At 46.6% G+C, this 57,671-nt stretch carries 57 protein-coding genes and 1 riboswitch (2 of these 58 only partly in view); of the genes, 40 read left to right on the forward strand and 17 right to left on the reverse strand.

The genetic code is table 11. The features are described 5' to 3' along the window. Both KNQ08_RS02640 and KNQ08_RS02645 read right to left on the reverse strand, forming a co-directional pair. On the reverse strand, positions 1-283 hold the 5' portion of the coding sequence (locus KNQ08_RS02640) for a DoxX family membrane protein (RefSeq protein ID WP_214804540.1). The gene continues 206 nt to the left of window position 1, outside the view; only the first 283 of its 489 coding nucleotides appear in the window; its start codon is at positions 281-283; its stop codon lies off the left edge, out of view. 127 nt (positions 284-410) lie between these two features. Continuing rightward, positions 411-1,595 carry an MFS transporter gene (locus tag KNQ08_RS02645; protein WP_214729990.1) on the reverse strand — a complete coding sequence of 395 codons (1,185 nt, stop codon included), beginning with the start codon at positions 1,593-1,595 and terminating at the stop codon, positions 411-413. Between the two features lie 190 nt (positions 1,596-1,785). On the opposite strand from KNQ08_RS02645, the gene KNQ08_RS02650 reads away from it, so the two are divergent. From KNQ08_RS02650 to KNQ08_RS02685, 8 genes are all read left to right on the forward strand, one after another. Next, the gene (locus KNQ08_RS02650; RefSeq protein WP_023467853.1) at positions 1,786-2,211 is read left to right on the forward strand and encodes an OsmC family protein; all 426 of its coding nucleotides are present in this window, start codon (positions 1,786-1,788) and stop codon (positions 2,209-2,211) included. Further along, a complete protein-coding gene (gene nagZ, locus KNQ08_RS02655; RefSeq protein WP_214804542.1) occupies positions 2,208-3,428 on the forward strand; it encodes a beta-N-acetylhexosaminidase in 1,221 nt (406 codons plus the stop codon). The genes KNQ08_RS02650 and nagZ overlap by 4 nt, the downstream gene beginning before the upstream one ends. 56 nt (positions 3,429-3,484) lie before the next feature. Next, positions 3,485-3,587, forward strand: a riboswitch (TPP riboswitch). Between the two features lie 82 nt (positions 3,588-3,669). Continuing rightward, complete coding sequence (locus KNQ08_RS02660; RefSeq protein WP_214804544.1) at positions 3,670-4,263, forward strand: thiamine phosphate synthase; 594 nt, start codon at positions 3,670-3,672, stop codon at positions 4,261-4,263. Beyond that, positions 4,260-5,204, forward strand: a complete 945-nt coding sequence (locus KNQ08_RS02665) for an FAD-dependent oxidoreductase (RefSeq protein ID WP_214804546.1) — start codon at positions 4,260-4,262, stop codon at positions 5,202-5,204. The genes KNQ08_RS02660 and KNQ08_RS02665 overlap by 4 nt, the downstream gene beginning before the upstream one ends. After that, positions 5,201-5,401: a sulfur carrier protein ThiS gene (gene thiS / locus KNQ08_RS02670; protein WP_214769360.1), complete on the forward strand. Its 201-nt coding sequence runs from the start codon at positions 5,201-5,203 to the stop codon at positions 5,399-5,401. The genes KNQ08_RS02665 and thiS overlap by 4 nt, the downstream gene beginning before the upstream one ends. Positions 5,402-5,403: 2 nt before the next feature. Next, entirely contained in the window at positions 5,404-6,168 is a 765-nt protein-coding gene (locus KNQ08_RS02675; RefSeq protein WP_029341335.1) for a thiazole synthase, read from the forward strand. Further along, positions 6,165-7,172: a ThiF family adenylyltransferase gene (locus KNQ08_RS02680; RefSeq protein ID WP_214804548.1), complete on the forward strand. Its 1,008-nt coding sequence runs from the start codon at positions 6,165-6,167 to the stop codon at positions 7,170-7,172. The genes KNQ08_RS02675 and KNQ08_RS02680 overlap by 4 nt, the downstream gene beginning before the upstream one ends. A 122-nt stretch (positions 7,173-7,294) precedes the next feature. Then, complete coding sequence (locus tag KNQ08_RS02685; RefSeq protein ID WP_050677014.1) at positions 7,295-7,651, forward strand: hypothetical protein; 357 nt, start codon at positions 7,295-7,297, stop codon at positions 7,649-7,651. A 128-nt stretch (positions 7,652-7,779) separates the two neighbouring features. On the opposite strand, the gene KNQ08_RS02690 is transcribed toward KNQ08_RS02685, so the two are convergent. Beyond that, the gene (locus KNQ08_RS02690; RefSeq protein ID WP_149427096.1) at positions 7,780-8,148 is read right to left on the reverse strand and encodes a hypothetical protein; all 369 of its coding nucleotides are present in this window, start codon (positions 8,146-8,148) and stop codon (positions 7,780-7,782) included. A gap of 232 nt (positions 8,149-8,380) precedes the next feature. On the opposite strand from KNQ08_RS02690, the gene KNQ08_RS02695 reads away from it, so the two are divergent. The 5 genes from KNQ08_RS02695 (at position 8,381) to KNQ08_RS02715 (ending at position 14,535) form a co-directional block, all read left to right on the forward strand. Beyond that, positions 8,381-8,620 (forward strand): hypothetical protein, encoded by a 240-nt coding sequence (locus KNQ08_RS02695; RefSeq protein WP_047396064.1) that lies wholly within the window; start codon positions 8,381-8,383, stop codon positions 8,618-8,620. A gap of 206 nt (positions 8,621-8,826) precedes the next feature. Continuing rightward, positions 8,827-9,948 carry an exonuclease SbcCD subunit D gene (locus tag KNQ08_RS02700; RefSeq protein ID WP_214804550.1) on the forward strand — a complete coding sequence of 374 codons (1,122 nt, stop codon included), beginning with the start codon at positions 8,827-8,829 and terminating at the stop codon, positions 9,946-9,948. Further along, entirely contained in the window at positions 9,930-12,935 is a 3,006-nt protein-coding gene (locus KNQ08_RS02705; RefSeq protein ID WP_214804553.1) for an SbcC/MukB-like Walker B domain-containing protein, read from the forward strand. The genes KNQ08_RS02700 and KNQ08_RS02705 overlap by 19 nt, the downstream gene beginning before the upstream one ends. A gap of 13 nt (positions 12,936-12,948) precedes the next feature. Further along, the gene (locus KNQ08_RS02710; protein ID WP_214804555.1) at positions 12,949-13,740 is read left to right on the forward strand and encodes an AAC(3) family N-acetyltransferase; all 792 of its coding nucleotides are present in this window, start codon (positions 12,949-12,951) and stop codon (positions 13,738-13,740) included. Positions 13,741-13,797: 57 nt separating this feature from the next. Continuing rightward, positions 13,798-14,535 carry a Bax inhibitor-1/YccA family protein gene (locus KNQ08_RS02715; protein WP_214724661.1) on the forward strand — a complete coding sequence of 246 codons (738 nt, stop codon included), beginning with the start codon at positions 13,798-13,800 and terminating at the stop codon, positions 14,533-14,535. A gap of 43 nt (positions 14,536-14,578) precedes the next feature. Here KNQ08_RS02715 and KNQ08_RS02720 read toward each other — a convergent pair whose 3' ends face one another. From KNQ08_RS02720 to pssA, 3 genes are read right to left on the reverse strand one after another with little or no spacing between them, the layout of a single operon-like run. Next, positions 14,579-15,121, reverse strand: coding sequence for a GNAT family N-acetyltransferase (locus tag KNQ08_RS02720; protein WP_214804557.1), 543 nt, complete (start codon positions 15,119-15,121; stop codon positions 14,579-14,581). 25 nt (positions 15,122-15,146) lie between these two features. Continuing rightward, a complete protein-coding gene (locus KNQ08_RS02725) occupies positions 15,147-15,623 on the reverse strand; it encodes a DedA family protein (protein ID WP_251133601.1) in 477 nt (158 codons plus the stop codon). Continuing rightward, positions 15,620-16,150: a CDP-diacylglycerol--serine O-phosphatidyltransferase gene (gene pssA, locus KNQ08_RS02730; protein ID WP_214804559.1), complete on the reverse strand. Its 531-nt coding sequence runs from the start codon at positions 16,148-16,150 to the stop codon at positions 15,620-15,622. Before pssA ends, KNQ08_RS02725 begins: the two co-directional genes overlap by 4 nt. Positions 16,151-16,286: 136 nt before the next feature. On the opposite strand from pssA, the gene KNQ08_RS02735 reads away from it, so the two are divergent. Further along, positions 16,287-17,147, forward strand: a complete 861-nt coding sequence (locus KNQ08_RS02735) for a MerR family transcriptional regulator (protein ID WP_251133602.1) — start codon at positions 16,287-16,289, stop codon at positions 17,145-17,147. Between the two features lie 150 nt (positions 17,148-17,297). On the opposite strand, the gene KNQ08_RS02740 is transcribed toward KNQ08_RS02735, so the two are convergent. Beyond that, on the reverse strand, positions 17,298-17,603 hold the full coding sequence (locus KNQ08_RS02740) for a hypothetical protein (RefSeq protein WP_214805775.1): 306 nt from the start codon (positions 17,601-17,603) through the stop codon (positions 17,298-17,300). Positions 17,604-17,733: 130 nt separating this feature from the next. On the opposite strand from KNQ08_RS02740, the gene KNQ08_RS02745 reads away from it, so the two are divergent. The 10 genes from KNQ08_RS02745 (at position 17,734) to KNQ08_RS02790 (ending at position 26,698) form a co-directional block, all read left to right on the forward strand. Beyond that, positions 17,734-18,468: a nuclease-related domain-containing protein gene (locus KNQ08_RS02745; protein WP_214804561.1), complete on the forward strand. Its 735-nt coding sequence runs from the start codon at positions 17,734-17,736 to the stop codon at positions 18,466-18,468. Positions 18,469-18,543: 75 nt separating this feature from the next. Then, positions 18,544-18,966 carry a MarR family winged helix-turn-helix transcriptional regulator gene (locus KNQ08_RS02750; RefSeq protein WP_050677025.1) on the forward strand — a complete coding sequence of 141 codons (423 nt, stop codon included), beginning with the start codon at positions 18,544-18,546 and terminating at the stop codon, positions 18,964-18,966. Between the two features lie 68 nt (positions 18,967-19,034). Then, positions 19,035-20,045, forward strand: coding sequence for an ABC-2 transporter permease (locus tag KNQ08_RS02755; protein ID WP_214804563.1), 1,011 nt, complete (start codon positions 19,035-19,037; stop codon positions 20,043-20,045). Positions 20,046-20,227: 182 nt separating this feature from the next. Further along, on the forward strand, positions 20,228-20,542 hold the full coding sequence (locus KNQ08_RS02760; RefSeq protein ID WP_029341347.1) for an ArsR/SmtB family transcription factor: 315 nt from the start codon (positions 20,228-20,230) through the stop codon (positions 20,540-20,542). Positions 20,543-20,674: 132 nt separating this feature from the next. Beyond that, entirely contained in the window at positions 20,675-21,979 is a 1,305-nt protein-coding gene (locus tag KNQ08_RS02765; protein WP_214804564.1) for an arsenic transporter, read from the forward strand. 20 nt (positions 21,980-21,999) lie between these two features. After that, positions 22,000-23,658, forward strand: coding sequence for an FAD-dependent oxidoreductase (locus KNQ08_RS02770; protein WP_214804565.1), 1,659 nt, complete (start codon positions 22,000-22,002; stop codon positions 23,656-23,658). Between the two features lie 135 nt (positions 23,659-23,793). After that, a complete protein-coding gene (locus KNQ08_RS02775) occupies positions 23,794-24,126 on the forward strand; it encodes a PadR family transcriptional regulator (RefSeq protein ID WP_035397993.1) in 333 nt (110 codons plus the stop codon). Beyond that, a complete protein-coding gene (locus KNQ08_RS02780) occupies positions 24,116-24,643 on the forward strand; it encodes a DUF2812 domain-containing protein (RefSeq protein WP_214804566.1) in 528 nt (175 codons plus the stop codon). Before KNQ08_RS02775 ends, KNQ08_RS02780 begins: the two co-directional genes overlap by 11 nt. Before the next feature lie 285 nt (positions 24,644-24,928). Beyond that, on the forward strand, positions 24,929-26,062 hold the full coding sequence (locus tag KNQ08_RS02785) for a hypothetical protein (RefSeq protein ID WP_214804567.1): 1,134 nt from the start codon (positions 24,929-24,931) through the stop codon (positions 26,060-26,062). A gap of 18 nt (positions 26,063-26,080) precedes the next feature. Next, on the forward strand, positions 26,081-26,698 hold the full coding sequence (locus KNQ08_RS02790) for a hypothetical protein (protein ID WP_214804568.1): 618 nt from the start codon (positions 26,081-26,083) through the stop codon (positions 26,696-26,698). 54 nt (positions 26,699-26,752) lie between these two features. Here KNQ08_RS02790 and KNQ08_RS02795 read toward each other — a convergent pair whose 3' ends face one another. Next, positions 26,753-27,391 (reverse strand): SDR family oxidoreductase, encoded by a 639-nt coding sequence (locus tag KNQ08_RS02795; RefSeq protein ID WP_055967350.1) that lies wholly within the window; start codon positions 27,389-27,391, stop codon positions 26,753-26,755. 264 nt (positions 27,392-27,655) lie between these two features. Between KNQ08_RS02795 and KNQ08_RS02800 the strand changes: the two genes are divergently transcribed. The 12 genes from KNQ08_RS02800 (at position 27,656) to KNQ08_RS02855 (ending at position 42,859) form a co-directional block, all read left to right on the forward strand. Continuing rightward, a complete protein-coding gene (locus tag KNQ08_RS02800; protein WP_214804569.1) occupies positions 27,656-28,486 on the forward strand; it encodes a transporter substrate-binding domain-containing protein in 831 nt (276 codons plus the stop codon). Continuing rightward, positions 28,479-29,276 carry a transporter substrate-binding domain-containing protein gene (locus KNQ08_RS02805; RefSeq protein WP_029341356.1) on the forward strand — a complete coding sequence of 266 codons (798 nt, stop codon included), beginning with the start codon at positions 28,479-28,481 and terminating at the stop codon, positions 29,274-29,276. Before KNQ08_RS02800 ends, KNQ08_RS02805 begins: the two co-directional genes overlap by 8 nt. A gap of 102 nt (positions 29,277-29,378) precedes the next feature. Further along, positions 29,379-29,657 carry a hypothetical protein gene (locus tag KNQ08_RS02810; protein WP_214804570.1) on the forward strand — a complete coding sequence of 93 codons (279 nt, stop codon included), beginning with the start codon at positions 29,379-29,381 and terminating at the stop codon, positions 29,655-29,657. Positions 29,658-29,826: 169 nt separating this feature from the next. Further along, positions 29,827-32,031, forward strand: a complete 2,205-nt coding sequence (locus KNQ08_RS02815; RefSeq protein ID WP_214804571.1) for a glycoside hydrolase family 3 N-terminal domain-containing protein — start codon at positions 29,827-29,829, stop codon at positions 32,029-32,031. Then, positions 31,991-35,197: a GH36-type glycosyl hydrolase domain-containing protein gene (locus KNQ08_RS02820; RefSeq protein WP_214804573.1), complete on the forward strand. Its 3,207-nt coding sequence runs from the start codon at positions 31,991-31,993 to the stop codon at positions 35,195-35,197. The genes KNQ08_RS02815 and KNQ08_RS02820 overlap by 41 nt, the downstream gene beginning before the upstream one ends. A 66-nt stretch (positions 35,198-35,263) precedes the next feature. Continuing rightward, positions 35,264-36,790, forward strand: a complete 1,527-nt coding sequence (locus KNQ08_RS02825; RefSeq protein WP_149427116.1) for a glycoside hydrolase family 13 protein — start codon at positions 35,264-35,266, stop codon at positions 36,788-36,790. 18 nt (positions 36,791-36,808) lie between these two features. After that, on the forward strand, positions 36,809-37,774 hold the full coding sequence (locus KNQ08_RS02830) for a LacI family DNA-binding transcriptional regulator (RefSeq protein ID WP_214769419.1): 966 nt from the start codon (positions 36,809-36,811) through the stop codon (positions 37,772-37,774). A 150-nt stretch (positions 37,775-37,924) separates the two neighbouring features. Further along, complete coding sequence (locus tag KNQ08_RS02835) at positions 37,925-39,157, forward strand: sugar ABC transporter substrate-binding protein (protein ID WP_214804575.1); 1,233 nt, start codon at positions 37,925-37,927, stop codon at positions 39,155-39,157. A 34-nt stretch (positions 39,158-39,191) separates the two neighbouring features. Beyond that, entirely contained in the window at positions 39,192-40,079 is an 888-nt protein-coding gene (locus tag KNQ08_RS02840) for a carbohydrate ABC transporter permease (protein ID WP_149427119.1), read from the forward strand. 18 nt (positions 40,080-40,097) lie between these two features. Then, on the forward strand, positions 40,098-40,991 hold the full coding sequence (locus KNQ08_RS02845) for a carbohydrate ABC transporter permease (protein WP_149427120.1): 894 nt from the start codon (positions 40,098-40,100) through the stop codon (positions 40,989-40,991). A 175-nt stretch (positions 40,992-41,166) separates the two neighbouring features. Further along, positions 41,167-42,090, forward strand: a complete 924-nt coding sequence (locus KNQ08_RS02850) for an ATP-binding cassette domain-containing protein (protein ID WP_251133604.1) — start codon at positions 41,167-41,169, stop codon at positions 42,088-42,090. Between the two features lies 1 nt (position 42,091). Further along, complete coding sequence (locus KNQ08_RS02855) at positions 42,092-42,859, forward strand: ABC transporter permease (protein ID WP_214769436.1); 768 nt, start codon at positions 42,092-42,094, stop codon at positions 42,857-42,859. A gap of 56 nt (positions 42,860-42,915) precedes the next feature. Here the strand turns inward: KNQ08_RS02855 and KNQ08_RS02860 are convergent, their stop codons facing one another. The 8 genes from KNQ08_RS02860 to KNQ08_RS02895 form a co-directional block, all read right to left on the reverse strand. Beyond that, positions 42,916-43,353 (reverse strand): Asp23/Gls24 family envelope stress response protein, encoded by a 438-nt coding sequence (locus KNQ08_RS02860; protein WP_214724684.1) that lies wholly within the window; start codon positions 43,351-43,353, stop codon positions 42,916-42,918. Between the two features lie 52 nt (positions 43,354-43,405). Then, positions 43,406-43,612, reverse strand: coding sequence for a DUF2273 domain-containing protein (locus tag KNQ08_RS02865; RefSeq protein WP_023467890.1), 207 nt, complete (start codon positions 43,610-43,612; stop codon positions 43,406-43,408). Between the two features lie 20 nt (positions 43,613-43,632). Continuing rightward, a complete protein-coding gene (gene amaP / locus KNQ08_RS02870; RefSeq protein ID WP_050677038.1) occupies positions 43,633-44,175 on the reverse strand; it encodes an alkaline shock response membrane anchor protein AmaP in 543 nt (180 codons plus the stop codon). Positions 44,176-44,510: 335 nt separating this feature from the next. Beyond that, on the reverse strand, positions 44,511-45,881 hold the full coding sequence (locus KNQ08_RS02875) for an amino acid permease (RefSeq protein WP_214804577.1): 1,371 nt from the start codon (positions 45,879-45,881) through the stop codon (positions 44,511-44,513). A 163-nt stretch (positions 45,882-46,044) separates the two neighbouring features. Beyond that, positions 46,045-46,929 (reverse strand): hypothetical protein, encoded by an 885-nt coding sequence (locus tag KNQ08_RS02880; protein ID WP_214804579.1) that lies wholly within the window; start codon positions 46,927-46,929, stop codon positions 46,045-46,047. Positions 46,930-46,987: 58 nt separating this feature from the next. Beyond that, entirely contained in the window at positions 46,988-47,581 is a 594-nt protein-coding gene (uptA, locus tag KNQ08_RS02885; RefSeq protein WP_023467894.1) for an undecaprenyl phosphate transporter UptA, read from the reverse strand. A gap of 123 nt (positions 47,582-47,704) precedes the next feature. Beyond that, complete coding sequence (locus KNQ08_RS02890) at positions 47,705-49,024, reverse strand: Na+/H+ antiporter family protein (protein WP_214724763.1); 1,320 nt, start codon at positions 49,022-49,024, stop codon at positions 47,705-47,707. A gap of 314 nt (positions 49,025-49,338) precedes the next feature. After that, positions 49,339-49,890, reverse strand: a complete 552-nt coding sequence (locus KNQ08_RS02895) for a beta-class carbonic anhydrase (RefSeq protein ID WP_035397969.1) — start codon at positions 49,888-49,890, stop codon at positions 49,339-49,341. 336 nt (positions 49,891-50,226) lie between these two features. Here KNQ08_RS02895 and adhE point away from each other — a divergent pair, with 336 nt between their 5' ends. From adhE to KNQ08_RS02915, 4 genes are all read left to right on the forward strand, one after another. Then, entirely contained in the window at positions 50,227-52,821 is a 2,595-nt protein-coding gene (adhE, locus tag KNQ08_RS02900) for a bifunctional acetaldehyde-CoA/alcohol dehydrogenase (protein WP_214724691.1), read from the forward strand. 191 nt (positions 52,822-53,012) lie between these two features. Next, positions 53,013-54,413 (forward strand): hypothetical protein, encoded by a 1,401-nt coding sequence (locus tag KNQ08_RS02905; RefSeq protein WP_214769450.1) that lies wholly within the window; start codon positions 53,013-53,015, stop codon positions 54,411-54,413. A 45-nt stretch (positions 54,414-54,458) separates the two neighbouring features. After that, on the forward strand, positions 54,459-54,713 hold the full coding sequence (locus KNQ08_RS02910; protein WP_214804581.1) for a hypothetical protein: 255 nt from the start codon (positions 54,459-54,461) through the stop codon (positions 54,711-54,713). 163 nt (positions 54,714-54,876) lie between these two features. After that, on the forward strand, positions 54,877-57,591 hold the full coding sequence (locus KNQ08_RS02915; protein WP_214804583.1) for a bifunctional 2',3'-cyclic-nucleotide 2'-phosphodiesterase/3'-nucleotidase: 2,715 nt from the start codon (positions 54,877-54,879) through the stop codon (positions 57,589-57,591). Between the two features lie 38 nt (positions 57,592-57,629). On the opposite strand, the gene KNQ08_RS02920 is transcribed toward KNQ08_RS02915, so the two are convergent. Further along, positions 57,630-57,671, reverse strand: the 3' end of a protein-coding gene (locus tag KNQ08_RS02920; protein WP_214804585.1) for a LysR family transcriptional regulator. It continues 840 nt past the right edge of the window; the window shows 42 of its 882 coding nt (coding positions 841-882); the start codon falls outside the window, past its right edge; its stop codon occupies positions 57,630-57,632.

A 57,671-nucleotide genomic window follows, 5' to 3' on the forward strand; every position in this document is an offset into this window, starting at 1 on the left:
TCAACAGACTAAGAAACAACAAGATCCCGACGACGAGTTCCGCGAACGGAATCAAGGCGTTGATCAGCCCGACGTTCGGTAAGGCGAGTTGCTCGATCCACGTCGCATACCACGAACTGACAAGTGCGTCTTCGCCAGTTGACTTCGCGAGTGCTCCTTCGAGAAACGGTTTCGCATCGAAGCCATTGATGTACTTACCGATTCCAGCGATGAACCACTGGATTCCGAGCCAGAGTCGGATGATCGTCAACAGACCGAGACCGATGATGTGTAATGCTTTCACTTTCAGACACTCCTCTACTACAACATAGTCCCCATCATACTGAAAAATCATCAGCGAAATGGGGACTATCATCATAACGTCATCGAACCGTCATCGACCTGTTACAAAAAAGGATAAGGTAACGGTTTCATGACCGTTGATCGAGGCGATGACTGATTGCAGTTAATAAAGCAGCAACGAGCGCAACCAGTCCACCGACGAGTGCCGTGTTCATCATCGGACCGTTCGCATAGACGATGCCACCGAGTGCCGAACCAAAAGCAATCCCGACGTTACTCGCAACCGGCATCAATGAAGCGGCGAGTCCTTTTGCTTCCGGATTGAACTTTTCAGCAAGGTCGATCAAGTAGATCTGTGTCGAAGTCGTTAGTAAAATCGACATCAACGACATCAAGGCGATGTTGAACAGACCAAGCGGAAGGGATGCTGTCGTGAAGTATAACGCAGCAAGAACGACTGCTTGCACGACGAAGACGAACCGTAAGCGTCCCATCGGATTTTTGCTAGCAATCTTGCCGGCAAGGATGTTACTGAAGATCGAGACGACGCCGTAAGCGAGCAAGATCGGACTGATCCACGTTTTCGCAATCCCAAGTTCTGTTTGCAGAATTGGTACGAGGTACGTGTAGACGACGTAGGTTGCCCCAAACCCAAATGACGGAATGAAGAAGGCGATCAGGATCCGTGGGTTGGCGAGCAATCCGAGCTGTTCCTTAATCGAACCAGAACCCGTCGATTGCTGGACCGGAACGATCTTTAAAACAGCGAGGAACGCGATTATTCCCATGACCGTCGTCAGCCAGAACGTGGCTTCGAAGCCAGCGTGTTGCCCGATGAACGTACCAATCGGAACACCTAAAACGTTCGCAAGTGTAAAACCACCGAAAATGAACGAGACGGCAACACCGCGCTTCGCGACAGGTACACCGTCACTTGCGACGACCATTGCGAGTGAGATCAAGACACCAGTCAGGATGGCTGTCAGAATGCGGGTTGCGAGCAATACTTCGTAACTTGGTGCAAAACTACTGGCAAGATTCAATAGTATCCAAGCAAGTAAGAGACGTAGGATCAGGCGACGCCGTTCCAGATGACCGGTCATCGACATGACGATCGGCGTACCAATCGCAAAGGAGATGGCAAATGCCGAGACGAGCGTACCAGCTGTTGCGATCGTGATATCAAGGGCTGAGGAGATTTCAGCGAGGATCCCGACGATGACGAATTCGCTTGTTCCGAGAACGAATGTCAGGAGCGACAACGTAGCAATCAAGAGCCAATCGCGTCGACTTAAACGAGTAGTAGGTGACATGGATGATTCCTCAATTCTAGCGCTTGCGCGCGAAACTATGAGTAACAGGATAGCATGAAACGATTTCGTCGGGTATCGCAAAGCGAGATTTCGGGAAAAGAACCATTATTCGAAATAGCGTGTGAATTTCCAGGCTTGCTGTTTTTTGCGTATACTAAAGAAGAAGACTACTTATAAAGGAGTGGAAACGATGCAAGCGACAGTGACATGGAACAAACAGATGGGGTTTAGTGGACAGACGGAATCAGGGCATCATCTTGCGATGGACGCAGCACCCGAAAACGGTGGTGAAAACCAAGCACCACGACCGACCGAACTCTTGCTACATGCCGTTGCCGGCTGTACTGGAATTGATATCGTCTCGATTTTAGAGAAGATGCGCTTGACGATCACCCATTTCGAAATGGATATCGAAGGAGAACGGGCAGAGGATCATCCGCGACGTTTTACGTCGATCTCGATTCATTACCGGCTTGAAGGTGATCTCCCGGAAGATAAGGTCCGTCGTGCCATCTCGTTATCAAAGGATAAATATTGTTCGGTCTCGCAATCCCTGAATGCTGAGATTTCCGTCTATTATTCGATCAATGGTGTGCGGAGCGAGGATCCTTTGTGAAGAAAGTAGTGCTGATCGGTTGCCTGTTGCTTGCAGGGTGTGCACAGGAGACGACGGAACCAACGAAACCATCACAACCGGAAACGAAGCATCCGACAGAAGAAAAGAAACCGAAGCCTGAGCCAACGAAAGAAGAACGACAACAAGCACGATTAAAGCAGCAACTTGAAGCGATGTCGACGTCAGAAAAGATCGATCAACTGCTCTACATCGGAGTCGCCGGCACGGAACTTTCAGCAGCTGACCGGAAACTGTTAAAGACGCATGCGATTGGTGGGGTCTTACTGCTCGGCGGAAACATCACGTCGGAAGAGCAACTCTTGACGTTCACGCGTGCGATTCAAGAGACGAACCAAAAACCGTATGCGTTCGTCGGGATTGATGAAGAAGGCGGACGCGTCAGCCGGGTACCGGATCAACGATTACGTCTACCGACGAGTCAACGGATGGCGCAAGGAGCAGATGAAGTGAAAATGGAAGACGTCGGACGTACGCTCGGACATTTGTCACGTTTTTATGGCTTCAACATGGACTTCGCGCCGGTCCTTGACGTCAACAGTAATCCGAACAATCCGATCATTGGCGACCGTGCGTTAAGTGCTGATCCGAATACCGTCGCGACGCTTGGTACGGCACTGATGCACGGGATGCAGGAGACGGGAACGATTCCGGTCGTCAAACATTTTCCCGGTCACGGCAATACGAGTGTCGATTCCCATGTCGGGCTACCGAAAGTGACGGCATCAAAGGAAGAATTGAAGCGGACGGAGCTGTTACCGTTCCAAGAAGCGATTCAAGAGGGCGCCGAGATGGTGATGGTCGCCCATATTCTCTATCCCGCGTATGACGATATGAATCCGTCCTCGCTCTCAAAGCCGATCTTGACTGACCTCTTGCGTCAACAACTCGGATTCAACGGTGTCATCATCACGGATGATCTCGTCATGGGGGCGATCACGAAACAATATGGTCTCGCAGAAGCGGCACGTCAGTCGCTCGTCAATGGAGCTGATATGGCGATGTTTTCAGAGGCAGGTGCTTACACAAAGGTCCATGCTGAAGTGATGCAAGCCGTCAAAGACAAAACGCTGACGCCGGAGATGCTCGATGCCAAAGTAATGCGCATCCTGAAGCTGAAGCAGACGTATGCCGACAGCCAAGAGCAACAGCGACCAACGAAATCGGAACTGATTCAGCAAGTGGAAGCGCTCAACTAGGACTAGCGAAGCAAAGCGACTCATGCTAGACTAATGGGGCAAGCCAATTAAACACGAAAAGACACTAGGGGAGTCTCCCAGCAGACTGAGACGGAAGTATCCGGACCCTTTGAACCTGATCTAGTTCGTACTAGCGGAGGGAAGTGGCTCGAAACCTTAGATATCCTTAGCGCTTCAGCGCATTTTCGGACCACTCCCTTCAACATCGGGAGTGGTCCTTTTTCGTATGGAAAGGAAGAACATGATGCGTCTACATCTGATTTCGACGGGATCCATCCATCCGATTGACGAAATAAAGACTTTTCAATCGCTTCAACCTTATACGGATCAGCTACATCTACGTGAACCGAACTTGTCAGCAGCAGAATTACTTGATCTGATTGACGCACTCCTTGCGCATGGTTATTCGCTTGATCAGTTAACCGTTCATGACCGGATCGATGTCGCCCATGTCGCCGGCATCGGTGTGCAGTTGACGCGCCGTTCCTTGCGTGTCCGCGATGTGCGACGTCATTTTCCGGACCTCGTCATCGGGAAATCCGTTCATTCACTAGCAGAGGCACTAGCAGCAGAAGCGGAAGGAGCCGACCGACTGCTGTACGGTCATATTTATTCGACAGCGTCGAAGCCGAACATGCCACCACGAGGGATTGACGCCTTGAAGCAAGTCGTCACCTTCACGACGAAACCAGTCATTGCAATCGGCGGGATCACACCAGAACGCATGCCTGAAATCGCAGCGACCGGGGCAACCGGAATCGCTGTCTTATCGGGTATTCTCGGTCAATCGGATCCACTCGCCGCCGTCAAGCGTTACCAGGGGGTTCGCGTATGACGGATCACATCATCATCGGCGGCGGAGTCATCGGGTTGACGCTTGCTTACGGTCTCGCCTGTCAGAATGAATCCGTCGTCGTCTTAGAACGTGGAACATGCGGACAAGGGACAAGCCGAGCGGCTGCCGGGATGCTTGCGACGGACATCGAGCTGAGAGCAGAATTGCATGCACTTGCCGCGCGAAGTCGTCGTCTGTATCCACTGCTTGCACGTCGTCTCGAGCGAGAGACAGGCATCGATTGTGGGTACCGGGAACAACCGTTTTTGTTAAAACGTAAAGGACGCGAGCATCTGTTTCCAGCTGTCGGTCAAATCGATCCACGACGACTGACGACTGCATTGATGTATGCCTTACACGCACGTGGCATATCGATTGAAGAACAGGTAGATGTCACACGCTTCGAAGAGAGCGATGACTTCATCAAGGTCGAGTCGAACGCGGGAACGTGGACCGGACGAACAGTGACGGTCGCTGCCGGACGCGGGTCGCAAGCCTTGCTCGATACAGCCGGCATTTCGATCGCGACATATGGGGTCAAAGGGGAATGTCTCGCCGTCCGTCTCGCGGGTCAGCCGTTACGCTCGATCCTGTTTGATGACGCCGTCTACCTCGTTCCGAAAGCAGACGGTCGGATTTTGATCGGTGCGACCGAACTGCCGCACGACGAGACGATCGGTGTCAGTGTCGCAGGGGTCACGTCATTGCTTCAAGCAGCAGAACGACTGTATCCACCGATTCGTGACGCGGTCATCGAAGAAGTCTGGTCCGGTATACGACCACAAACGGCGTCTGGCTTGCCATATATCGGAGTCGCCGATTCATCCCGTCGGATCTTCCTAGCGACGGGGCATCATCGGCATGGCATATTACTCGCACCGGCGACAGCGGAAGTCTTGGCAAATACATTACGGTTGATTCAGAAGGAGGAAGTCCGATGAACATTACGATTAACGGCAATGACCACACGATCGATCAGATTGAAACGATCGAGGACATGCTCACGCAACTTGGCTTAGGGGAAAAGCTCGTCATCGTCGAACAGAATCGACAAATCATCGATCGCGCGGCGTATGGTCAGACGGTCATTCGGGACAATGACACATTTGAAATCGTTCATTTCGTAGGAGGAGGATAAACATGCTGAAAATTGGAGAAAAGACATTTGAATCACGATTATTACTCGGAACAGGGAAATATACGGACGCTACCGTACAGCAAGAAGCAATCGATGCGTCTGCTTCACAAATCTTGACGTTCGCCGTCCGTCGGCTCGACATCTTTGACAAACAACAAGCGAATTTTTTGGAGTCGCTTGATTTAGCGAAGTACGATTTACTGCCGAACACGGCCGGTGCGAAGACGGCGGAAGAAGCTGTTCGGCTTGCGAAGCTTGCGCGGGCATCCGGTATGTGTGACATGGTCAAGGTTGAAGTGATCGGTTGCGACAAGACGTTACTACCTGATCCGATCGAGACGTTACGGGCTTCTGAAGAATTACTCAAAGAAGGCTTCATCGTCTTACCGTATACGTCGGACGATGTCGTGCTCGCACGACGACTCGAGGAACTCGGTTGTCACGCCATCATGCCGGCAGCGTCACCGATCGGTTCCGGGCAAGGCATTCTCAACCCACTTCATCTACGATTCATCATCGAGCAGACGACGGTCCCGGTCATCGTCGACGCCGGGATCGGTTCACCGACCGACGTCGCCTATGCGATGGAACTGGGAGCGGATGGTGTCTTATTGAACTCCGCTGTCGCCCATGCCCAAGATCCGGTCAAGATGGCGCACGCAATGCGACTAGCTGTCGAAGCAGGGCGCTTCGGATTCGAAGCGGGACGTATCGAGAAGAAACAGTACGCGGTCGCGAGTAGTCCAACGAGTGGATTGATTCGATGAACCGTTACTCACGACAAACTCGATTTCAACCAATCGGGGAAGCGGGACAAGCACGCTTGGCATCAGCGAAGGTGCTAATCATCGGCATGGGAGCGCTCGGAACGGCGTCGGCAGAGCAACTCGTCCGCGCCGGTGTCGGTGTCGTCCGAATCGTCGACCGCGACTATGTCGAGTGGAGTAATCTACAACGACAACAGCTTTATACCGAAGACGATGCGCGTCACATCGTACCAAAAGCGATTGCCGCAAAAGCACGGCTTGAAGCGATTAATTCGACGGTGACGATCGAAGCGCATGTAGTAGACGTCGACCGGGCAGCGCTGACGTGGCTTCTCGATGATATCGATCTAATCATCGACGCGACGGACAATTTCGATATTCGTTTGCTGATGAACGACATGGCGTTGATGCGTTCGATTCCGTGGATTTATGGTGGCTGCGTCGGCAGTTATGGGATCACGTTTACCGTCCGTCCCGGGGAGACGCCGTGTCTGCATTGTCTGCTCGATCAATTACCACGGGATCAGGAGACGTGTGATACGGCGGGGATTATCGGACCAGCTGTACAGATGGTCGCTTCCTTACAGGTGACGGAAGCGTTGAAGTGGTTGAGCGGAAAGACGGACGCCATGCGGACGCGCTTGCTTGCGTTTGATGTCTGGTCGAATACGTTTCAACAAATTAACGTCCAGTCACTGAAGCAAACGGAGTGCCCGTCGTGCGGCATCGAACCGTCCTATCCTTACTTATCGGATCAAACGGTTCGTTTCACGGCACTCTGCGGTCGGGATGCCATCCAAATCCGGGGAGACGGACAGCGGGATCTGGAACAGTTGAAACAACGTCTCCAGCCGGTCGCTGCGATTTCCGCCCATAATCCATATTTGCTGGCGTTTACGACGGACGAACATCGGATGGTCGCTTTCCGAGATGGACGCGTTCTGATTCATGGCGAAGCGGATCTCGTTAAAGCGAAACGCATCTATCATGCCTATTTCGGGTAACGTTCACAAAACAGTAAAAACTAATTTTAAATATATATGTTTTAAATGTTTGAAAAACAGGTAAATAAGACTTCAGACATAAATCAGTCTACAGGTTTTGAACGTGAAGAGGAGTGATTCAGATGAAACAAGAATTCGATCCAATCAAGGATCAGGCACAGACGGAAGACGCCCAAGCAGTTGTTCAGCAACCCAACTGGAATCCAGATCGGTACCGGACGAACTTGAACCCATTCTATCTGTCACCTTGTAGTGTCGAACGTAGAGAAGACGTGCATCAGGATGCATCGAAAATTCTCGAAGTCGAGACGTCGTCGCCCCTCCAACAACTTTTTGAACACAATCAAGCAACGCATAAATCAGAACAATCGGGCAAAAAATTTAAAACAGGCATCGTCGTCGGCGTCGGTGCGATCATCGGCGGATCGGTTTCTGTGATTCGTTCCGTTCAACGCTTTAGAAAACAACGGACGAAATAATACGTTCGTCGTAAGAGTGAAAAAGCAGGAGGCATTCGCCTTCTGCTTTTTGTGTTACCCTTTCGTTTCACAAAAGAAATGAGGGGTTTTAGTATGTATGTTGTTTCTACTTGTTATATCTAGATTTATCAGTTAGTTACATTATCAAATGCGGTAGATTTACCGTTCACGTAAACATCGATGATTTTATGTTCAGGATCTAATGTTAACTTGTAGACATGCTGCTTCTTTTTCCTATGAGTTTTAGATTCATTCAATTTAATCTTTAGCGTATCTCCTTGTTCCTCAAGATCAGTAGCAACTGTTTTCTTTGACTGATAAACAACATAAGCGACTTTGTCTTTCGTATTGATCAATTGCAAGGTATTAGCGGGATTGATCTTCGATTGGATAGCGTTAGGTACTATTTTTAGTTCACTAAAACTGAGTTTAGAATCGTTTACGTTACAGGCTGATAAAGTAGTACATAATACGATCAACAGTATAAGTCGTTTCATATTTTTCCCTCCTAGCTTTCAAATGAGAAGTATATATTGTATTTTAACAGTTCTTTAAAGTATACAGACCTCAAAAACTAATAAAATTTTCTATATTAGCCATAATATTGATTCATAAAAAAATTAAATGGTAAAGTAAATACTATTGATTAACTCATTTCTATAATTAAAAATAGCGATGTGATACCAAATTTAAACAATTTTAAGTTATTTAGTAATAGGAGGGTTTTAATTGCGTAAGATGGGATTTTGTTTTGTATTAGTAGCTTTGACTAAGCTATGGCTATCTATTTACTTAGCTGAGTTTTTATTTCTTAGAGAGCTAGAGGTGTACAAAAGTGTCGGAGGCGATGCGATTGACATGATTCCGAGCCTTACTTGGTGGATCATTCTTTTGGAATGTATCATAGGTATTACTTTGATTGTTACAGATGGGAAAAGAAAACTAAAACAGACTGTAGATAAAAAGTAAACGTTCTATCTATTTTCTATTGAAACTAATGTGTAGTTTCTCTCTTAGTCGAGAAGAATTACACTTTTTTTCGTCATTACGTATCATTGGATTGATGTGCAACACGAAAACTTCTGCTTTTTGTGTTCCAAACGGATGTTCGTCGCAGAACGAACGCTTGCATGCTACACTTAAGCTACTATATTCAAAAAGTGAGTGTGATGAAGATGAAATGGATACATACTGCCGATTGGCATCTCGGCAAAATCGTTCATGGCGAATCGATGCTCGAGAACCAGCGGGCGGTCTTAGCGGATTTTTTGACACTCGTCGACCGCGAACAACCGGATGCGATCGTCATTGCGGGTGACTTATACGACCGCGCCGTACCACCAACGGAAGCCGTCGAACTGCTTGACGAGACACTGGCTGCCTTGATCCTTGACCGGGATATCCCGGTCGTTGCGATCAGCGGAAATCACGATTCGGCCGAACGGTTAAGTTTCGGAACGACGTTACTCCAACGGGCCGGTCTGCATCTCGTCGGAAAACTAACGCCGGTCATTACTCCGGTTACGATCAAAGGAGTATCGTTTTATCCGGTGCCATTTGCGAATCCTGCGACCGTTCGGTACGTGCACAAGGACGAAACGATCAAGACACATGATGATGCGATGCGGACGATTCTTGCTGGATGTATTCCGGGTGGACCGAGTGTCCTCGTCGGTCATGCCTTTGTGATCGGTGGACTCGAGACGGATTCGGAGCGGCAATTGTCCGTCGGAACGGCAGGGCAAGTTAGCGCAAGCCAGTTTGCACCGTTTACGTATACGGCACTCGGTCATTTGCATAATCCACTTGCGATTCAATCCGAGACGGTTCGCTACAGCGGATCGCTCTTGAAATATTCATTCTCGGAAGCCCATCATGTCAAAGGGGTCGATGTGTTGACGTTGAACGATAAGGGTACGTTCGATCGCCGGTTCGAACCACTTGCACCAAAACGTGACTTGCGGGAACTGACTGGAAGTCTCAGTGAACTGACAGACCCGGCGTTCGTCGCGACACAAGACACGGACGATTACTTAAAGATCAATCTAACGGACGGCGAAGCCTTGATGGATCCGATGGGCAAGCTGAAAAAAATCTACCCGAATATCCTTCACCTCGAGCGAATTGGATTCGTCCGCGAGAGTACGCGGGCAGTCAAGGCGTCGCGGGAGCAAGTCAAGGATGCATCCGTTGCGGATCTATTCAGTGAGTTTTATGAAGCAGTCCGTGAAAAGAAACCGACGGAAGCGATGAAAGCCGTCCTGAAGGAGGAAGCGACATGCGCCCAGAACGACTGACATTACGCGCCTTTGGACCGTTTGCTGGTGAAGAGACAATTGATTTCACGGCACTTGCCGGACGGACGATGTTCGTCATCTCCGGAAATACCGGGGCAGGAAAAACGACGATCTTTGACGCATTGACGTTCGCCCTGTATGGCGAAACGTCAGGCGGCGAACGGGAAATGAGCGAACTGCGAAGTCATTTTGCCGTGCCCGAGCAAAAGACGGAAGTTGAACTGGAGTTTACGCTGAAAGAGGAACGGTACCGGATCATCCGCCAACCGAGTCAACCGCATCCGGTCAATAAAACCGGCTACTCGCATGAAGCCGAGCTCGCTCGGTTCGACGGAACGACGTGGAAACCGCTCGCGGTCAAAATTCCAGAAATCAAGCAACGGGTTCAAGAGCTGATTCAGCTCGACCATAAACAGTTTTCGCAAATTCTCCTGTTGCCACAAAACAAGTTCCGCGAACTGTTGATGGCAGAGTCAAAAGACAAACTCCAGATTCTGAAGCAGCTGTTTAAGACGGAACACTATGGTGAGTTCCAGCAACGATTGCATCGACAAGCGCTCGATCTTGCGGCACGCATCAAGGAAACGAAGACGAAACAATGGGCAAAGCTTGAGGAACTACCTCTGCAAGCGAACTGGAGTGAACTGACGGAAGGCGACATCCGGTTACGGATGGAGGCGTTGACGACGGAACGGGACGAATGGTTAACGGCTGCTCGTCAAGCTGAAATAGAGACCCGTGCGATCGTCGAGAAGAAAACGACACAATTGCAACAAGGCGAGCAACTTGAAGCGGTTTTCCAAGAGCAGGAGCGACTTCAACAGACGGAACAGTTGCTAATTGACCGCTTACCGGAAATCAAACAGATGCAAGAAGAAGCGATGGCGGCTGAACGCGCTCAAATCGTCGGACCGATCTATGACCAGTGGCAACAGGATCAAGAACAATTGACGCAACTCACGCATCGAAAACAGGAAACTGAACAGCACATCGCTAGCTTGAAAGAGCAACAAGAGGTCGTTCAAGCAAAAGTGGATCGATTGCTAGCGGAGGAACCACAGATCGAGCAACTCAGTCGTCGTCTCGAAAAGATTCAAGAAGAGCGCGAACGCTTGGAAGCAGAAACGGCTTTACGACAACAACAGCAACAACTAGTAGAACGTTTGAAGCTTCTGGACCCAGAGTCATTACGGAAGCAACTCGAACAAGCACGGACAGAACGTAAGACTATTCAAGAACAACTGCATCCATTGCAAAACGTTGGAGCAGAACGCTTACAGGTGCAAGAACGGCGCTTCATCCTGCAACAGCTAGCGACAAAGATAGCGGAACATGACAAATTGGAAGCAGAACGGCAACAGCTGATCGTCCGCGGTACGAGCGTTCGGGATCAAAAAGAGGCTGCAGCGCGCCAGTATGAAGAAGCGCGTAGACACGAACGGGAACAACTGGCTGCTGAACTTGCCAAAGGATTGACGGACGGGACGGCTTGCCCGGTTTGCGGGAGTACATCGCATCCGCAGCATGCTGTCGCCGTCGCAAAGGAACGATCTGTCGATGTAGCACAACAGCGGTTCCTTGAAGCCCAACAAGCGCATCAAGAATTACAAGCCTCGTACCGGACGGTTGCGGAGCGTCTGCAGCAACTGACGACCGAGATGCAAAAGACGAGTGAAAACGAGTCATCTCATGCGGATGTTTCAGTACAGCTTCGAGAAGTCGAACAGACGGAAGCCCGATTAGCGGCAGCGCAGACGGAAAAAGCGCGTCTTGAGACTCGTCTGCAACAACTCGAGCAATCCATGGACCAGCTACAACTAAAGATCGATGCAATGATCAAAGACCGGACCGGCATCGAATCGGAACTGGCACACTTGTCTGGTCGCCTAAGTCAATCAGGAGAGTCCGCGAAATCACTACCAGCACTCCGTGAGGAACAACAACAGGCAGAAACACGTATCGAGCAATTCAAACAAGTCAAACAGCAACAATTACACGAGAAGGAACAGCTCGATCGTGACTTCGCGGAACACCAAGGTCGATTCCGTCAATTGACTGAGGCGTCTGCTGAACAAAACGATCGATTAACGAACCGCGAAAACGCATTACACGCAGTCCTGGCAGAAGAAACGTTTCCAACGATCGAAGCCTTCCGTGAAGCGAGACGTTCTCGTGACGCGCTTCGTCACCTCCAAGAACATTTGGAACAAGACCGTCTAGCGCGGCAGGAATTAAAGTTGAAACAGGAACAAGTTCGCTTGAAGACGGAAGGTCAAGTGCATCCGGATCTTGAACAGTTGCGGATGGATGTGAAGACGGTGTCGCTCGAACTGACGGAGCAGACCGACCGACGTGTCGGGCTCGAGAAGGAACGCGCACATATCGATCAATTGATCGCGGCATGGGAAAGCTTGCAACACCAGATTGAGGACGAGGATGCGAGATACGGCATCATCGGCGAACTCGCTCGCGTTGGTGTCGGGGAGAATGCGCAACGGATGACGTTCGAGACGTACGTCCAGACGGCATACTTCGATGAAATATTGTTCGCCGCAAACCGGCATCTGCACGAGATGACCTCCGGGCGTTTCCAGCTTGAACGGAAAACGGAGGCGGGAAAAGGGCTTAAGAAATACGGGCTTGATTTAAATGTCTTTGACGCGTACACGTCGCAAACACGTCACGTCAAGACGTTATCCGGTGGTGAAAGCTTCAAAGCATCCCTTGCGCTTGCGCTCGGATTGTCGGAAGTCGTGCAAGAAGCAAGCGGTGGCGTGTCACTTGAAACGATGTTTATCGATGAAGGATTTGGAACACTTGATCCGGAATCACTCGAACAAGCGATCGAAACGTTGCTCTCGATTCAAGCGAGCGGTCGCATGGTCGGAATCATCAGTCACGTCCAGGAACTGAAGTCACGAGTTGACGCAAAAATCGAAGTCAAACAAGGAAAAACGGGGTCGACGATTGCACTAGTCGTCGAGTAAGGAGATAAGATCGATGGAAACACGAAACATGGTCACGAAATCACAAATCAAAGAGGCGTTACGCGAATTAGGTGTGGCTCCCGGCATGAAGCTGTTCGTCCATTCGTCTCTCAAACAAATCGGCTGGATTCCCGGCGGTGTACAAGCATTGATTGAGGCCTTACAGGAAGTCGTCACGACGGAAGGGTTAATCATGATGCCGGCGCAAAGTACCGATAATTCGGATCCGAAGAACTGGAGCCAACCGGCTGTGCCTGAAGAATGGTGGGAAACGATCCGCCGGGAAATGCCGGCATATGAACCGGCAAAAACGGTTACACGCGGCATCGGTCGCGTCCCGGAAGTCTTCCGGACGTATCCGGGTGTCGTTCGAAGCAACCATCCGATGTGGTCCGTGACCGCCTGGGGGAAAGATGCGGCGACATTCGTTGCCGATCATACATTAGAAAATGGCTTCGGTCCCGGTTCACCGATTGAACGCTTCATCGAGGCGGACGGTCAAATTCTGCATATCGGTTCTCCTTGGGATACGACGACCGTCTGGCATTACGCGGAATACGGGTTGAATCGTCCGGACGTCGAGGATGGTTGTAAAGTCAAAGAAGGAACGACGGAACGATTCATTCATTACCGACATCGTCAAATCGATAGTGACGCGTTTGGACCGATTGGCGAAGCGTTAGAAAGTGCCGATTTCGTCACGTCCGGTCTGATCGGACAAGCGAAATCTTACCGCATCGATGCCAAAGCCTCGATCCCAGTCGTCATGTTGCAATTAAAAGCGCTCGATCAATGGTTATTTTGAAACTTTTTCGGGAAACCTTCGTAGTAGAAAACAGAATCATAAAAAGGAGTGAAAGCAATGGCTTCACGTTTTAAAGTAAACCCGGCATTGCGTCGCGGATTCGATACGGCACGTGTCGGAGAACGACCAATGACAAAAAGCGGGACGATGAGCAAGATTTTCTTGATGCTCGCTCTCGTCACGGCAGCAGCAGGGGGAAGTTGGTTCTTCCTCGCAGAAAACCAAGCGTTCCTATTCCCGGCATTAATCGGTGGATTCGTCATCGGTCTGATTCTTGCCTTGATCATCACATTCAAACCAGCAACAGCACCGGTCCTTTCACCGGTATATGCGTTGGCAGAAGGTGTCGCCGTCGGAGCATTGTCGCTCGTCTTTGAAAGCATGTACCCAGGTATCGTCGGAAAAGCAGTGGTTGCGACTTTCGTCGTTGCGTTCGCGATGTGGTTCGTCTACTCGACAGGCATGATAAAAGTGACGCAACGTTTCCGTTCTGCGGTAACAGCAGCGATTCTCTCGATCTTCGTCTTGTATGCAGTCAACTTGATTCTCTCGTTATTTGGTGTCGACCTCCCATTCATGACAGGTAGCTCACCGCTTGCGATTGGTATTCAGTTCGTCATCGTCATCGTGGCATCCCTGTCACTCGTGATGGACTTCGATTTTATCTCGCAACAAGTTCGTGCGGGTGCTCCGAAATCGATGGAGTGGGTTGCAGCATTCGGATTGATCGTGACGATCATCTGGCTCTATATCGAATTACTCGATCTCCTGTACCGTCTTGCGGCACGGGATTAACAGCAACAGACGACGGAGAATCCGTCGTCTGTTTTTTTTATCGTTAATTTGTTTTTGAGGATGACATTACTTTTTCAAAACGAAAGAATTCGTATTCTTCATCGGACGTGGGCACTTCGCCCTCTACATTCGGGCCAGGGTTCCCTTTATGATTGAATTCGACGATGTGGAAACCGCACTTATTCACATAGAAATGAATATTACGTTTTTCAAAGTATGGGGTATGCAACTCCCATACTTTTGTTTGTGGAAAGGTGGCTTCAATTGCTTTCCATGCTTTCATGCCAATCCCTTTTCCATCTGCACTTATATATATAAAATCGACTTCATTATGCTGTGTTTTTTCATCAATCCGTAGCACCACACCTCCGACTATTTCACCATCTAGGACGATATGAAGAATAGTAGCGCCCTTCGCACACAACGAATGCTGTATGTCTTCCTCTGAAGGAATAGGTCCCATTTCTGTTAAGTCTTCATATTGACAGCTATCTTGCCAACCTTTCATAAAGGCATCTTGTAATGCCTTTTTAAATTTTGGTAAGTCTTCTGTTGTTACGGGTAATAGCTCAATTTTTGAATCCATGTTGTTTTCACCTCATCCTAAAAAATTAAAAAAAGCGTCCAATGGTTAAAAATATTAAACTCCATATGCCAATACTAATACTGGTATAGAACGAATACGTTTTTATCGACATATGCGACATCCCGCAGAAGTAACCAGCGAAATGACGCATTCCCGGTACGAAATAACTCACGACAAGCGCTACTGCTCCATACTTCCCAATCCACGTTTCAGCTTTACTACTCCATTTTCGAGGAGCGCTCATCCAACGTCCCAGCCAATCAAGTAAAGGACGACCTGCTCGTTGTCCAATGAAATAACTAAATATCATTCCGACGAATGACCCAATACATACGACGACAAACGTTAAATCATAACGAAGAAAACCAATTTTTGTGAAATAACCAACGAATAAAATCATCAATTCATCTGGAATCGGAAGGCTGAATAGACCTAAGGCCAGTACGAGAAAAATAGCGACATATCCATAGTCTGTAATCATAGCTTCAAATAAAGCCATCATATTGTTTGTTCTTTTTCTGTGCTGATTTTTTTAGCATGTGGAATCTTCACATGACTGATCATTAAATAAGAAAGCAGGCACATGATTACGGCGACGAACATAGGTGATAGGAAAATCGTAGATATGAGTAGACTGACAGCAGCAGCTGGTACGGGTAACCCAATAAAAGTCGGTAACTCACTTTGCGTCGTATTAAATCGTGCTAAGCGAAGTAATGCACAGACATTGTATGACACAGCGAGGAAAAGACCGATTTGTCCAAAATCACTTAGTAAAACATGATAAGTAAAAAGCGCTGGAGCAATTCCGAACGTTACTAAATCTGAAAAAGAATCGAGTTCTTTTCCGAATTCGGATACAGTTCCTAGTTTTCTAGCGATCCTACCGTCAAACAGATCAAACAATAACCCGAATAAAATAAATCCAATTGCTGCACTAAAGTTCTCCTCGAGTACGGCAAAGATAGACAACGTTCCACAGACGAAGTTACTAATCGTTAAGATTACGGGGATAGCAGATTTCGGCATAATATGAGGTCTTCCTTTCCTGATATAAATGAGCGGATGTGAATCCCTAAGCGACTCATTCAAAATAATTTTTAGTCAGAGTACACGATGGTCGTTTGTGCAGGTATATGTTACTCTCACAAAAAGAGCATAAACTATGGAGTCACTCCAGGGTAAAGGGGGCAAAAAAGGAAAGATGAAAAATTATTTGCAAAAAAAATTTACAACCGGTGAATTTGCAAAACTTCTTGATATCAACAAAGACACACTTTTGTATTACGATAAAATCAATTTATTTAAACCGGCTGGTACTCATCCGAACGGGTATCGCTACTATACGTTTGAGCAATTTGATCAATTTATGGCGATCCATTCATTACGACAAGTAGAAGTACCGATTAAAGAATTAAAAACATATTTTGAAACACCGACGATACCGTCGTTACGACAACTGGCATTAAAACAAAGTGAACAAGTCGCGCTTGAAGTAAAAAAATTGCAGGATATTCAGCTTTTTTTACATCGTGTCGTAGAACTGACAGATGAAATGCAAGGGATTTCGTTCGGAGAAGTGCATTTTAAAAAGTTAGCTGAAGAATCGATTGTACTGAGTGAGGAAAAACTAGATTGGTCCTTGTCTATGGAAGAGTTGTATCAGCACTCTAGTGTATTTTTAAAAAAACTTGGTGTGAAAAGTACAGCTGCACATGGAATCGTTTATGAGAAAGAGAAATTCTTGCAGGAGGAAGGTGATCTACATCATTTGTTTTGTCGCATAGAAACAAGTCATTCAAAGAAAAAACCGACCGGATTATACGCTGTCCTCTATTTCAAAGGGACTTTTGACAATATCGATACGGCTTATACACAGCTTATGGATTCATTAGTAAAGCAAAACTTTGAAATAGACGGAGATGTGTATGAGGAGTATCTACTTCATTCCATTGCGTCTCTAGAGGAAGAGGAGTTCATCACGAAGATTAGTGTGAAAGTAAAAGAAATCGTTTCGACATCTTGATTATGTATTTTCTAAGAATCGTTTTTAAGAGATTTTGATATGTCTCACTTCTTCCCTTGAGGAACTAAGGATTCAATCATTTGAAAAAGATTGCGTAAAAAGTAAGTAATAAAAAGACCATTCAGCATATATCGCCGATGGTCTTTTTGATCATATTCCGTGCTCGCTTTTCAGTTGATCGACGTATTGTTTTGCCTCGAGCAAAGACGATCCGAGAGTCTCTCGAACGCGTTTGACAGCTTCAACCGTCTTTCCTTCATGAAGCAACTGAACTAATTCGACTTGTAAAGCTGCTTCTTCTAGTGACACCTCATTCAGACCGAGGTGCTCCTCGATCCGTTGTAGCTTCTTCAGAATCGTTTGTTGGCGGCGTTTCGCTTCGCCCGCTTTTTGTGATAAGGACATCCAGATGAAGAAAAAGACGATCAGTGGTGCGAACGTGACGACAGAATCCATAGTGAACACCTTCCTTTGTTTCACCGTACCATAGGATAGTCTCCATAACAAATAGTGGAAAATAAGGTGGAAATTGATTATGCTGATATAGTGGAAAATAAAGGGTTAATATGGAAAGGAGATAAATCTAGTGGACAATGTGTTAGTGACATTTTTACCATTCTTGATTCAAATCGGACTGATCATGGTGCTGTTCTTCTTCGGAACGTTTGGTCTGTTTTTCTTTGTAAAGCGCAGTTCGTATTACAGTAGTCGTTATTATCGTTTAACGCGCGAACCGTTTTTGCGGATCGTTCGTGATAAAGGAAAATGGGGTGAGTACTTGACGACACGTCAACTCGATCAAGTTTCCGGATACGGCACTTATGTCTTTAATACATACTTACCACGTGCGCGTGGAGAAGGAACGACGGAGATTGATGTGACGTTCATTCATGAAAGTGGCATCTATGTACTCGAATCGAAAAACTACAGCGGGTGGATTTTCGGACGCGAGCAAGACCGTCAGTGGACGCAGCAGTTCCAGAATCGCTTCAAACAACGGTTTTATAATCCGATCAAACAAAATGAAGGGCATCTCAAAAGCATGCAACGCTTCTTAGAAGGAACGGATCCTGCGCTCTTTCACTCCTTGATCGTTTTCAGCGAACGCTGTGAACTCAAAAAAATCACCGTCGATTCAGCGCATGTCCGTGTCTTGAAACGAAACGTCTTACGTAAGACGATCGAGCAACTCGCAACAGGAAAGCCATTGACACCAAGTCAAGTCGATACGATTGCAGGGAAACTCGGGGTTCATTCACAAGTCGATCGTGCCACGCAACAAGCGCATATCGATAGGATTCGTCAACGCCAGGCAAAATGAGACCGTTGACGGACTTGTTCTACTTCAGGTATAGTGAATAAATAATAAGTAGTGCAACTATATGGAGATGATGGGATGAAAGAATCGGAATGGTCGCTTGGAATGCAATTATCCCGTAGTTATTATGCGTTCAAACGTGCTGCTGCTAAACGGATGGAAGCGTTCGGTCTGACACCAGAGCAGTTTTCTGTCCTGAGCGAACTCGCTAAACAAGATGGTGTTTCGCAAAAGCAGCTGGCATTCGTGACAGAACGTGATCAAACGACGATCGGTAAGATTCTGGATAAGCTCGGTAAAAAAGAACTAATCGTTCGGACGCCGGACCCCCGGGACCGACGAGCGGTTCTGCTCTTGATGACACGAGAAGGACGCGACATCGTCGATCGCCTCGGGCCAGAGCTCGATCAGCTACAACTCGAAGCGTTCCGTGGACTATCGCGAGAGCAAATCGAGCAATTAAAGGAAACACTTGAGACCATTCACCGGAATGTGACGTGAATGGTTTTCCTTCGGACATATAGTTGCACATGATATTATAAGTAATGCATATAAAAGGAGATTGTAATATGAAAGCATGGAAAGATGTCTGGTCAATGACACAAACGAAAGTGGGGCTCGTCTTCGCGATCGTCGTCCCGCTCTTGTTCCTCGTCGTCTGGATGACTGGTTACGAAGGAACGACGGAACGGCTCGATCAATTGAACGTCGGTGTCGTTGGCGAAGTGAACGACCCGTTCGTCACATCACTAAAGGAAGCACCGTTCACGGTCCAAGCAGTTCCGACCGAAGCGAAAGGGTTGGAAGCACTCGATGCCAATGAAGTCGATCTCGTCCTACAAAAGGATGATACAACGCGTCAACTAACGGCACACGTCAGCCAGACGAATGCCGAATTTGCGAATGCGATTCTCGAGCGGGCAACGGAAACGATCGGCAAACAGTTGAATGGTGAGCCGGCGTTCACGACGTCGGTCGTCACGGAGCATGCCGTCTCAGATTTTGCCTTGTCGATGCTGCCACTCGTCCTCGGGTTCGTCATCTATATCGCGACGATGACGATGGGGATTCAATTCAATCTCGTCAGCACGATCTTAAGTAAGCGTCATTCGATCTGGTCACTATTTTGGAGTCGCCAACTGTTGCACGGGATCGTTCTTTTGGTCGTTCCATTACTGCTCGTTTCCATGGCACATGTGTTAACGGACATCACGACACCATTCATCAAACTGTGGGCGTTCGAGCTCCTTGTCGTCGCGACCTGTATCGCCGTCACGCAGATGAACTTTGCGATATTTGGACCGATTGCTCCACTCGTCAATGTTGCGTTGATTCCGTTCCAGTTGATGACTGCCGGAAACATCGTGCCGGCGAAGATGCTGGCACCGTTTTATCAATCCCTCGGAACGTTCTTACCTGTTCCGAATGCCGTGGCTGGATTCAGTCGATTGTTATTCATGAATGGATCCATCGGTACGCAAGTGTTGCATTTATCCCTGCTTTGTTTCGGTAGTTTTATCATAACGTGCTTAGTGCTGAGTTGGAGGGAGCAACGACAAGCACAACGTGTTGTTGCATGAAGAATATAAGAAGAATCGTCATCGAATGGGATGGCGATTTTTTTATTTAAGATAGATTTATGAAAAAATCATTGCATAACAAAAAGGTTATATAATAATATGGTTATGTGAAAAGCGAAAAAGATAAATTCGCTCCTGTATCAGGCATGGATTATACGTTTAAGAGAAAGGAGGACTCTCCAGTGATCGAGACAGCAAAACGGGTAGAAGAGATGAGTCAGTTCTTAAAGCTACTGAGCGATGGAACACGTCTTGAAATTTTGCGAAGACTACACGTTCGGGAACATTGTGTCTGTGATTTCGTCGAAATGTTTGATATTTCGCAACCTGCAGTCAGTCGTCATCTAAAATTATTGCGTCAGTCCCATCTCATCTTGGAACGACGTGAACGACAATGGATTTATTTTCGAATCAATCCAGATCACCCGCAACACAAGTTGTTATTGACGATTTTAGAAGAAATGGACACTCCGGACATCCCGGACAGAAGTTGCTAAGGACACACACCGTGGATGAAATGGATTAGCACGAGCAAGGCATTGGAATCGAGACGATATTCCATTCTTGATGACACGTTCAAGATTGGCGAATCGTTAACAGAACCACTCGAAATTTAATACAGAAATGAAGTGAACGCATTGACCGGTACACATTTACTAGCGATCGGAATTTTTCTGATCACCTTATTCTTAATCATTAAACAACCGAAAGGACTCGGCATCGGTTACTCCGCAATAGGAATGGCGCTCGTTGCGCTATTGACGGGAGTCGTCAACCTCGATGATGTTTCAACTGTCTGGGGCATCATCTGGAATGCCACCTTTACGTTCATCGCCCTGATCATCATCTCATTGATTCTTGATGAGATCGGATTCTTCGAATGGGCGGCACTCCACATGGCGCGCATCGCACGAGGTAGTGGTGTCAAACTATTCGTATACATGACATTGCTCGGTGCTGTCGTTGCGGCTTTATTCGCGAACGATGGGGCAGCCTTGATCCTGACACCAATCGTCCTCGCGATGGTTCGTCACTTGAAACTTCCGGATTATGTCGTGTTAGCCTACGTATTCGCTTCCGGATTCATTGCCGATACGGCCAGTTTACCGTTCGTCGTCTCGAACCTCGTCAACATCGTCTCAGCAGACTTCTTTAACATCGGGTTTACGGAGTATGCGTCACGGATGGTATTCGTCAATCTCTTTTCTGTCGTAGGCAGTCTGATTGTCTTGTATCTCTATTTCCGAAAGAGTATCCCAAAGAATTACGATGTAGCTCAACTCGTCGCACCCGCGACAGCGATCAAGGATCAACGGATGTTCAAGTTATCTTGGTTCGTCCTCATCTTGCTTGTCGTCGGATACTTTACGAGTGACGTCATCGGCATTCCAGTCAGTCTTGTCGCTGGAATCATCGCCTTGTTCTTCTTATTGATGGCACGCCGTTCACCGAGCGTACCGACGAAAAAGGTCATCGGTGGTGCACCGTGGGCGATCGTCTTCTTCTCACTTGGAATGTACATCGTCGTCTACGGACTTCAAAATGCAGGATTGACACAAGTGCTCGCTGACATCATTGATGGCTTTGCGACGAATTTAGCAGCCGCGACATTTGGTATGGGCTTCTTGGCTGCCATCTTGTCGTCCATCATGAATAACATGCCGACCGTCATGATCGATGCCCTTGCGATCGATTTGAGCCAGGCGACTGGAACGATTCGAGAGGCGCTCATCTATGCGAACGTCATCGGATCCGATTTAGGACCGAAGATCACGCCGATTGGTAGTTTAGCGACATTACTTTGGTTACACGTGCTTCGGACGAAAGGCGTGAAGATTGGTTGGGGTCAATACTTTAAGATCGGGACGATTCTGACGATCCCGACACTTGCCATCACATTGCTTGGCTTGTATATCAGCTTGATACTTTATTGATTTTTAAGGAGGAACGAAAGATGAAATTAATGATTATTGGTTCGGTTGCTGCGGGAACATCGGTTGGAGCAAAAGCACGACGCAACAATGAAGAGCTAGAAATCACGATTTATGACCGTGATCAGGACATCTCGTATTCGGGGTGTGGGATTCCTTACTTCGTTGGTGGGGAGATCGCTGATATCGATGAGTTGACACCACGCGATGCCGCTTTCTTTAAAAAACGGTATAACATTGATATTCATACACAACACGAAGTCGAATCGATTGATCATGCGACAAAAATGGCGACAATCGTGAATCTTTTGACAGGGGATCGTTTCACGGACACGTATGACACGTTAGTGCTGGCAACCGGTGCTTCAAGTATCGTTCCACCGCTTCCAGGCGTTGAGCATGAGAATGTCTTTACGGTTCGAAATGTCCGCAATGCCGACGCGATCCGGTCCTATATTGATGCCCATGATCCGAAAACGGCAACGATCGTCGGCGGAGGATTCATCGGACTCGAGATGGCAGAGCAATTGACGTATCGGGGCATTCAAGTCACGCTCGTCGAACGCTTGCCGCAAGTCATGCCGCCACTTGATCGCGATATGGCAGAACGCGTAGCGGATCATTTGAAAGATAAAGGGGTAACCCTCTTGCTTGGCGAATCCGTGACAGCGTTCAACGGAGAAGAACGTATTTCTGAGGTCGCGCTTGAGAGTGGAAAAACGATCGAGACGGATCTCGTCATTTTATCGGTTGGCGTCAAGCCGAACACGGGTCTTGCGAAGCAGATCGGCGTAGAGCTTGGTAAAACAGGAGCGATTGCAGTCAACCGTCACATGCAGACGAATGTAGCCGATGTCTACGCAGTCGGCGATGTCGCAGAGAGTTTCTCCGTCATAACGGGTGAAGCACTTTATCGTCCACTTGGTTCAACAGCGAACAAGATGGGACGGATTGCCGGTATGGTCATTACCGGAGAAGGAGCGGAGCACCGTGGTATTTTAGGAACAGGAATCTTTAAGGCGTTCGATTTGACTGTCGCTCAAACGGGTTTGACGGAAAAAGAAGCACGTGAATCAGGGTATGACATTGAAGTACTGCATAACATTAAACCAGATCGCCCGGAATACATGGGTGGGAAAGAGATGACGATCAAAGCAATCGCGGATCGGGCAACAGGACGAGTTCTTGGAGCGCAGATCGTGGGTCCACAAGGTGTCGATAAACGGATTGATGTCCTAGCGACAGCGATTACCTTTAAAGCGAAAGCGGAAGACTTGTTCCATCTCGATTTAGCTTACGCGCCACCGTTCGCGACGACGAAGGATCCCGTTCTCTACACGGGAATGGCACTCGATAATGCTATCAAAAAAACAGCACGTTTGATGACACCGAATGAATTGATTGACCAAGTCGCGAGTGGGAAGTCGTTCCAAATCATCGATACACGCTCGAAAGCACAATTCGAAAAAAATCATGTTGATGGAGCGATTCATATCCCGCTTGGTGAACTGCGGATACGCGCGAAGGAATTGGATCCGACGTTACCGACGATCGTCTACTGCAACAAAGGCGTGACGGGGAATGCTGCGCAAAACGTCTTGAAAAACCTTGGATTTACGGATGTATGCAACTTATCAGGTGGCAACAAGAACTATCAACATATCAAAAAATGCTTTTCATAAAATCGAACAATATAGCGTGATGATCCTATTTACTTAGGAATCATCACGTTTTTTTGTTGTCAAATCGTTAAAAATAGGATATTTTTAGTGTATCGGGAGACGATATAACGGAAGACGTAGTAAGGAAGTGGGAAAATGGCGCGAACAGTCCAGGAGACAGCATTAACAGAAGCCGTCTATTATATTTTACTTTCACTTCAACAACCCCGTCATGGCTATGGCATCATGCAATTCGTCCAGGAATTGAGCAACAACCGGGTCAAGTTAGCTGCTGGTACGTTGTACGGCGCACTCAGCAGTCTGGTCGATAAAGGGTGGATTGAAGCGATCGAGCAAGAAGCAGGGCGAAAGAAAGAGTACATCATGACGAATCAGGGGCGGGAGAGATTACAGGTAGAGCTAGATCGATTAAAAGAACTCGTGCGACATGGACAAGAAACGATGGGAGTGGATCAAGGTGAGCAGTAAAACGGTCTATCGCTTTTACGCTGATTATGCGAAAGAAGAAGTGTGGTTAAACGAGATGGCAAACAACGGCTGGTACTTACAGCAGTTTCGACTCGGACGTTATGTATTCATCAAAGGTGAACCTGGTATGTACACGTATCGAATTGAGTTGTTAGAAAACATGCCAAAGCATCCGAAGTCGCAGGATTACTTTGCGTTTTTGGAAGAGATGGGCATCGAAGTCGTGGATACATCGTTCCGCTGGGTCTTCTTAAGAAAACGGACCTCGGATGAACCATTTCATTTGTACTCGGACTTTGATTCACAGATCCATCACGAACACCGGATTTTGCAACTCTATAAAGTCGTTTTTTTCGTGAACATCATTGCAGTACTCATTAATTTGTTTAATCCGATTACCGACACGATGATTTGGTTCAACCTCGCGATCGTGACGGGTCTCTCATTCGTGATGCAACGCCACGAACGTAAAATTCAAACGTTACGTGGATTGCGTGCCATTGCGGAGCAGGATTAAACGCATACAACCTGATTTCAAAATTCCTCACGTCTCTAAATGAAACGTGAGGAATTTTTTTGGTGGTTAGAGTTCAGGAGGATGTTGTAAAGTTAGTCAATTCGTCTAACAGTGTTGTAAGAAAGACGTATTACATCGATCTAACAGTGTATAACTAGATAGAAGTAATTGTTTAAATCAACAAGTTAAGGGGTCATGAATCGAATGGATAAGTCTATCCGTAAAAAGCGTATCTTTTTTAGTCTAGTGTTTTTTGTCAGTGGAAGTATCCTTTTAGCAACCTGGATGAAAGTGCAACAGGATCGCGCAAACGCAAAAATTCTACCACGTTCTTCGATTACAGCCATCGATTTTAGTGCTCAACAAGACACCGTGATGTTGGTCTATCCAGGACAGGGGCAAGGTAAAACGAATGATCCTGAACTTGCTTACAGTTCGATTGTCACGATCAACATGAAAGGACAGGTTTTAAACGAACGTCAGGTCCATGATCCTGCAATCACGAACATGACGCTTGTGCAAAAACTGAGTACACCGAATTTGCTGTATGCCTCTTCCGCAGGATATCCGAATCACTTCCATACATTCGATTTTACGAAACGACGGTTTGTTCAACATAATGTGACGTATTTCAAACACGATCCCATGATGGAATCGATCAAACACTTTGGTCCGAATACATGGTTCAAGACGTTGAATTCATATAAAACCGGGACGCAGCGCTCGTCTCAAGGAACAGGATTCTCGCACACCTTTTCTAATTTTGATACGAAAGAAAACTATGAGACGCCTGCGCGATTCGAACCAGGAAACTCGATGATGATTGAATTAAAGCATCATTTAGCGTATGCCAGTATTGGTAGCGATCATGAACAAGAAGAAAAAGCAGCGATGATTTTTTTGGATAAGCGGACTGAAAAACCAGTCGTATATCGGAAAAGAGATGAACCATATGCATACTCAGCACTTTATGGAAAAGATGATACGGCATACTTCGCTAGTACGGATGGCTGGATGATTCGGATCAATGAGGCAGGTGAACAAACCGAGCAATATTATCCGTTTCTTCAGAATACGAATTTTGATAGTACCGATCCGATTCGAATGATTGATGCAACACAAGGGATTCAAGTCGTTCAACAATTTTCTCATGATAATCAAAATCGGGACCGCCATATCCTAGTCAAATGGTCGTTCGGTCAATCGTTCTCGGTCCAGAAAATCAAACCGAAATTTTGGAAAGCAGACAAATGGTACAAGTACTTATATATTCATCCCAAGACGAAAAAATCATACTTCATCGAATTTGATCCTGAACACCCGGATAAAGGGAAACTGCTCATTACGAATCAAAAGTATGAGTTGCTTCACGAGATTCCGGTTGAAGGACCGATTGGAATCGACTTTGTGATTGAGTGAGGCAGGGGGGAAGATGTTTTGAACCGTATCGAGCGATTTGAATTTGAATTTGAAGAAAAAGCGGGAGACCGACTTCCGTTGTTCACGTATCTAGAGCAACAGCAATCAGATTGGTCTTCTTTACAAGATGATGAAGCGCGTGAGGGAAACTTTCACGTAAGTATGTGGATCAGTGGAGAGAAGATTTCCTGGTCATATGACGTGCGAGAACGGGACGAAGTAACACAAGCATATCGGTTTAGCATTTTCATGCAACGCTGGAAAAACATCTGGGAATGGGATCAGCAACGTCACTTGATTAGTGGAAACGGATTTGGAATTCATCAAACACTAGCCGACTCCGTCAGGACATCTGCCAAGTCTGAAGCGCATTTGGAATGGGCATTGAACGAGCTTGCTGGATACGATGCGGAAGGACTACTCTTTTATTTTGGTCCCAGACCGTGGGACGACTTTCAGAACGCGGATGATGAGCTGGATATGTTTCTCGAGTTCGATGAGATCAACACAAAAGAGAAGATGCGTACGGAAGGGCTGTATTTTGATCAAGATAGCCAGCGCTGGATCGACATTACGGCGTCGTTACCCGTCATTGGTGAGACGATGCTCGTGATGTATCGCCAATTATACGAATGATTCATTTGGTCAAAAAAAGCTCACGTCTCGGAAATCGAGACGTGAGCTTTTGTATTAGAATAACTCGTTGATCGGTGTGTCACCTTCGAGTAGTGTGACGACTTGCTTCGACGCCTTGTCATGACCGATTGCTGCCAGAATGACGCGTGCGACATCCTCGCGCGGAATCTTTTTAGTTGCTTGTTCGGACGGATCCGTCGTGACGTTTCCTGTGCCGGCTTCATCTGATAGTCCGCCTGGGCGAAGAATCGTGTAGTTGAGTGACGATTCCTTCAGGACACGATCCGCGTAGCGTTTTGCAATGTAATACGGCTTCATGCTGTCGGACCATGTTTCCGGCGAATCGGCATTCAAGGCACTGACCATGATGAACTGTTTTGCATTGATTGCTTCCGCTGCTTCAATCGCTTTGACAGCACCGTCGAAATCGATCAGCATCGTCTTGTCCGCTCCTGTGTGACCGCCGGATCCTGCCGTAAAGATGACGACATCTGATCCTTGTAATGCATCAGTGATCGTCGCGACGTCCGCTTCAAGATCGAGATGGACCGGGGTATGACCTAATTTCTCAAAATCACTGAACTGGTCCTTGGAACGTAATCCTACTTTGACATCGTGCTCCGAATCCTGCAGTAAGCGAGCAGCGTGACGACCTACTTTACCATTTGCACCAATGATGAAAATCTGACTCATGTTCCATTCCTCCATTTCACGATTTGATGATTCTGTTTCAGTATGGAAAAGACGAGGGGTTTCTGTAAAGAGAGACGACTTGTAGAACTGTAACCGTCATCAAAACATCTTTTTAATGCTTTTATGCATAAAATCGTCAAATTATCTTGAAATCACGTGTAAGTGTGGTAGGATAATGACTATTACCCACACCGAAAATCATTTAGGTTAAATTGTAGCAATATTCGGTGAATGGGCAACGACGAAACAGAAAGGAGAGATACGATGAGAAAAAAACCATGGCTACTGGCAGGACTTGTTTTGACAGGCGTTGCCGCTTGGATGATCTGGAATCAACAGACGGATGCCGAAGCACATGACATCTTCGAAGACCACAAGCTGGTCGTCGGAACGACGGGGGATTATAAGCCCTTTACATACTGGAACGAGGACCGGAATCGTTATCAAGGCTTTGATATCGATGTCATCCAAGCGTTCGCCAAAGCAGCAAATCTTGATGTGACGTTCGTCAAGACGACATGGCCGACATTATCGGAGGATACGAAATCAGGAAAGTTTGATATCGCTGTCGGTGGCATCACGAAGAAAGTCGAGCGCGAGGTCGTCGGAGACTTTACATCGTCGTATTTCTCCTTTCAAAAAGCACCGCTCGTAAAGAAGAAAGATGTCGAACGCTTGAATTCGCTCGCTGCAATCAATGATCCAGCAGTCAAAATCGGTGTCAATCCGGGCGGAACGAACGAAGCGTTCGTGAAGAAGCATTTTCCGAAGGCAGATGTGACCGTCTTTGAAAACAACTTGGACATTCCAAAAGCCGTCCAAAGCGGACAAGTCGATGTCATGGTGACGGACGACATCGAGGCGTTGCATTACGCGACAGAACTCGATCTTGCGGTGCCGAAACTGACAGAGGCATGGGAACCAGCCGAGATGGCGTATTTGATGAAACCGGACCAAAAACAGCTTGGAGACGTTTTCCGGGTCTGGATTGAAAGTGCAGAGGGGCAAGAACAAGTTCAAAAATTGAAGAAAAAATGGAACATCGTCTCGACACGTGAGACGGTCGGAGCGAAAGGAGTGGGAGCACATGAGTAAATGGGGATGGATCGTCGTCGGAGGTGGAGTCTTGTTTGCAAGCTTACTGACGCTATGGCAAACGGAGCAACCACGACGTGTACAAGCGAAGAACGTCTTTGCGACGAAAAAAATCGTCGTCGGAACGACCGGGGACTATAAACCATTCACCTACTTGAACCGGAAGACGAACGAGTACGAAGGGTTCGATATCGAAGTGATCCGTTCTTTCGCGAAGACGACCGGCATCGATGTCGAGTTCGTTCCGACGACATGGCCGACGCTGTCTGCTGATCTTGCTAGCGGGAAATTCGATATGGTCGTCGGGGGTGTGACGAAAAACATCGAGCGCGAGATCATCGGCGACTTCACGTCGAGTTATCTGTCGTTTCAAAAGACACCGCTCGTCCGTAAAGAAGATGCTAAGCGTCTTGCTTCGATCGAACAAATCAATCGTCCAGACGTGACGATTGGTCTAAATCCAGGGGGAACGAATGAACAGTTCGTCCGTAAGACGTTCACGAAGGCGAACATCGTTATGTATGAACAAAATCTCGACATCCCGCATGCGGTCGCATCGGGCGAAGTCGATGTCATGATCACCGATACGGTCGAGGCGATTCATTATGAAGCGCTCGACAAACGACTCGCGGCACCAAGAATTCAAGAAAAATGGATTCCGGCGGAGAAGAGCTACCTCGTCCGAGAGTCGGAAGGGGACGTTGTTGATGTATTCAATCTGTGGATGCAATCGCACGAAGGTCAAGAAGAGATGGAGCAATTAAAAGAGAAATGGCAAGTAGCATCATAAAGGAATCGTGTCTCCGTATAACAGGAGGCACGATTTTTTCGTAACAGGAATCTAGTGGGAAAGGGCGAACAAGTAGGTAGAAGCAAATTAGGAGGAATCAATATGTTGAAAAACGTGTCAGCGAGACAATGGCTCATCATGACCGTTCTTTTTGCTGGTATCACTTACACATGGATTGTCATCGGAGAGTCATGGATTAATCCTACGTTGTTATTCGGAGGGGCGCTTATATCTACAAGTGGTGCAGTGCTCTCATTTAGTCTCGCGTTAGCCCGAACTGTTCGATTAACAGGAATCGGATTAACGATGATGCTGGTGTCAATCGGTACGACGCTTGTAGCGTCTGTTGGTGTCGTATATGGCATTTATATTTGGTCATAAAGAATCTAAACAAAGTAAGAACTCTTTTCTGAAAAGGAAGAGTTCTTACTTTTATTCATTTTATCGAAACGTTTCGAAAGAAAGGTTGAAGATTTTTATGAAAGCGCTTATAATTTTGATTAACAAGTGAAACGTTTCGATAAATTTAAGGGATAAGAGGTGCTGATAGATGAACGTTGAAGCTTTACTACAGCAAATGACGCTACAGGAAAAAATCGGACAGCTCGTTCAAATTCTTCCTTCTGTCTATGATCCACAGACATCTGATACTGTGACTGGACCAGTGGCTCAACTAATGGAGGAAAGTGGTCTGACAGAGTATAACCGTTATGAATTAGGATCTGTCATCGGAATTCATCAAGCAGAACAGGCATTTCGCATTCAGCAAAATTATTTAAAACATAATCGATTAGGAATTCCACTATTGTTCATGGCGGATATCGTTCATGGTCATCGAACGATTTATCCAGTTCCGTTGGCGCTTGCTTCTATGTGGGATAGTGACGAAGTGGAAATGATGGCACGTCAATCTGCTATCGAAGCAACAGCTTCGGGACTGCATGTTACTTTTTCGCCAATGGTGGATCTTGTACGTGATGCGCGCTGGGGGCGTGTCATGGAATCGACAGGTGAGGATGTTTGGCTCAATGGAGAATATGCGGCAGCCTTCGTACGTGGTTATCAATCAAAGGATTTAAAACAAGCTGATTCTTTAGCAGCTTGCGTCAAGCATTTTGCGGCTTACGGTGCCGCTGAAGGTGGTCGTGATTACAATACGGTTGATATGTCGGATCGTGAATTACGAGAGTTTTATTTACCGGCTTATCTACGGGCAATCGAAGCGGGTGCCCGACTCATCATGACAAGCTTCAACGTCGTTGATGGTGTTCCCGCAACAGCTAGTACGTATCTGTTACGCCAAATTCTTCGAAAAGAGTGGGAGTTTGACGGGGTCACGATTTCGGATTGGTCTTCTATTAAGGAATTAATCCAGCATGGTGTCGCGGGTTCTCTTGCTGAAGCTGGAGAAAAAGGAATCAAAGCGGGCGTCGATATCGATATGATGTCAGGTGCTTACTTAAATCATTTGGAACAACAGATCGATGATCAAGTCGTTTCGATGGACTTATTAGACGAAGCAGTACGCAGAATACTTATGTTAAAGCAAGATCTTGGGTTGTTTGAAGATCCTTATCGTGGCATTGATCCCGAACTTGAGAAAAGAGTCCACTTATCTGAAGGTCATCGGAATACGGCACGGCGTTTAGCTGAAAAAAGTTGTGTCTTACTGAAAAATGATCAAGTGCTGCCATTAGCAGACGATCAGCGGATCGCGTTGATTGGACCGTTTGCTGCTTCAACGGACGTACTTGGTCCATGGGCAGGCAACGGAAAACGTGAAGAAGCGGTTTCCATTCGAGAGGCGTTTGATGAAGCGAACATTGATTATGTTATTGCAGAAGGATCAACGATTGATACGGAAATTGACTGGGATTGGGCGATGGAAGTAGCGGCGCAAGCAGATGTGATTCTTATAGCTTTAGGTGAAGCGTCTTGGATGAGTGGAGAAGCTGGAAGTCGAACGGATATCCGTTTGCCGAAAACACAACGCGATGGATTGGCAAAACTTGCGACACTTGGAAAACCGATCGTGACCGTGCTATTCAACGGGCGACCACTCGATCTTAGAGATGTCGTTAATCATTCCGATGCAGTGCTTGAAGCATGGTATCCGGGAACAGAGTCAGGACGAGCGATTCACCGTTTACTGTATGGTCATGTGATTCCTTCTGGAAAACTAACGATTTCATTTCCGTATCATGTCGGTCAGTTGCCATTACGTTACGATGCCTTACCGACGGGTCGACCAATGACGATCGAAGGCGCTGATCCACGCTATACAAGCAAATACCTGGACGCTCCAAATGAAGCGTTATTTCCATTTGGTTTTGGATTAAGTTATAGCCATTTTAACTATACGCAGTTAAGGCTATATGAGCAGCCGGAGGGAACTGCATGGGAAGCATCCGTTATTGTTACGAACGAAGGCACATTAGATGCGGAAGAAATCGTTCAATGGTATGTGCAAGACCCGGTTGCTGATGTGTCACGTCCCTTACGTCAATTAAAAGGATATGAACGCGTTCTTGTGAAAGCCGGTTCCAGTCGAGAAGTGACATTCCGTATCGATGCTTCGATGTTGATGTATCAACATCCGGACGGTTCGGTTAAAGCGGATGCTGGTGAATTCATTCTCTATGTTGGTACGGATAGTACATGTGCATTACATGAAAAATTTTGGTTGAAACAGACTGTTGAAAAGGGGCAATTTGATGAACACATTAACGACCATTCCACATCTACGACACGATGAATTTAGTGTGACACTGACTGAAGGCGGCGACATTCGTCAAATCCGTTACCAAGGTATCATGATCAATCAATTGATTCATCATCCGTTTGATGAATCCTTGATGAATGTATATGTTCGTCATGGTTCCAGTGTGGCCTTACCGTTACTTGGTATCCATTCGCCTAGTAAACTAGCAATATCTGAGCGTACGATCAGCTGGAAAGGTGACTACGAAACATTCGGATACGAGGTCGTCGCAAGTCTTCACACGACTGGAATGCATTTTAAAGTCTCACTCATTGGGGAAGGAGAATTTGACGTAACCTATACACAGGATTTAGGACTGGCTGACGAAGCCGGTGTACGTACGAATGAAGCATATATGGCACAGTACATTGACTACGTCGCGATCGAACATGGGATATTGGCTCGACAAAACCAGCGACAGTCGACAGGCTTTCCGAGCGTTGCGATTCTTTCGCATGATCGAATCGAAGAGTTTGCGACGGATGGTTTCGATGTGTATGGTGCGTCATTTCGGCAAACGAATGTAGCAGAGGGATTAAATGCACACTTACCCTCTCGAATAAATCAGTATGAGTTCGCATTACCGACGATTCGAACAGCTGTCAAAGAATCAGCTGGAGAGCTATCTTTCCAATTTGAGCTACGGTTCATTCCTTCGATGGAAGAAGCACTTGATGAACAATCGATTGATCAATTTATACCTTTATATGAGCGTGAGGAGGAACGGAAGGGACATCACCGTACGGCTTTTTTACAAACACCAAAGACGATTGTCGGGAATACAGCGACGAAACAACAACTCGACGGTTTGTATCCGGAACGGTTGCTTGAAGAATGGGAAGGAACACAGTTGTTGTCCTTCTTTACACCTAATGGTCATCATGTTGTTCTAAAAGAAAAGGAACTTCTTGTTGAACGTAGTCATGCAAGCATCTTATTAAATGCGGGAAGTTTAGCGCCAACAGAAAAGAAATTGGCGACAACAGTCCATATGAATGGTGTCTTTAATTCGCACATCGTATATGGGAATACGAATTACAACAAGTGGATGTCGAACGTCAGAAATCCTTTGAACATCCCTAAAACATCTGGGCAACGCATATACATCGAGCAAAAGGAAGCCTATCAATTATTAGCGTTACCTTCGATTTTTGAAATGGGATGGAACGAAGTAATCTGGTACTACTTCTTAGATGACGAGACGATTGAAGTCCGCACGTCAATTGGTGCTGAGCGACCTGTGCTTGAGACGACGGTTAAGACGCGATATCCGCGTGCGATGAAAATCAGTCAGCAAGTGACGATGCACACACAAGAATATGATGTGCCGTTTCAAATGGAACGGGTAGGAGCACGCCTTCATTTTACGGCAACTAAAGAATCATTGAGCAAACGTATTCTACCTGATTTGACATACACGCTTGAAATGGATCAGCCTTTTTCAACGGGCTCCACATCTGAATGGTTAACTCAGCCAATCGTAGACGATTTGGTATGGTTATCTGTCGGAGCGACCGATCATCTTGTTATGAGAATGGGTGCAGGAATGCAGTGTGAATTCAATGCTGACGAAGAACGGAAGTCCTTCAATCAATGGAAGGCTGCTTATCGAAAAAACCTCAAATTTGAAGACGTCTGGCAGGACGCGAATGCTCTACAGTTTCAAGTAGACTGGTACATCCAAAACATGCGGATTCATTACCAATCACCGCACGGCTTAGAGCAATACGGTGGTGCTGCATGGGGAACACGCGACGTATCGCAAGGTCCGATGGAATTTTTACTGGCGTTCGGTCATTTTGAAGAAGCTCGCGCATTACTGCTTCAGATTTTTTCACATCAATTCGAGGCAGGACATTGGCCACAATGGTTCATGTTTGATGAATATGCTGGTATCCAGCAGGAGGATAGCCATGGTGATGTGATTGTCTGGCCACTGAAGGCATGCGCAGATTATCTTCAGCGAACACACGATTGGGCATGTCTCGATGAACTGCTTCCATATCGAACCGAGACCGGTCAGGAAACACTAAAACAATCGCTCATGCATCATGTGGAACGAGCGTGTGCACGGATTGAAAAGGATTTCGTACCGAACAGTGTCTTTTCCGCATACGGCGGAGGAGATTGGGACGATACGTTACAACCAGCAGATGATGCGTTAAAGAAAAAATTAATCAGTACTTGGACGGTAGCGTTGACATTTCAAACATTCCGTACGTTAGCAAACGAGTTACCACAATCGTCATTAAGCATGCGATTAGCGGAACTAGCTACTACCATCGAACAATCCTTCCAGTCAGACATGATTCTGGACGGGGTCATCCCTGGATTTTTACGAGTCGAAGAAGATGGATATCATCCGATGATTCATCCCACAGATGATGGACTACCAATGAAATATCGATTGTTACCGCTGACCCGTAGTATCATCGGAGAACTCGTTACACCAGAACAAGCTATGCAAAACTTAAAGATCATTGAAGAACATTTAAAGTTCCCGGATGGTGTGCGTTTGATGGATCGACCAGCACAATATCGTGGTGGTGTGAGTCGTCATTTCATGCGGGCAGAACAAGCTGCTAATGTCGGTCGTGAAATTGGGCTGCAGTACGTGCATGCCCATATTCGTTACATTGAAGCACTGGCGAAAATCGGAGCTGATGAAAAGAGCATAACGGAAGCATTTGACGTCATTAATCCTGTGGATCTAAAAGTGCCGAAAGCAGTCCACCGTCAGAGAAATGCGTATTTCAGTAGCTCGGATGCTGCGTTTACGACGCGTTACGAAGCGCAAGAACGTTGGAACGAATTGAAAGAAGGTAAGATTCCGGTTAAAGGGGGATGGCGAATTTACTCGAGTGGACCAGGTATTTGGCTGAATCAATTAATGACGAACGTCTTAGGGATTCGAGAGCGTTCAGATGGACTAGTTCTTGATCCAGTCATAACCGGAACTATCCAGATGGACCTATTCGATATCCCTTGTCGTATTCGAATCACACGGGGTGAACAAAGACGCATTTTATGGAATGGAGAACTGCTCAATCTTTCAAATCAATCCAATCGTTATCGTCAAGGTGGTTATCTATTGCAACGTGAGGCGTTAAACACGATACTTCCAAGTGGAAACGAACTGCAAATCGAGCTTCCGCTCTAAAGTAGGACAGGATGACTTCGCGGAAGTCGTCCTGTCCTTTAGCATATAAGAAATGGAGTGAATGACATGATAAAAAGTCATCGGCATCAAGTAGTCTATCATCTATATCCGAAAAGTTTTCAAGATACGAATGGAGACGGAGTCGGAGATCTGAACGGTATTCGGAAACGATTGGATTATCTGCAGAGGTTAGGGGTGGACATGATTTGGTTATGCCCAGTGTACACGTCGCCTGGTTATGATCACGGGTATGACGTAGCGGATTATACTTCAATTGATCCCCTCTACGGGTCTATGGACGAGATGGAAGCCCTGATTGACGAAGCGAGTCGGCATGATATCACGATCATGATGGATATAGTCGCGAATCATACCTCATCCTGCCATAAATGGTTCATCGCATCTGAACATGATCCAGACGGTCCATACGGAGACACGTATATTTGGCGTGACGAACCGACAGAAGTGGAATCTTTTTTTGGGGGTTCTGCTTGGACGTACTCGAGTATACGTCAGCAATACTATTTCCACTCTTTTGCGAAGGAACAACCGGATCTTAATTGGAATCAGCCGATAGTGGCAAAAGAATTTGCACGTATTCTATCGTTTTGGATTGAAAAAGGAGTTCGTGGATTCCGTTTTGATGTCATCGATTTAATCGGAAAACAAATTCATCCGCACCGCTGGCTAAATTTCGAACGTGTACAGGAGGGATTACGAGAGATGTTGGCACCAGTTGATCGTTCAAATCTTCTTTTAGTCGGCGAAGCAGGAGGTCTATCTCCATCCGAAATTCGTCAACTTCAAGAAGAGAGATTACTTGATGTGGTGTTTAACTTTGAGACGTGCGCTCTTGACGAGGTGGCGGGTAAAAGTAAATGGCACCTTCAATCGTTTGATCCAGCAGAATTAAAAATGACGATTAAAAAATGGCAAGATGAGATGAAAGAAGACGGCTGGAATAGCTTATTTTGGAACAATCATGATCAGCCTCGCGTTCTCTCTAGATGGTACGACGATGATATAAGAGCAGCAAAAATGCTGGCATTGCTCCAGTTGACATTACGAGGAACCCCTTTCATTTATCAAGGAGACGAGATCGGGATGACGAACGGAAATATTCAGCAATCTGATTACCAGGATATCGAAACCCTCCGTTATTTACAGCAAGGTGGAGCGATACAGTCCGTTCAGCTGAAGGGTCGTGATCATGCACGTCTTCCGATGATGTGGACGAAAGAGGGGGGATTCTCGACAGGATCAGCTTGGTTACAGGCAATGATTGATGCTGATCGTAACGTCCACGATCAACAACTGGATGATGATAGTCTCCTTCAGGTGTATCGACGTTTACTTTCGATACGCAAGACAGAGCCTGCCTTATTGGATGGAGAAATGAGGTGGCAGGAGACGCCATCGACGATGATCGCATTTGATCGAATTCATGGCGAACAGTCCCTTCGTATTTTAGTTAATTTGTCGAATCACTCAATTCGACATCGAATAAAGATGGGTAAGACATTAATAGGTGTAGGGGACTACTGTGAAGAGGAACTCGGTCCTTACGCGGCGGTCCTATGCTATACTTTTTGAAGAAGGAAGTGAAGTGAAATGACAGGAATTAAGGATATTGCAAAGGCAGCAGGCGTCTCGATTTCGACCGTTTCCTATGCGTTGAATGGGAGTACGAAAGTGACGGAAAAAACACGTCAACGTATAATGAAAATCGCGGAAGAGTTGAATTACATTCCAAATGCTGCTGCTAGAACGCTGAAGACTCGCAAGACGCATATCATCGGTGCCTTTCTAGGAGATTATTCAGGATCGTTTTACGGCGAATTATTAAAAGGAATTAATCATGAGTTGTCAGAAACGGGATATGAGCTGATCGTCTGTAATGGACCGGAATCCCATCGCCTCATGACAGAACGGATCGTCGATGGCGGGATAATTTTAGGTCATCGTTTCACCCAAGAACAAATTCTTGGATTTGCTGATCGGGGACATCCGCTGACGATTCTTGATCGAAACATGGATCATCCGAATATTAGTTGTGTGCTACTTGATAATGAGATGGGTATGCAACAAGCGATGCGAACGATAATCGCTACAAAACCACACTGTATTCATCTCGTCGATGGACCGGAAGAAAACCATGATGCTTTCGAACGTCGTGCTGTTGTCCTAGAACAGGCAGACTTAGCAGGTGTTGCGGTTCGTATATGGGAAGGTGGATTTACGAAACGTTCTGGTATCCGTGCTGCAAGTGAAATCCTTGAAGAGTTGAAAGATGGGGATGCCATCGTTTGTTTAAATGATGATATGGCTCTTGGCGTATACGATGTCTTACAAAATACATCATTTCGGATTGGTCTCGATATATCACTGACGGGATTTGATAAGCTTGAGGTTACGAATTATACACAACCGAAAATCGCAAGCGTCAGTTATTCGAAGTTAGATTGGGGAAAGTCCGCTGCTCGCGCCTTACTTCAATTGATTGATAAACAAGAGCGAACGAATGCGAAGATTGATTCAAAGTTCATCGTCGCAGGATCGGTCCTCCAAAAGAAATAAAAAAAATAGGTTGTAAGCGCATACATGTATGCTTATAATGTTTATAGAAACGTTTAACCTGTTGCTTTAAGGAAAAACCTTTGTATAAACATTATTTTTTTAGAAAACAATCGAAACGTTTCGATTAATACGAGATGGAGGAATGGAACCATGAAAAAACTCGGACTAGCACTTGCGGTCGGCGCATTGTCGGTATCAACATTAGCAGCTTGTTCATCAGGATCTGGAGAAGATGACAAGGCATTAACGGTATGGGCAATGGGTGAAGAAGGAAAGGCATTACCGAAGCTCGTAAAAGAATATGAAAAAGCAAACAAAGGTGTCAAAGTGAAGGTTCAGGCGATACCATGGGATACGGCACATGATAAATTGTTAACGGCAGTCGCTTCGAAGAACGGACCAGATGTCGTTCAAATGGGTACATCTTGGATGCCAGAATTCGTTGAAGCTGGTGCTCTTTCAGACATGAAAAAATATGTGGAGAAATACCCATCTCTTGCAAAAGATAATTTTTATGAGGGATCTTATGAAACAGTCGAATTAAAAGATGGCGTTTATGGTGCGCCTTGGTATACCGATACTCGAGTTCTCTACTATCGCAAAGATGCGTTATCTGATGTCGGGTATAAAAAAGCGCCAGAGACATGGGAAGAACTCGAGGATGCTTCAGCTAAGCTTGCGAAACGTCCAGGCGAAAATATGTACGGGATTACTTTGGATACGAACGATCAAATGTTGAACTTCATGTTTGCACGCCAAAATGGATCGGACTTATTGACGCAAGATAACAAACCGTTATTTAATCAGCCGGAATTCATTGAAAGTGCTGAATATTTAACGAGTTATTTCAAACAAAAGTATGCTCCGATTGATTTAGGAATGGATATCGTACAAGCATTTGGTGCAAAGGATCCGAATGTTCCAATGTTCATTAGTGGACCATGGATGATCAATCTGATTAATGAACAGATGCCGGGTATTGAATCACAATGGGGGACTGCAGTTCTTCCAAAAAAAGAAAATAATATTTCATTCCTAGGTGGAGCGAACCTGAGTATCTTTGAAAGTAGTTCTAAAAAAGATCAAGCAGCGAAATTCATCGCGTATATGAGTGAACCAGAAACACAAACAGCATGGATGGAGATGACGAAGTCGCTCCCTTCAACAAAAGAAGCATGGAAAAACGATACACTTCAAAATGACGAGAAACTTAAGACGTTTGGTGAACAAATGAAAGCTGCTCAACCAATGCCTCTCATCTCATCGTGGGAGAAAGTATCACAAACCTACTTACAGAGTTTCGAGAAAATGTACCGTGGCGATGCAGCGGTCGACAAAGAAGTGGAAGTGTTCCAAAAGAAAGCAGAAACCATCTTAAAATAATCGAAGCGGAAGCTTAAAGGAAGGAGTCCTCTGAATGAGACGGTTGCTCAACCATCAGGCGCCTTATCTGTTCATTGCACCTACCATCATTTTACTGTTTCTGTTTTCGATTACGCCGCTTTTCGTCGCCGTAGTGATGAGTTTTACGAACATGGATTTAGCGGGAATCGCGAACTATGCAAACATCGAATGGATCGGTACTTCAAACTATCTTGAAATTTTTAAAGATGAGGTTTTCTTAAAGGCATTAACGAACACGGTTTTTTATGTCATTTTGGGTGTACCACTTGTCATTACACTTTCGCTCTCCATTGCCATTGCGATTAACTTTGGTCGTGGAAAAGTATTTGAATGGTTTCGTGTCGTCTTTTATATGCCGTCGATTACGAACGTTGTTGCTGTTGCCGTCGTTTGGGGATTCTTATTCAATCCCCAATACGGGCTCTTTAATTTTATCCTGAATGCAATTCATCTACCGGATGTTCCATGGTTGCAAGATCCACTTGTTGCAAAATTATCATTGATCCTATTAGCCTTATGGCGGGCTGTCGGAATCAACATGATTATCTTCCTTGCGGCATTACAGGGGATTCCAAGAACGTATTATGAAGCAGCTGCACTCGACGGAGCCAGTACGTTTCAACAAATGTTTAAGATCACGATTCCTCTCTTACGATATGCCATTTTCTTCGTTACGGTGACGACATTGATTGGATGGATTCAATTTTTTGAGGAACCGTTCATTATGACGGAAGGTGGACCGTTGAATTCAACGACGTCATTGGCGCTGTTCATTTATCAAAACGGTTTCCAACTGAGTAACTTCGGATATGCTGCTGCTGGATCCGTTGTCCTATTCGTTTTAATCATTACCGTCACATTGATCCAGTTCCGTGTTCAAAAAAATGATAATCCATACTAAGGAAGGGGGGACGATTCGATGATTCCGAAAGAAAAACCTGTGATTGTAACAGGCAAGGAAGCTCGATTTTCACCAATCGCACGTCCGGAGAAAAGAAGACAGAAGGCTACTTTTCAATGGGGTCTTGCAACGGTATTGACGTTACTAGGTCTTTGTTTTCTCTTACCGTTTTTTTGGATGGTTCTTTCTTCAGTAAAAACGGATGCAGAAATTTTAGCACTTCCGCTAACGATTTGGCCAAAAGAGCTAACTTTTGAGCATTACGTTAATTTATTCGTGAACCTAAACTTTTTGACCTATTTGAAAAATACACTTTTGATTGTATTAGCATCGTTTTTCGGTCTACTCTTAACGGCGATGGCTGGTTATGGATTTGCCAAATTTCGTTTTAAAGGGAGTAAGTTACTATTCATTGGAGTACTCGCTACAATGATGATCCCAGGTCAAGTAACAATGATTCCAGTCTATTTAATGCTTAATCAAATGGGGTTAACGAATACGATGACAGGAATCGTTTTACCTGGATTAGTTGGTGCGTTCGGCGTGTTCCTATTTCGCCAATTCATGACGACGATTCCAGATGAGCTGCTAGAGGCATCTCGACTAGATGGAGCAAGTGAATGGCGTATTTTCTTCTCAATCGTTCTTCCGATGTCAAAACCCATTCTGGCGGTACAGGGAATTTTAACATTCATTGGAGCATGGAATAGTTTCTTATGGCCACTCATCATCGCGAATGACGAATCATTGTACACTCTATCTGTTGGATTAGCGTTACTGCAGGGGCAACATGGTGGGAATTACGGATTGCAAATGGCTGGAGCTACTTTCATGGTCATCCCGATTATCATCATCTTCATGATTTTCCAAAAGTACATCATCGAAGGATACAATATTTCAGGTATGAAATAGGTATATGTTTTAATCTCGCGTTCTCTTTTGAGAGCGCGTTTTTATATGCAAAAATCGCTGAATAGTTCGTGTGGAATGATTGTACGTTACGCCATCTGTATAAAAGTTTTTTTGATTCGAGAACAGAAAAAACGGGAAAATCTTGGACATGACTTTGAATTCAGGGAAAGAAGGAATGAAGATGATTCATGTCGAGAATTTGACGAAGACGTATGACGGGAAAGATGTCGTCAAAGGCATCTCGTTCGATGTAGAGGCAGGAGAGATCTTTGCTTTTCTAGGACCGAACGGGGCTGGAAAGTCGACGACCGTCCAGATGCTGACGACGTTGATTCCAATTTCCGGTGGTCGAGCGACGATTCAGGAATTTGATGTCGTCAAACAGGAAAACCAGGTTCGCTTGCAAATTGGAGTCGCCCTTCAAGATACCGGCATCGATGAGGATTTGACCGGTCTTGAATTACTTGTCCTACAGGGAAAATTATTTGGATTAAGTCAGACGGAAGCTAAGAAACGGGCAGAAGAATTGCTACGACTCGTCGGACTCGATCAAGACGGTCAGCGTCGATCAGGTACTTACTCCGGCGGGATGAAACGACGGCTTGATCTGGCGTTGACGCTCGTCCATCAACCAACTGTTTTGTTCCTTGACGAACCAACGACAGGACTCGACCCCGCGAGCCGTGTACAAATCTGGAACGAGGTCCGACGATTAAACGAAGAGTTCGGAACAACGATCTTTTTGACGACACAGTATTTGGAAGAAGCCGATCAGCTAGCCGACCGAATCGCGATCATCAATGAGGGACAATTGATTGCCGAAGGAACGGCAGCTGAGCTGAAAGCAGCAAATGGAGAAGAGCGGATCGAATTGACGCTAGCTGAAAAAGAGAACGAACGGATCGTTTTAGAGACGTTTGCCGGTCGTCAGGAAAAAGACCGCCTCGTCATTCCTTCGCGGGGAACGGAGACATTGCGCGCGGTCGTCCGTTTTCTTGATGAACGAAAAATGGTCGCTACGTCACTGGTCGTCAAACAACCGTCGCTTGATGATGTCTTCATTCGTTTGACGGGACAAGCTTATAAGGAGGAATCGTGACATGATACGTGAAACGTGGTTTTTGATGCGTCGGAGTCTCCTCGTCACGTTACGTAATCCGTTTTCCTTCATTCCGAACTTGATCATCAGTGTCTTTTTCCTGCTCGTCTACACGAGTGGTCTCTCCGGCATCTCGAACTTACCTCAATTCGACGGCGTCGATTATTTGAACTTCATTTTGCCTGTTTCGATCGTCTCGGGTGCTGTCGGCGGAGCAGGGGGAGCGGGGCAAGCACTCGTCAAGGACATCGAGAGTGGTTATTTCGCTCGACTCTTATTGACACCGGTCTCCCGGACCGCAATCGTCCTCGGACCGATGCTTGCCGGGATGCTGCAATTATTCGTTCAAACATTACTCATCTTCGGAATGGCATTCTTGCTTGGTCTATCGATTCCAGTCGGTGTCAGTGGCTTTTTCTTGACGATCTTACTCGCGCTTGGCTTCGGTCTCGCCTTTGCCGGTTACTCGGTCGGTGTCGCTTTGAAGACACGGAACGCCCAAGCCGCGCAAGCCGGAACACTTTTGTTCTTTCCGCTGATTTTCCTGTCGACGACATTCGTGCCGAAAGACTTGATTGAAGCCGAATGGCTCAAGATTGCCGCGACGATCAATCCGACGACCTATATCATTGAAGGGATGCGCAGTGTGTTGACCCGTCCGGAGATTGATTGGTCGGTTTATTGGCAAGGTTTGATCGTCGCTGCTGTTCTCAGTATTGCGATGGTGATCTTTGCTGCGTTGAACGCACGTGGGGCATTGAAAAAGTAAAAAAATGGACCCGTTTTTAAGCGGGTCCATTTTATACGGCTATCTAGTTGACTGTCTTATTTCAAATCGCGTTTTTCTTCCTCTTCTTTCGACGATTTACTTTTTGCGTCGAACTCGGAACGCGTCATGACATCTTCGACATGCATGTTGATTTCGATGACATCGAGTCCTGTCATATCATGGACTGATTTTTTGATTTTCGTTACAGCGTCTTGGAAGATGGACGGGATGTTTTTGCCGTACTCGACGATGACTTTTAAGTCGAGTGCGACTTGTCGTTCGCCGACTTCCGCGTCGATGCCTTTTGTGATATCTTCCGTGCTCCGGAAACGATCTGTCAATCCACTCATGAAGCCACCACTCATTGAGAGGATGCCTTTGACATCATTTGATGCGATACCGGCGATTTTCTTAATGACTTGATCTTCGAATGTGAGTTTATTTTCGTGTACTACTTCGTTTTCGTTTTGTTTAGTGTTGATTTCGTTAGCCATGAGAAATCTCTCCTTTTAGTGTAAGTTGAATGATTTTTTATTTTCTGTATGCTCAATCCCGTTGAAAGAACTGAATCCATCCTTCGACATCGAGCGCATTATCCCGCCACTGACCGATCAAGTAACCGATTGTTGCGAATACGATGATCAACAACGTCGGTCCAAAACCGATCGTCAAGAACAAGGTGGCGAGGATCAGTCCGACTAGTCCGCCGAGTAGACGGTAGCGATACGGACGAAGTGCTTCGCTCGTTTTCATGATCTTCCTCCTCTCGTATCTTAGACGACGCGTTCAGACGTTTTTGTCTTCGTGTCACTGATCCGGACGCGTGTTTTTGTGACAGGTAGTTCGAGCAACGATTCGACCGCGTTCTTGGCGCGTTCTTGAATGTCTTTTCCGATTGTCGGCAAGCCTTCTTGACCGAAGACGGAACAGTCGACTTCAAGCGCGATGGTTTCTTTTTTCGAGTGAATGTCTGCGTTGACGCGTGGCGAACGTACGCCGTTGATACCGCGAATCGACTCGAGTGCCGTTCGTTCGATCGTTTGCTTAGAGATCGTGATATTCCCGTCACCCGTTTGAATCAGGAGACGTTGTCCTTTTGAACGACTGAGTAGTCCAGTGAATAATAGAATGACAAATACGAATGCTAGGAAGCCACCAAGTGATAAAATCGTGTAGCTATACCATTGTTGATCTTGCCACTGTTCAATCAAAGGACTGAGTCGTGGAACATCATAGACGCCAAGTACAAGAAGACCGACGCTGACTAAACCGAGAATGCCGATCAGAACGAGTAGGAAACGATTGAATCCGTTCATATTACATCTCTCCTTTCTGCCGTTAAATTGTTTTAACGTGATTGTTCTACACATGAAATATTATGTGTATGGTGAGAATATTCCCGCTCAAACGAACTCGAAACATGAAAATGCACTTAGAATAAAAAGACTATTTATTCTGAAAATTTATCTATTTATTAGAAAAATAGTAGATGAAATACGGCTTTATGCATTGAAATCAAGAATGTTACGACGTCTTAAGGGTTTAAGCGTTCGTGAAAAATATCTATCATGAATATTATTCAATGTCAATATAGAAAATCATCTCCATCAAAAAACTCCTCTCATGCGGTTATGAGAGGAGAGACAGACGTTTATTTTTCGATTTTCGGTACTTTTACGATGTAATAGACCGTACTTAAGATCAAGAAAGCGACTCCGATTAAGATCGAGACGCGTGTCTCATCGTTGAACAACATCCCGACGAGCACTGTCACCAGCGCGACGATCGACAGATAGTTCGTCACCGGCGCACCGGGCATCTTGAAAGGATGTGAGGCTGTCCGTTCACTTTCGAGTTTACGATACCGGATATGACTGATTAAAATCGCGAACCACGGTACCATCCCTGGTAGTACCGAAGCACTGTAGACATACACGAAGATGTTCGTATCCTTTCCGAGAACGAGTGGCAAGGTGATGTCAAGAATGACACCGAAGAAAATCCCGATTGAAATCGCGAAGACCGTGTAGAATGGAATGCCGCGTTTGTTGATCTTTAAGAAGAAGGACGGCACTTGTCCTTTTTCAGCCAATGCATAAATCATCCGGCTTGCGCTGAAGATCCCGGAGTTACAACCGGATAAAGCGGCCGTGATGACGACGAAGTTGATGATACCGGCAGCAATCGTGACACCGACCTTGGCGAATGTCGCAACGAACGGACTGCCGAGATCCGACAACTCATTCCATGGATACACCGTGACGATGATGAAGATGGATCCGACGTAGAAAATCAAAATTCGCCAGACGACACCATTGATTGCCTTCGTGATGTTCTTTTCTGGATCTTTCGTTTCTCCAGCTGTCACGCCGATCAACTCAACACCGATGTAAGAGGCGAAAACGATCGAGAGCGCAAAGAAGAAGCCGGTGAAACCATTCGTGAAGAATCCACCGTTCGCCCAAAGATTCGAGAAGCCGACCGGGTTTCCGTCATTCCCTAGACCAAAGAAGATGATTCCGAATCCGGCGACGATCATCAGAAGAATCGTTATTACTTTGATTGAGGCGAACCAGAACTCGAGTTCACCGAACATCTTGACGGAAGCGAGGTTCGCGAGCGTCAAGAGAATGATGACGACGACGCCTGGAATCCAAGTCGGTAGCTCCGGCCACCAGAAGCGTAGATAGGTTCCGACAGCGATGACTTCACTCATCCCGACGACGACCCAGTTGAAGATATTACTGCTTGCTGTCAAGAAACCAGCTGCTGGATGGATATAGTCGTTTGCGAACTTTGCGTACGAACCACTGTGAGGATGGGTGTAGACCATCTCACCAAGTGCCCGCATGATGAAAAAGATAAAGACTCCTGCTAGCATGTACGCGAGTAAGACGGATGGTCCCGTCCAAGCAATCGTACTTGATGCCCCAAGGAAAAGACCGACCCCGATCGTTCCTCCGAGTGCAATCATTTGTACCTGTCGTGCTGTTAAATCTCGTTTCAAATTCGAACTCATCATTTCCCCCAAAAAAATTCTGTGACGTCATAATGTTCAGACAATTTGTCCGAATAACTATAACGCTGAGTATACTATCCTCAGATAGAACTCGCTAGTCTTTTTGAAAATTTGGGTTAGAGGTTTTCAAAAGTAAAAAGATTATGAAACAACTGTGTAATGGCTTTCATTTGCCTGCTAAGAGAGAGACAAGTCGCTGGCCGAGTCTCCCGAAATATAGGTGTTCCGAGGTCGCTAGTACGATCAAGTCATTACGCATTGTAAGGTCACCTGACAGGGTATTTCCCTGTTCTGTCATGAATCGAATCGAACGAACACTTTCAAAGAGCGTACCTTTCCGTTCGAGTAAATGTGCTTCATCAGAATTTGCGGCAAGCAGAAAATTGTCGTACCGAGCGAACTGAGAAAAGGCGATCGTAGGTGCCTCACAGACGAGATCTTCCTCTTGATCGATACAAATGAAACGGTAATCAGAGTAGTAGAAGAACCAGATTTCTTTTGATGAACAGACGTTTAAGGCGTAACAATCATCAATCGGGTATTGACGGTTTTTATATTTTACTTCGCCCGTATCGTCAAAAGCGACGAGACCAAAGGCACCATTTGAACTGGTTACGGCGTCAGCATAGACACCTTCGTCAAAATAACTGACCCAAATCCACCCTCGTTCATCGATTTGCATGTTTTGAATCCCATCATCTAAACAAAATTGATTGACTAGATTTCCCTGAACATCATAAATAAAGGCATTCGGCAACCACGTTCCGTCTACGTCATCATCGCAACGGGAAGCGACGAGTAACAAACGTCCATCCGGAAATCGATCGACGAGCGAAAAATCAATTTCGCTTTTTTTAACGATCGTCGTCTTACGCCAATCATCCTTCAATTGATGAATGGAAAGGACGTGTTCATTGCGTGCTTCGTCGAGGGTTTCTTCGACGATTAAAATATGTCCGTCGACGGTGATCCCGGTCGCGACAGGATGACCCGCCCGATAGGATGCAGTCAAACGACGTAACGGAAAATGAGCAAGTGGGGATGTGAGCATGGCGGGACCTCCTGTTTGTTTAAAAAAACAGTCCGTCGTCAGACAGACTGCTAGTTGTTCAAACCGTTCGTTGACGGCGTTTGTAGATGACATAGAAGATGATCAAGACGACGGCAGCGATTAGGACACCGTTCGTGTACGGTGCAGCGACTTCCTTGATCGAGCGCCAGTTCGTTCCGAGCGTTTCACCAAGATACAGGAACAAGATCGACCACGGAATGATCGCAAGCACCGTATAAAGAGAAAACTTCGTTTGATCCATCTTGGCAAGACCTGCCGGAATCGAGATGGCATGACGGACGACCGGGATGAAACGGGCGCCAAAGATGACGCCTTGTCCGTACTTTAAGAACCAACGCTCGGCTAAATCCAAGTGATGCTCTGAGATCAAAACATACTTTCCATATTTCAGAATAAGGGGACGACCGCCGTAGCGAGCGAACCAATATAAGAATAATTGCGAGAATAATCCACCGATGACGGCAGCGACGATGGCGAGCGGCCAGCCGATCGTTCCTTGGGAAATCATGAATCCACCGTAAGAGAGGACGATTTCACTCGGTATGATTTCAATCATCAACCCGAGGGCGATGCCGAAATATCCGAGATCGGCAAGCGAAAGCAAAATCTGGTTGACGACTTGAGATAACACGTTAGACAACTCCTTTGTATCAGTTCATTCCTTTATTTTAGAGAACCGAGGACGAAATGAAAAGGAAAAAAACGGAGACAATTTAAAAGACGGATCCGCGATGACAGCGAATCCGTCTTGTTTTTATAATACAACCGCAGCGATCGTACCGAAGATGAGTAATGGAATATTGTAGTGCAGGAACGTCGGAATGACCGTTTCTCGCATGTGATCGTGCTGACCATCAGCATTCAAACCACTCGTTGGTCCGAGTGTCGAGTCAGACGCCGGGCTACCCGCGTCACCGAGAGCACCGGATGTTCCGATGATGGCAATCGTCGCTTCTAAGCTGAATCCGTACTGGATACAAAGTGGAACGAAGATGGCAGCGATGATCGGAACGGTCGAGAAACTCGAGCCGATCCCCATCGTGACGAGAAGACCAATCAAGAGCATGACGAAGGCGGCAACGAGTTGTGAATCGCCCATCAACGCTTTCGAATTCTCGACGAGTGGCTCGATATCGCCCGTCTTACGCAAGACGTTTGAGAAACCGTTCGCTGAAATCATGACGAAACCGATGAATGACATCATGCGCATACCGCGTGTAATGACGTCATCGGCTTCACTGAAGCGAACGAGACGAAGCAGCAAGAAGAGAATCAACCCCGTCGTCGCAGCGAGAATCATTGATCCGGTCTGTAGTTGTACGATCAAGGTCGCGATGACGACGACTCCACTTAAGACAAGCTTCGTTTTCGTGATGACCGGAATTTCATAATCGTCCGGTGCGATGTCGCGAATCTCATACGTCCGCTCTTTCCGGTAGGTGTACAAACCGATCAAGAGACCAACGACCATTCCGAGTGCTGGAATCGCCATTGCTTCGATGACGGAAGCTCCAGCAGTATCGAGACCATTTGCCTTCAGGTTCTTCAGCAAAATCTGATTGAGGTAAATGTCTCCGAATCCAACCGGTAAGAACATGTACGGTGTCACAAGACCGAACGTCATGATGATCGCTATCCGGCGTCGATCGATCTTAAGCTGAGAAAAGAGACCGAGCAACGGCGGAATGATGATTGGAATGAATGCGATGTGGATCGGCAACACGTTTTGTGAACTGATCGCAAGCAAGAGAATCGCGAACAAGATGAATCCTTTTAATTTTTTGACGGAAGCGGCACTTGCGTTACCACGCGAACGCGCAATCAAAGAGTGAGCAAGTGCATCCGGTAAACCTGTTTTCGAGAGGGCGACGGCAAATGCACCGAGCATCGCGTAGCTAAGGGCGATTTCTGCTCCGTCACCAAGACCACCGGAGAATGCTTTTGTCGTCGCAGTCAGGTCAAGACCACCGACAAGACCACCGGCAAACGCACTGATGACCATCGCGAGCACGATGTGGACGCGGAAGATCGCTAAAATAAATAGTAAAAAGACGGCAAACAATACGGCGTTTATCATTCAGTAAAACCACACTTTCTTTTGTTATCACTGTACTATACTAAAGTATCTTACAGCCATGTTGGAATGCTGTCAAGAGTAAAAGTCTGACCTCGTAATCAAAAGATGAATGATACGCTTTTTAGCTCTCCACAAGAAGTTACATTCTGTTATACCCCGAAGCATGAAGTGAGAAGCGTTTTGATCACTGAAAATGACTCATACAAAAAACGTGCCATCCTTCTCCGTTACGAGAAAATATGGCACGTTATTTTTAAATTAAGACGGAGTAGAATATCCGAATCTATTTGCGTTTCTTCTATAGAGAGTGATCAGCAATCGACGACGTCGAGCTTACCAGTCCCTGGATCGATGACGAGTCCGTGAACGTTCGTCCCAGGTGGTAGTAATGGGTGGTTCTTCACGAGGCTGACCGAGTGAGCGACGCTTTCTTGAACTGACGTGAAACCACGCAACCATTGATTCAAATCAACGCCAGATACTTCGAGCGTGTGAAGAATCTGTTGGTCGATGCCCCGATCCTTCATCTCGTTGATCATGTGGTTAGGATCAATCGTGCTCATGCCGCAGTCGTGGTGACCGATGACGACGACTTCTTCAGCACCAAGAGCATACAACGCGACGAGAATCGAGCGCATGACGGAACCGAATGGGTGCGATAGGATAGCACCGGCATTTTTGATGATCTTCGCATCCCCGTTCTTAAGACCAAGTGCGTGTGGGAGGAGCTCCGTCAAGCGGGCATCCATACACGTCAGGATGACGACCTTTTTGTCTGGGAACTTATCCGAGACGAACTGTTCATACTGTTTTTCGGCGACGAATCGCTCGTTGAAGGCTAGCATTTCCTGTACAACTGACATTCAAGTGTCCTCCTTTAGTGGTAGCTCTTAATATGTACCCCATATCAGAATACAAGATGATGAAACGGCTATCAAGTCACGAAAATGCGAGGTGTGACAAATCGCACACATCTATGTACATGAAGCAAAACGATGAAAAAGAGGAATTCACAACAGTTGTAAACGCTATCAAAGGTGTGATGGAATTCACAGGATGGTCATGCACAAAACAGGAAAAAGGGGTTATGATTGATTTGTGAAGGAAAGCACAAACTATTGAAAAACAGCTTGGCATTCCTGACATAATGGTTAGCAAATCAAACTCAGATTCGTTCCACGACAGGGAGGAAACCACTCATGGCTGTGAAAGAAAAAACAAAATCGACGGCAACGCCGGTCGAACAAGCAGTTGGACAAATCGTTGAAAAAGGGCAACGCGCATTACAAGAATTACTGACATTCGATCAAGAAAAAATCGACACGATCGTCCGGGATATGGCACTTGCCGGACTTGAACGGCACGTCGAACTCGCTCGTCTCGCGTCAGAAGAGACGGGACGCGGTGTCTTTGAAGATAAGATGATTAAAAACATGTTTGCGACAGAATACATCTACAACAGTCTACGTCATGAAAAAACGGTCGGGATTTTAGAAGAAGATGTCCAAAACGGCATCACATATATCGCTGAACCCGTCGGTGTCGTCTGTGGTGTCACACCGGTCACGAACCCGACATCAACGACGATGTTCAAAGCATTGATTGCGATCAAGACGCGCAACCCGATCGTCTTCGCGTTCCACCCATCGGCACAACGTTGTTCCGTTGAAGCAGCGAAAACACTCCGCGACGCAGCCATCAAAGCAGGAGCACCGAAAGACTGTATTCAATGGGTCGAAGAACCATCACTTGAAGCAACGAAAGTCTTGATGAACCATGAAAAAATCGCCATGGTCCTTGCGACAGGTGGAGCAGGAATGGTCAAATCGGCGTATTCAACAGGTAAACCGGCACTTGGTGTTGGACCAGGGAACGTTCCGTGTTACATCGAACAGTCTGCGAAAGTCAAACGGGCAGTCAGCGATCTTGTTCTTTCAAAAACGTTTGATAACGGGATGATTTGTGCGTCTGAGCAAGCCGTCATCGTCGACCAAGAGATTTATGCGACGGTTCGTGCGGAAATGGAAGCACTCGGTTGTTACTTCTGTACACCGGAAGAAAAACAACGCCTCGAATCACTCGTCATCAAAACCGATACGTGTGCCGTCAACGCGGACATCGTCGGGAAACCTGCGACATGGATCGCAGAAAAAGCCGGAATCGATGTTCCGGAAACAACGGTCATGCTCGTCGCGGAACTCGAGCACGTCGGAGCAGCAGAACCACTGTCTCATGAAAAACTCAGTCCCGTCCTCGGTGCGTACCGCGTCGCTTCAACCGAAGAAGCGTTTACGATTGCCGAACAGATGCTTGAAATCGGTGGTCTCGGTCATACAGCCGTCATTCATACGACGAACGATGACTTGATGACAGCGTTCGGACTCCGCATGAAAGCCTGCCGGATCCTCGTCAACAGCCCATCTGCTCATGGCGGAATCGGTGATCTGTACAACGAGTTGACACCATCACTGACACTCGGTTGTGGATCATACGGGAAAAACTCTGTTTCTGAAAACGTGACAGCGAAGCACTTACTCAACGTCAAAAAGGTGGCGAGACGACGCGTGAACATGCAATGGTTCAAGGTCCCTGAAAAAATCTACTTCGAAAAGAACTCCGTTCAGTACTTGCGGTCGATGACTGACGTCTCACGTGTCATGATCGTGACGGATCCAACGATGGTACAGTTCGGGTATGCCGATAAAGTAATTCAAAACTTACCACAGTCCGTCAGTTACCGGATCTTCGACCAAGTCGAACCAGATCCATCGGTGACGACTGTTCAGACAGGTGCTCAAGCGATGCGTGATTTCAAGCCTGACTTGATTATCGCCCTCGGTGGTGGTTCAGCGATGGATGCTGCAAAAGGAATGTGGCTCTTCTATGAACAACCGAACGAAACGTTCTCAAACTTACGTCAAAAATTCCTCGATATCCGCAAACGGGCGTATCAATTCCCGACACTCGGTCGTCAAGCGAAGTTCGTCGCGATTCCGACGACTTCTGGTACGGGTTCAGAAGTAACACCGTTTACCGTCATCACGGATAAAGAGAAAAACGTCAAATACCCGATTGCTGACTATGCATTGACACCAGACGTCGCAATCGTTGATCCAGAATTCGTCATGACCGTCCCAGCTTCAATCACTGCTGATACCGGAATGGATGTCTTGACGCATGCGACAGAAGCATACGTCTCGGTGCTTGCGAACGACTACACGGATGGACTGGCACTCAAAGCAATCAAGATGATCTTCGACTACTTGCCACGAGCATATGCTAACGGATCAGACGCTGAAGCACGCGAAAAAGTGCACAATGCGTCAACGATGGCAGGGATGGCATTCGCGAACGCCTTCCTCGGCATCAACCACTCGATCGCGCACAAAATCGGTGGCGAGTTCCATACGCCACACGGACGGACGAACGCGATCCTGATGCCACACGTCATTCGCTATAACGCATCACGTCCAACGAAACTAGCAGCATTCCCGAAATACGAATCATTCGTTGCGGATGAACGGTATGCCGACATCGCACGCTACCTCGGTCTTCCGGCAGCAACGACGGAGCAAGGGGTCGAATCCCTCATCCAAGCCGTTGCTGATCTTGGACAACGTCTCAACATCAAGATGTCATTCAAGGCGCAAGGCATTCAAAAAGCAGACTTCGAGGCAAAACTCGATAAGATGGCAGTCGATGCCTTCGAGGATCAATGTACGACGGCGAATCCGAAGATGCCGCTTGTCGCTGAGTTACGGACGATCATGGAACAAGCATACGAAGGCATCTAATAGAGAAAAAAATACCATGGCACCTGATCGTTCAACCGGCTTCTCACTGTGAGAAGTCGGTTTTTATTTTGGAAATCAGTGGAGACAGTCAGAGAAAAGGTGGGATATAATGGCTGTTGAATGAAATTGATGTTTTTGGTTTCGCTGTAGCAGGAATATTCAAACATCAGACATTAAAAGGAGGAAATGGGATGGAGTCAAGGCAAGAAAGGAAACAACGACGGTTTTCCGTCTGGGATGTCCTGTTTGGCGTCCTCATCGGTCTCATCTTTTTCGGTGTCATCTATGGTGTGATGGCATTTTTGACTTCACAAATCACCTCATCCTCAGACTATCAGGATCTTGTGACGCAGATGCAACAGGCGGACGTCTCCTGGAAAGATGCAGACATCACGGTGTCATTGATACTTCTGTTCGTCGGTGGGCTATCGATCACGATGCCGAGCGCGGTCCGGGAAGGGATCATCAATCAGGTGCTCGATGCGAGTTCTGCCGGCGACGTCTTATCGTTGTTTGGGATTGACTTAAAGCAAGTTCTTGCACCACTTACGTTTGATGTCTCTTACGGCACGTTACTCTATTCCGTTTTTGGCATCGGTTTGATTGTCCTGTTATTTTTAGTATTACGGATTAAGGCAAGTCGTCTTGGGTGGACGATTCGATTGGTTAGTTTCTTCTTAACCGTCGGGATCATCTGGTTCGTCCTTGCCGGACGCGGAAACGACGTGCCATTCCTCTCGTTACAAGACGGCTATGCGATGAGTGGCATCTTACCGCTTCTCGTCGTCAGTTTGCTTGGTTGGATGGCGTTCTTCCCGCAAAAGTTATCCGGTCTGACAGCTGCTGGACGTGCCAGCTTACTGATTTTGATGCTCGCAAGTACGCTTCAACTCGTCTTTACGGTACAGGACGAAGCGGAATATGACGGCGATTCTTCACTACGGACGGCACTCACCGTCGCGAGTCTGAACGCCGGAAGTGGCGGGATGTACGACTGGATCCACGGCGGTCAAGTCGTGTATCAAGCAGACGTCCTTGGAGCGAATGCGGAAATCCCCGTCTCGATGTTGAACGGGGAGACCTCAACGGATCAGCTCAATGACTCGATCCAAAAAGTCGTCGATGGGATCGACACGGACCGGGTGACAGAACAATTGTTGACGTTACTCGGTGGAGAACGTCCTGATTTGTCAGCAACACAATTGAAGCTCAATCCTGTTGATTACGGCGTCGCGCGGCAGACGATTCAAGTGATTGATGCGGAATCGGCAGGAGCGACGCCACCGAATGTCTCCAGTGAGAGTGCGTATTGGGTGTTGTTGCTTGTAACGTTTGCGATCTACTTCGTCTGTAGTATCCGAAGCTTCAAATCGATCATCGATCCGTTCGTCTTTGCGATCGCGATCGGTGTCATCAGCTTCATCGTCAGTCAAGCTTCGTACGTTCAGTTCGCAATGAAATGGCGCAGTGACGTCTTATTCGAGTTCGCTCAACAGACGGCAGGCTGGACAGTACTATACGCCGCAGGGCTTGCGTTACTTGGTGGAATTCTTGGTTATGTCGTAAGACGCAAGCCAGACAAAGCGGTTTAAGGGACGTGGAGTGATGAAGCTCCTCCACTAGGAGATGTACCCTGAATGGGGACGACGAACGTTGCTGTCATTGCCGCTTTCCACATGCGGGAGGTAATCCGCGGTATCGTTTCGTCTATCGAGTTTCACCTGACCCTGACGAAAGCGAAAAACATGCTTTCTTTGCCTGTAGGAGTCGAGAAGGAACAGTTACGTTCTACATCAAGCATAAACGATACGTTTTCAGGTTTATGTCCTGAAATGTATCGTTTTTTTGCGTGGTTCATCTCATTTGCATCATCTCCTTTTTTTACCATGTAAACTTGGTTTGTAAAGGTAAAATCAACAATGTTAAGCCAGTATTTGGAATTAGTTAAGTAGGTTAAATAAGACGGATGTCCGACCTATTTGAAAGGACTATTAGCTATAATCGAACCATGCTAAATTAATGAAGCAGTCAAAACATCCTGGGGGGAAAATCCATATGAAAAAAGCAACGAAACTCGTCATCGCGTCGACATTGATCGCACCGATGCTCGTACCAGTCGTTCAAGTCAAGACACTTGCTGCCGACAACAGTGTCGTCAAGTTACGCTTCCTAGAAACAACGGATTTACATACGAACTCAATGAACTACGATTACTTCAAGGATGCGCAGGACGAAACGATTGGTCTCGTCAAAGCGGCTACGGTCATTAAACAGCAACAAACTGAAGTGGGCGCAACGAACAGTTTCTTATTCGATAACGGGGATACACTTCAAGGAACGCCATTCGGTGATTACGTCAAGAATCAGTATGACAAAGGAAACAAAGGCAAACATCCGATGTACGAATTGATGGAATACCTCGGTTATGATGCAGTCACGCTCGGAAACCATGAATTCAACTTCGGTCTTGATTTCCTCAAGTCAGCGATGAGTGCTTCGAGCGGTTCAATCAAGTTCGTCAACTCGAACGTATTGGATGCAGTCACGAAAAAGCCGATCGTCGCGGACTACAACAAAGATGGAAAAGACTATCAAATCATCGAACGTCAAGTCAAGGACCAGAACGGTGACATGAAAACAGTCAAGGTGGGTGTGTTCGGAGTCGTCACGCCACAAATCATGGCATGGGATGCGGGGAACCTGACGGGGAAAGTCACGGCTGAAGATATCATCCCGACTGCTAAAGCAACAGCGAAAAAATTAAAAGATGCTGGCGCAGACGTCGTCGTTGCACTCGCACACACAGGTATCGGGGATACGACGGATCAAAAAGATGGCGATGAGAACGTCGGCTACGCGTTGACGAAAGTCGCAGACATTGATGTCTTGATGACAGGTCATCAGCACGGGAAGTTCCCAGCAGCCGATTCAGCGTTTAACAAACTGCCGAACGTTGATGCAACGAACGGTCTGATCAATGGCAAGCCGGTCGTCATGGCAAACACACAAGGGAAAAACGTCGGTGTCATCGATCTTGAGTTGAAGCAAGTCGACGGGAAATGGGTCGTTGATACGTCTGGCGCTAAACTAGCGGACGTGACGAAAGACACGACAGCAGATGCCGGTGCTGTCAAATTGATCGAAAAAGCACATGAAGGAACGCTCGCTTACATTCGTCAAGAAGTCGGGACGATCAATGATGATATCCAGAGCTTCTTCGCTCTCGCGCAAGACGATGATTCAGTTCAGTTCGTAACGAACGCTCAGAAATGGTATGTCGAGAAACAACTTAAAGAAAATGCCGATCTTGCGAAATATAAAGATCTCCCGTTGTTGTCTGCTGGTGCACCATTCAAGACAGGTGGTCGTAACCAGGTCAACGCATCCGATTACACGTTGATCAAAAAAGGACCAATCGCACTCAAGAACGTCGCCGATCTCTATGTTTACCCGAATACACTCGAAGTCGTCAAAGTAACAGGGGCTGACGTCAAAGACTGGCTCGAGATGTCAGCTGGTCAGTTCAACCAAGTCGGCGGTGAGCAAACGAACTTGTTGAACAAAGAATTCCGTAGCTATAACTTTGATATCCTCGATGGATTGACGTATGAAATCGACATCACGAAACCAGCGAAGTTCGACTTTAACGGTGTCGTTGTCAATAAAGACGCAAATCGCGTCCAAAATATCAAGTATCAAGGTAAAGCGATCGCAGACGATCAAGAATTCCTTGTCGCGACGAACAACTACCGCGCAGGCAGTGCGACGTTCCCAGGTCTTGGTGGCGGAAAGAATATCGTCTACAAATCAGCCTACGAAACACGTAATGTCATTTCGGACTTCATCAAAGCGAAACAACCGGTTGATTATAAAGCCGATGACAACTGGTCACTCGTCGCAAGCAAACCGACGACGGTCAGCTTTGATTCAGCGGTTGCAGCTGCACCGTACGTCAAGCGGTATGAAGGAATCACGAACACAGGTGAAACACGTCCAGGTGAGACAGGAACCTTCCTTAAATTCAACATGAACGTGCCGATGAAAGACTTCACGGTCTCGGCAAAAGCAGTTAAACCGGGTGCAAAAGTCGTTACTGGTCTAGCCGTTCCGGGTGCGAAAGTCACAGTCAAACTTGGCGATAAAGTGCTTGGAACAGCAACAGCAAACGAAGCGGGTCAATACGAAGTCGGAACACGCCCGCTCAAATTGCGTGACAAGTTGACGATCGTCTCTGAACTCAGCTTCATGAAGACAGAAACGAACGTCACAGTCGGCACAGGTGTCGTTGCGACACCAGCAATCGATAAAAAGTCAGCAGTCTACGGTTCAACGGTCCTCCGCGGCAAAGCAACGGAAGGTCTTGACGTGACGCTCTATAAAGGATCAACGAAGATCGCGAAAGCGAAAACGACGGCAAGCGGCTTCAAGATTGCGGTCAAGAACGGTCTAACGACAGGTACGTACACGGTCAAGTCGACAGACATCTCGAATAAGATCACGAAAAAGGCGTCGTTCGCGATCAAGAACACGTATCCGGTCAAAAAATGGTCAGGCAAAAAGACGTTGACAGGTAAAGTCGAAAAACGACAAATCGTCCGACTCTACCAAAAAACAGAAGCTGGTTATCAATTGATCGCTCAAGACGTGGCGGATCAGCACGGGAACTATGTCTTGAAGATGCGTAAGGCATTGACGAACGGCTCGTACAAACTCAACATCTATACAGCGAAAGATCATCTCGATCAGTCACGCTACTTCATCACGAAGTAATATGTCACACGGATGTCTGCATATGCAGGCATCCGTTTCTATTTGGCTAGATATGTGCGTTGTGAGAGCAGAAATCGTTT

Origin of the sequence: Exiguobacterium sp. s46 (assembly GCF_018618875.1) — a bacterium.
GTDB lineage: Bacteria > Bacillota > Bacilli > Exiguobacteriales > Exiguobacteriaceae > Exiguobacterium_A > Exiguobacterium_A abrahamii.

Excerpts from the sequence above, each read along its gene's own strand:
- KNQ08_RS02645 (WP_214729990.1), bottom strand. The coding sequence starts at position 1,595 with ATGTCACCTACTACTCGTTTAAGTCGACGCGATTGGCTCTTGATTGCT.
- KNQ08_RS02650 (WP_023467853.1), top strand. The coding sequence starts at position 1,786 with ATGCAAGCGACAGTGACATGGAACAAACAGATGGGGTTTAGTGGACAG.
- KNQ08_RS02660 (WP_214804544.1), top strand. The coding sequence starts at position 3,670 with ATGATGCGTCTACATCTGATTTCGACGGGATCCATCCATCCGATTGAC.
- KNQ08_RS02665 (WP_214804546.1), top strand. The coding sequence starts at position 4,260 with ATGACGGATCACATCATCATCGGCGGCGGAGTCATCGGGTTGACGCTT.
- thiS (WP_214769360.1), top strand. The coding sequence starts at position 5,201 with ATGAACATTACGATTAACGGCAATGACCACACGATCGATCAGATTGAA.
- KNQ08_RS02675 (WP_029341335.1), top strand. The coding sequence starts at position 5,404 with ATGCTGAAAATTGGAGAAAAGACATTTGAATCACGATTATTACTCGGA.
- KNQ08_RS02680 (WP_214804548.1), top strand. The coding sequence starts at position 6,165 with ATGAACCGTTACTCACGACAAACTCGATTTCAACCAATCGGGGAAGCG.
- KNQ08_RS02685 (WP_050677014.1), top strand. The coding sequence starts at position 7,295 with ATGAAACAAGAATTCGATCCAATCAAGGATCAGGCACAGACGGAAGAC.
- KNQ08_RS02690 (WP_149427096.1), bottom strand. The coding sequence starts at position 8,148 with ATGAAACGACTTATACTGTTGATCGTATTATGTACTACTTTATCAGCC.
- KNQ08_RS02700 (WP_214804550.1), top strand. The coding sequence starts at position 8,827 with ATGAAATGGATACATACTGCCGATTGGCATCTCGGCAAAATCGTTCAT.
- KNQ08_RS02705 (WP_214804553.1), top strand. The coding sequence starts at position 9,930 with ATGCGCCCAGAACGACTGACATTACGCGCCTTTGGACCGTTTGCTGGT.
- KNQ08_RS02710 (WP_214804555.1), top strand. The coding sequence starts at position 12,949 with ATGGAAACACGAAACATGGTCACGAAATCACAAATCAAAGAGGCGTTA.
- KNQ08_RS02715 (WP_214724661.1), top strand. The coding sequence starts at position 13,798 with ATGGCTTCACGTTTTAAAGTAAACCCGGCATTGCGTCGCGGATTCGAT.
- KNQ08_RS02720 (WP_214804557.1), bottom strand. The coding sequence starts at position 15,121 with ATGGATTCAAAAATTGAGCTATTACCCGTAACAACAGAAGACTTACCA.
- KNQ08_RS02725 (WP_251133601.1), bottom strand. The coding sequence starts at position 15,623 with ATGATGGCTTTATTTGAAGCTATGATTACAGACTATGGATATGTCGCT.
- pssA (WP_214804559.1), bottom strand. The coding sequence starts at position 16,150 with ATGCCGAAATCTGCTATCCCCGTAATCTTAACGATTAGTAACTTCGTC.
- KNQ08_RS02735 (WP_251133602.1), top strand. The coding sequence starts at position 16,287 with ATGGAGTCACTCCAGGGTAAAGGGGGCAAAAAAGGAAAGATGAAAAAT.
- KNQ08_RS02740 (WP_214805775.1), bottom strand. The coding sequence starts at position 17,603 with ATGGATTCTGTCGTCACGTTCGCACCACTGATCGTCTTTTTCTTCATC.
- KNQ08_RS02750 (WP_050677025.1), top strand. The coding sequence starts at position 18,544 with ATGAAAGAATCGGAATGGTCGCTTGGAATGCAATTATCCCGTAGTTAT.
- KNQ08_RS02755 (WP_214804563.1), top strand. The coding sequence starts at position 19,035 with ATGAAAGCATGGAAAGATGTCTGGTCAATGACACAAACGAAAGTGGGG.
- KNQ08_RS02770 (WP_214804565.1), top strand. The coding sequence starts at position 22,000 with ATGAAATTAATGATTATTGGTTCGGTTGCTGCGGGAACATCGGTTGGA.
- KNQ08_RS02775 (WP_035397993.1), top strand. The coding sequence starts at position 23,794 with ATGGCGCGAACAGTCCAGGAGACAGCATTAACAGAAGCCGTCTATTAT.
- KNQ08_RS02785 (WP_214804567.1), top strand. The coding sequence starts at position 24,929 with ATGAAAGTGCAACAGGATCGCGCAAACGCAAAAATTCTACCACGTTCT.
- KNQ08_RS02795 (WP_055967350.1), bottom strand. The coding sequence starts at position 27,391 with ATGAGTCAGATTTTCATCATTGGTGCAAATGGTAAAGTAGGTCGTCAC.
- KNQ08_RS02800 (WP_214804569.1), top strand. The coding sequence starts at position 27,656 with ATGAGAAAAAAACCATGGCTACTGGCAGGACTTGTTTTGACAGGCGTT.
- KNQ08_RS02805 (WP_029341356.1), top strand. The coding sequence starts at position 28,479 with ATGAGTAAATGGGGATGGATCGTCGTCGGAGGTGGAGTCTTGTTTGCA.
- KNQ08_RS02810 (WP_214804570.1), top strand. The coding sequence starts at position 29,379 with ATGTTGAAAAACGTGTCAGCGAGACAATGGCTCATCATGACCGTTCTT.
- KNQ08_RS02815 (WP_214804571.1), top strand. The coding sequence starts at position 29,827 with ATGAACGTTGAAGCTTTACTACAGCAAATGACGCTACAGGAAAAAATC.
- KNQ08_RS02820 (WP_214804573.1), top strand. The coding sequence starts at position 31,991 with ATGAACACATTAACGACCATTCCACATCTACGACACGATGAATTTAGT.
- KNQ08_RS02825 (WP_149427116.1), top strand. The coding sequence starts at position 35,264 with ATGATAAAAAGTCATCGGCATCAAGTAGTCTATCATCTATATCCGAAA.
- KNQ08_RS02830 (WP_214769419.1), top strand. The coding sequence starts at position 36,809 with ATGACAGGAATTAAGGATATTGCAAAGGCAGCAGGCGTCTCGATTTCG.
- KNQ08_RS02835 (WP_214804575.1), top strand. The coding sequence starts at position 37,925 with ATGAAAAAACTCGGACTAGCACTTGCGGTCGGCGCATTGTCGGTATCA.
- KNQ08_RS02840 (WP_149427119.1), top strand. The coding sequence starts at position 39,192 with ATGAGACGGTTGCTCAACCATCAGGCGCCTTATCTGTTCATTGCACCT.
- KNQ08_RS02845 (WP_149427120.1), top strand. The coding sequence starts at position 40,098 with ATGATTCCGAAAGAAAAACCTGTGATTGTAACAGGCAAGGAAGCTCGA.
- KNQ08_RS02850 (WP_251133604.1), top strand. The coding sequence starts at position 41,167 with ATGAAGATGATTCATGTCGAGAATTTGACGAAGACGTATGACGGGAAA.
- KNQ08_RS02855 (WP_214769436.1), top strand. The coding sequence starts at position 42,092 with ATGATACGTGAAACGTGGTTTTTGATGCGTCGGAGTCTCCTCGTCACG.
- KNQ08_RS02860 (WP_214724684.1), bottom strand. The coding sequence starts at position 43,353 with ATGGCTAACGAAATCAACACTAAACAAAACGAAAACGAAGTAGTACAC.
- KNQ08_RS02865 (WP_023467890.1), bottom strand. The coding sequence starts at position 43,612 with ATGAAAACGAGCGAAGCACTTCGTCCGTATCGCTACCGTCTACTCGGC.
- amaP (WP_050677038.1), bottom strand. The coding sequence starts at position 44,175 with ATGAACGGATTCAATCGTTTCCTACTCGTTCTGATCGGCATTCTCGGT.
- KNQ08_RS02875 (WP_214804577.1), bottom strand. The coding sequence starts at position 45,881 with ATGATGAGTTCGAATTTGAAACGAGATTTAACAGCACGACAGGTACAA.
- KNQ08_RS02880 (WP_214804579.1), bottom strand. The coding sequence starts at position 46,929 with ATGCTCACATCCCCACTTGCTCATTTTCCGTTACGTCGTTTGACTGCA.
- KNQ08_RS02895 (WP_035397969.1), bottom strand. The coding sequence starts at position 49,890 with ATGTCAGTTGTACAGGAAATGCTAGCCTTCAACGAGCGATTCGTCGCC.
- adhE (WP_214724691.1), top strand. The coding sequence starts at position 50,227 with ATGGCTGTGAAAGAAAAAACAAAATCGACGGCAACGCCGGTCGAACAA.
- KNQ08_RS02905 (WP_214769450.1), top strand. The coding sequence starts at position 53,013 with ATGGAGTCAAGGCAAGAAAGGAAACAACGACGGTTTTCCGTCTGGGAT.
- KNQ08_RS02910 (WP_214804581.1), top strand. The coding sequence starts at position 54,459 with ATGGGGACGACGAACGTTGCTGTCATTGCCGCTTTCCACATGCGGGAG.
- KNQ08_RS02915 (WP_214804583.1), top strand. The coding sequence starts at position 54,877 with ATGAAAAAAGCAACGAAACTCGTCATCGCGTCGACATTGATCGCACCG.